Annotated in this window: 51 protein-coding genes (1 of these 51 only partly in view); 23 read left to right on the top strand and 28 right to left on the bottom strand. The window is 68.2% G+C overall.

Annotated elements, in window-relative coordinates; genetic code table 11:
- From ACZ5ZX_RS22355 to ACZ5ZX_RS22340, 4 genes are all read right to left on the bottom strand, one after another.
- Positions 1-996, bottom strand: partial view of a thiamine pyrophosphate-binding protein gene (locus tag ACZ5ZX_RS22355; RefSeq protein WP_465503903.1) — the 5' portion only. 636 nt of this gene lie to the left of the window's left edge; the window shows 996 of its 1,632 coding nt (coding positions 1-996); the start codon lies at positions 994-996; the stop codon falls past the left edge of the window.
- A 153-nt stretch (positions 997-1,149) separates the two neighbouring features.
- The gene (locus ACZ5ZX_RS22350; RefSeq protein WP_465503902.1) at positions 1,150-1,779 is read right to left on the bottom strand and encodes an MSMEG_1061 family FMN-dependent PPOX-type flavoprotein; all 630 of its coding nucleotides are present in this window, start codon (positions 1,777-1,779) and stop codon (positions 1,150-1,152) included.
- Positions 1,772-2,929, bottom strand: a complete 1,158-nt coding sequence (locus ACZ5ZX_RS22345) for an NAD(P)/FAD-dependent oxidoreductase (protein ID WP_465503901.1) — start codon at positions 2,927-2,929, stop codon at positions 1,772-1,774. Before ACZ5ZX_RS22345 ends, ACZ5ZX_RS22350 begins: the two co-directional genes overlap by 8 nt.
- Complete coding sequence (locus ACZ5ZX_RS22340) at positions 2,913-3,926, bottom strand: glutathione S-transferase family protein (protein ID WP_465503900.1); 1,014 nt, start codon at positions 3,924-3,926, stop codon at positions 2,913-2,915. Before ACZ5ZX_RS22340 ends, ACZ5ZX_RS22345 begins: the two co-directional genes overlap by 17 nt.
- A 95-nt stretch (positions 3,927-4,021) precedes the next feature.
- Here ACZ5ZX_RS22340 and ACZ5ZX_RS22335 point away from each other — a divergent pair, with 95 nt between their 5' ends.
- The gene (locus tag ACZ5ZX_RS22335; RefSeq protein ID WP_465503899.1) at positions 4,022-5,398 is read left to right on the top strand and encodes a WS/DGAT/MGAT family O-acyltransferase; all 1,377 of its coding nucleotides are present in this window, start codon (positions 4,022-4,024) and stop codon (positions 5,396-5,398) included.
- A gap of 62 nt (positions 5,399-5,460) precedes the next feature.
- Here ACZ5ZX_RS22335 and ACZ5ZX_RS22330 read toward each other — a convergent pair whose 3' ends face one another.
- Positions 5,461-6,450, bottom strand: coding sequence for a PQQ-dependent sugar dehydrogenase (locus ACZ5ZX_RS22330; protein WP_465503898.1), 990 nt, complete (start codon positions 6,448-6,450; stop codon positions 5,461-5,463).
- Positions 6,451-6,764: 314 nt separating this feature from the next.
- On the opposite strand from ACZ5ZX_RS22330, the gene pqqA reads away from it, so the two are divergent.
- The 5 genes from pqqA (at position 6,765) to pqqB (ending at position 9,841) form a co-directional block, all read left to right on the top strand.
- Positions 6,765-6,860: a pyrroloquinoline quinone precursor peptide PqqA gene (gene pqqA, locus ACZ5ZX_RS22325; protein WP_007033797.1), complete on the top strand. Its 96-nt coding sequence runs from the start codon at positions 6,765-6,767 to the stop codon at positions 6,858-6,860.
- Between the two features lie 86 nt (positions 6,861-6,946).
- Complete coding sequence (gene pqqC / locus ACZ5ZX_RS22320) at positions 6,947-7,633, top strand: pyrroloquinoline-quinone synthase PqqC (RefSeq protein WP_465503897.1); 687 nt, start codon at positions 6,947-6,949, stop codon at positions 7,631-7,633.
- Positions 7,630-7,902 carry a pyrroloquinoline quinone biosynthesis peptide chaperone PqqD gene (pqqD, locus tag ACZ5ZX_RS22315; protein WP_465503896.1) on the top strand — a complete coding sequence of 91 codons (273 nt, stop codon included), beginning with the start codon at positions 7,630-7,632 and terminating at the stop codon, positions 7,900-7,902. The genes pqqC and pqqD overlap by 4 nt, the downstream gene beginning before the upstream one ends.
- Complete coding sequence (gene pqqE, locus ACZ5ZX_RS22310; protein ID WP_465503895.1) at positions 7,893-8,981, top strand: pyrroloquinoline quinone biosynthesis protein PqqE; 1,089 nt, start codon at positions 7,893-7,895, stop codon at positions 8,979-8,981. The genes pqqD and pqqE overlap by 10 nt, the downstream gene beginning before the upstream one ends.
- Entirely contained in the window at positions 8,978-9,841 is an 864-nt protein-coding gene (pqqB, locus tag ACZ5ZX_RS22305) for a pyrroloquinoline quinone biosynthesis protein PqqB (protein WP_465503894.1), read from the top strand. The genes pqqE and pqqB overlap by 4 nt, the downstream gene beginning before the upstream one ends.
- On the opposite strand, the gene ACZ5ZX_RS22300 is transcribed toward pqqB, so the two are convergent.
- On the bottom strand, positions 9,838-10,806 hold the full coding sequence (locus ACZ5ZX_RS22300) for an aldo/keto reductase (RefSeq protein ID WP_465503893.1): 969 nt from the start codon (positions 10,804-10,806) through the stop codon (positions 9,838-9,840). The genes pqqB and ACZ5ZX_RS22300 overlap by 4 nt on opposite strands.
- Before the next feature lie 114 nt (positions 10,807-10,920).
- On the opposite strand from ACZ5ZX_RS22300, the gene ACZ5ZX_RS22295 reads away from it, so the two are divergent.
- Together ACZ5ZX_RS22295 and ACZ5ZX_RS22290 are read left to right on the top strand one after the other, a co-directional pair.
- Positions 10,921-11,439 (top strand): helix-turn-helix domain-containing protein, encoded by a 519-nt coding sequence (locus ACZ5ZX_RS22295; protein ID WP_465503892.1) that lies wholly within the window; start codon positions 10,921-10,923, stop codon positions 11,437-11,439.
- Entirely contained in the window at positions 11,436-12,656 is a 1,221-nt protein-coding gene (locus ACZ5ZX_RS22290) for an MFS transporter (RefSeq protein WP_465503891.1), read from the top strand. The genes ACZ5ZX_RS22295 and ACZ5ZX_RS22290 overlap by 4 nt, the downstream gene beginning before the upstream one ends.
- 51 nt (positions 12,657-12,707) lie before the next feature.
- On the opposite strand, the gene ACZ5ZX_RS22285 is transcribed toward ACZ5ZX_RS22290, so the two are convergent.
- Both ACZ5ZX_RS22285 and ACZ5ZX_RS22280 read right to left on the bottom strand, forming a co-directional pair.
- Positions 12,708-14,084, bottom strand: a complete 1,377-nt coding sequence (locus tag ACZ5ZX_RS22285; protein WP_465503890.1) for an amidase — start codon at positions 14,082-14,084, stop codon at positions 12,708-12,710.
- 7 nt (positions 14,085-14,091) lie between these two features.
- Entirely contained in the window at positions 14,092-15,081 is a 990-nt protein-coding gene (locus tag ACZ5ZX_RS22280; protein ID WP_465503889.1) for a D-2-hydroxyacid dehydrogenase, read from the bottom strand.
- Between the two features lie 98 nt (positions 15,082-15,179).
- On the opposite strand from ACZ5ZX_RS22280, the gene ACZ5ZX_RS22275 reads away from it, so the two are divergent.
- The 3 genes from ACZ5ZX_RS22275 to ACZ5ZX_RS22265 are packed head-to-tail and all read left to right on the top strand — an operon-like array spanning position 15,180 to position 17,430.
- Positions 15,180-15,920, top strand: a complete 741-nt coding sequence (locus tag ACZ5ZX_RS22275) for a maleate cis-trans isomerase family protein (RefSeq protein WP_465503888.1) — start codon at positions 15,180-15,182, stop codon at positions 15,918-15,920.
- 43 nt (positions 15,921-15,963) lie between these two features.
- Positions 15,964-16,734, top strand: a complete 771-nt coding sequence (locus ACZ5ZX_RS22270) for a maleate cis-trans isomerase family protein (RefSeq protein WP_465503887.1) — start codon at positions 15,964-15,966, stop codon at positions 16,732-16,734.
- Positions 16,735-16,737: 3 nt separating this feature from the next.
- Positions 16,738-17,430, top strand: coding sequence for a GntR family transcriptional regulator (locus tag ACZ5ZX_RS22265; RefSeq protein ID WP_465503886.1), 693 nt, complete (start codon positions 16,738-16,740; stop codon positions 17,428-17,430).
- 4 nt (positions 17,431-17,434) lie between these two features.
- On the opposite strand, the gene ACZ5ZX_RS22260 is transcribed toward ACZ5ZX_RS22265, so the two are convergent.
- The 3 genes from ACZ5ZX_RS22260 to ACZ5ZX_RS22250 all read right to left on the bottom strand — a co-directional run bounded on the left by ACZ5ZX_RS22260 (position 17,435) and on the right by ACZ5ZX_RS22250 (position 20,704).
- Positions 17,435-17,911 (bottom strand): DUF4262 domain-containing protein, encoded by a 477-nt coding sequence (locus ACZ5ZX_RS22260; protein ID WP_465503885.1) that lies wholly within the window; start codon positions 17,909-17,911, stop codon positions 17,435-17,437.
- Between the two features lie 229 nt (positions 17,912-18,140).
- Positions 18,141-19,226 (bottom strand): tartrate dehydrogenase, encoded by a 1,086-nt coding sequence (locus tag ACZ5ZX_RS22255; RefSeq protein ID WP_465503884.1) that lies wholly within the window; start codon positions 19,224-19,226, stop codon positions 18,141-18,143.
- A gap of 14 nt (positions 19,227-19,240) precedes the next feature.
- Positions 19,241-20,704, bottom strand: coding sequence for an NAD-dependent succinate-semialdehyde dehydrogenase (locus ACZ5ZX_RS22250; RefSeq protein ID WP_465503883.1), 1,464 nt, complete (start codon positions 20,702-20,704; stop codon positions 19,241-19,243).
- Positions 20,705-20,792: 88 nt separating this feature from the next.
- Between ACZ5ZX_RS22250 and ACZ5ZX_RS22245 the strand changes: the two genes are divergently transcribed.
- Complete coding sequence (locus ACZ5ZX_RS22245) at positions 20,793-22,043, top strand: aspartate aminotransferase family protein (protein WP_465503882.1); 1,251 nt, start codon at positions 20,793-20,795, stop codon at positions 22,041-22,043.
- Entirely contained in the window at positions 22,043-22,540 is a 498-nt protein-coding gene (locus tag ACZ5ZX_RS22240; RefSeq protein WP_038508763.1) for a DUF3830 family protein, read from the top strand. The genes ACZ5ZX_RS22245 and ACZ5ZX_RS22240 overlap by 1 nt, the downstream gene beginning before the upstream one ends.
- A 60-nt stretch (positions 22,541-22,600) precedes the next feature.
- Here the strand turns inward: ACZ5ZX_RS22240 and ACZ5ZX_RS22235 are convergent, their stop codons facing one another.
- On the bottom strand, positions 22,601-23,587 hold the full coding sequence (locus tag ACZ5ZX_RS22235; RefSeq protein WP_465503881.1) for a hypothetical protein: 987 nt from the start codon (positions 23,585-23,587) through the stop codon (positions 22,601-22,603).
- 149 nt (positions 23,588-23,736) lie between these two features.
- On the opposite strand from ACZ5ZX_RS22235, the gene ACZ5ZX_RS22230 reads away from it, so the two are divergent.
- On the top strand, positions 23,737-26,724 hold the full coding sequence (locus ACZ5ZX_RS22230; RefSeq protein ID WP_465503880.1) for an AfsR/SARP family transcriptional regulator: 2,988 nt from the start codon (positions 23,737-23,739) through the stop codon (positions 26,722-26,724).
- On the opposite strand, the gene ACZ5ZX_RS22225 is transcribed toward ACZ5ZX_RS22230, so the two are convergent.
- Positions 26,708-27,499, bottom strand: a complete 792-nt coding sequence (locus ACZ5ZX_RS22225) for a Calx-beta domain-containing protein (protein WP_465503879.1) — start codon at positions 27,497-27,499, stop codon at positions 26,708-26,710. The genes ACZ5ZX_RS22230 and ACZ5ZX_RS22225 overlap by 17 nt on opposite strands.
- Positions 27,500-27,688: 189 nt before the next feature.
- Here ACZ5ZX_RS22225 and ACZ5ZX_RS22220 point away from each other — a divergent pair, with 189 nt between their 5' ends.
- The gene (locus tag ACZ5ZX_RS22220; protein ID WP_465503878.1) at positions 27,689-29,071 is read left to right on the top strand and encodes an FAD-binding oxidoreductase; all 1,383 of its coding nucleotides are present in this window, start codon (positions 27,689-27,691) and stop codon (positions 29,069-29,071) included.
- An 11-nt stretch (positions 29,072-29,082) separates the two neighbouring features.
- Positions 29,083-30,636 (top strand): acetolactate synthase large subunit, encoded by a 1,554-nt coding sequence (locus ACZ5ZX_RS22215; RefSeq protein WP_465503877.1) that lies wholly within the window; start codon positions 29,083-29,085, stop codon positions 30,634-30,636.
- Positions 30,637-30,997: 361 nt separating this feature from the next.
- Here the strand turns inward: ACZ5ZX_RS22215 and ACZ5ZX_RS22210 are convergent, their stop codons facing one another.
- The 7 genes from ACZ5ZX_RS22210 to ACZ5ZX_RS22180 form a co-directional block, all read right to left on the bottom strand.
- Positions 30,998-32,440 carry an MFS transporter gene (locus ACZ5ZX_RS22210; RefSeq protein ID WP_465503876.1) on the bottom strand — a complete coding sequence of 481 codons (1,443 nt, stop codon included), beginning with the start codon at positions 32,438-32,440 and terminating at the stop codon, positions 30,998-31,000.
- Positions 32,441-32,497: 57 nt separating this feature from the next.
- Positions 32,498-32,971: a DUF3761 domain-containing protein gene (locus tag ACZ5ZX_RS22205; protein WP_465503875.1), complete on the bottom strand. Its 474-nt coding sequence runs from the start codon at positions 32,969-32,971 to the stop codon at positions 32,498-32,500.
- A gap of 72 nt (positions 32,972-33,043) precedes the next feature.
- Positions 33,044-33,796 (bottom strand): SDR family NAD(P)-dependent oxidoreductase, encoded by a 753-nt coding sequence (locus tag ACZ5ZX_RS22200; protein WP_465503874.1) that lies wholly within the window; start codon positions 33,794-33,796, stop codon positions 33,044-33,046.
- A 9-nt stretch (positions 33,797-33,805) separates the two neighbouring features.
- A complete protein-coding gene (locus ACZ5ZX_RS22195; RefSeq protein WP_465503873.1) occupies positions 33,806-34,693 on the bottom strand; it encodes an SRPBCC domain-containing protein in 888 nt (295 codons plus the stop codon).
- On the bottom strand, positions 34,686-35,243 hold the full coding sequence (locus ACZ5ZX_RS22190; protein WP_465503872.1) for a helix-turn-helix domain-containing protein: 558 nt from the start codon (positions 35,241-35,243) through the stop codon (positions 34,686-34,688). The genes ACZ5ZX_RS22195 and ACZ5ZX_RS22190 overlap by 8 nt, the downstream gene beginning before the upstream one ends.
- A 131-nt stretch (positions 35,244-35,374) precedes the next feature.
- Positions 35,375-37,546, bottom strand: coding sequence for a 3-hydroxyacyl-CoA dehydrogenase NAD-binding domain-containing protein (locus tag ACZ5ZX_RS22185; protein WP_465503871.1), 2,172 nt, complete (start codon positions 37,544-37,546; stop codon positions 35,375-35,377).
- 10 nt (positions 37,547-37,556) lie between these two features.
- Complete coding sequence (locus tag ACZ5ZX_RS22180) at positions 37,557-38,768, bottom strand: acetyl-CoA C-acetyltransferase (protein WP_037306710.1); 1,212 nt, start codon at positions 38,766-38,768, stop codon at positions 37,557-37,559.
- A gap of 145 nt (positions 38,769-38,913) precedes the next feature.
- Here ACZ5ZX_RS22180 and ACZ5ZX_RS22175 point away from each other — a divergent pair, with 145 nt between their 5' ends.
- The 5 genes from ACZ5ZX_RS22175 (at position 38,914) to ACZ5ZX_RS22155 (ending at position 45,298) form a co-directional block, all read left to right on the top strand.
- Complete coding sequence (locus ACZ5ZX_RS22175) at positions 38,914-40,098, top strand: TetR/AcrR family transcriptional regulator (RefSeq protein WP_465503870.1); 1,185 nt, start codon at positions 38,914-38,916, stop codon at positions 40,096-40,098.
- A 52-nt stretch (positions 40,099-40,150) separates the two neighbouring features.
- Positions 40,151-41,356 (top strand): low temperature requirement protein A, encoded by a 1,206-nt coding sequence (locus ACZ5ZX_RS22170; RefSeq protein ID WP_465503869.1) that lies wholly within the window; start codon positions 40,151-40,153, stop codon positions 41,354-41,356.
- A gap of 182 nt (positions 41,357-41,538) precedes the next feature.
- Positions 41,539-42,834: an acyl-CoA dehydrogenase family protein gene (locus ACZ5ZX_RS22165; RefSeq protein ID WP_465503868.1), complete on the top strand. Its 1,296-nt coding sequence runs from the start codon at positions 41,539-41,541 to the stop codon at positions 42,832-42,834.
- 18 nt (positions 42,835-42,852) lie between these two features.
- Positions 42,853-44,061: an acyl-CoA dehydrogenase family protein gene (locus ACZ5ZX_RS22160; protein ID WP_465503867.1), complete on the top strand. Its 1,209-nt coding sequence runs from the start codon at positions 42,853-42,855 to the stop codon at positions 44,059-44,061.
- A 241-nt stretch (positions 44,062-44,302) separates the two neighbouring features.
- Positions 44,303-45,298, top strand: coding sequence for an MASE1 domain-containing protein (locus ACZ5ZX_RS22155; RefSeq protein WP_465503866.1), 996 nt, complete (start codon positions 44,303-44,305; stop codon positions 45,296-45,298).
- A 3-nt stretch (positions 45,299-45,301) separates the two neighbouring features.
- On the opposite strand, the gene ACZ5ZX_RS22150 is transcribed toward ACZ5ZX_RS22155, so the two are convergent.
- The 8 genes from ACZ5ZX_RS22150 to ACZ5ZX_RS22115 all read right to left on the bottom strand — a co-directional run bounded on the left by ACZ5ZX_RS22150 (position 45,302) and on the right by ACZ5ZX_RS22115 (position 54,543).
- On the bottom strand, positions 45,302-46,357 hold the full coding sequence (locus tag ACZ5ZX_RS22150) for an alpha/beta fold hydrolase (RefSeq protein ID WP_465503865.1): 1,056 nt from the start codon (positions 46,355-46,357) through the stop codon (positions 45,302-45,304).
- A 118-nt stretch (positions 46,358-46,475) separates the two neighbouring features.
- Positions 46,476-47,339, bottom strand: a complete 864-nt coding sequence (locus ACZ5ZX_RS22145) for an SDR family oxidoreductase (RefSeq protein WP_465503864.1) — start codon at positions 47,337-47,339, stop codon at positions 46,476-46,478.
- An 86-nt stretch (positions 47,340-47,425) separates the two neighbouring features.
- The gene (locus tag ACZ5ZX_RS22140) at positions 47,426-47,932 is read right to left on the bottom strand and encodes a GNAT family N-acetyltransferase (protein WP_465503863.1); all 507 of its coding nucleotides are present in this window, start codon (positions 47,930-47,932) and stop codon (positions 47,426-47,428) included.
- A 9-nt stretch (positions 47,933-47,941) separates the two neighbouring features.
- Positions 47,942-48,709: a type I methionyl aminopeptidase gene (map, locus tag ACZ5ZX_RS22135; protein WP_465503862.1), complete on the bottom strand. Its 768-nt coding sequence runs from the start codon at positions 48,707-48,709 to the stop codon at positions 47,942-47,944.
- An 84-nt stretch (positions 48,710-48,793) separates the two neighbouring features.
- On the bottom strand, positions 48,794-49,948 hold the full coding sequence (locus tag ACZ5ZX_RS22130) for an acyl-CoA dehydrogenase family protein (protein ID WP_465503861.1): 1,155 nt from the start codon (positions 49,946-49,948) through the stop codon (positions 48,794-48,796).
- Positions 49,945-51,930, bottom strand: a complete 1,986-nt coding sequence (locus tag ACZ5ZX_RS22125) for an acetyl/propionyl/methylcrotonyl-CoA carboxylase subunit alpha (RefSeq protein ID WP_465503860.1) — start codon at positions 51,928-51,930, stop codon at positions 49,945-49,947. The genes ACZ5ZX_RS22130 and ACZ5ZX_RS22125 overlap by 4 nt, the downstream gene beginning before the upstream one ends.
- Before the next feature lie 2 nt (positions 51,931-51,932).
- Entirely contained in the window at positions 51,933-53,546 is a 1,614-nt protein-coding gene (locus ACZ5ZX_RS22120) for a carboxyl transferase domain-containing protein (RefSeq protein WP_465503859.1), read from the bottom strand.
- A 187-nt stretch (positions 53,547-53,733) separates the two neighbouring features.
- Entirely contained in the window at positions 53,734-54,543 is an 810-nt protein-coding gene (locus tag ACZ5ZX_RS22115) for an SGNH/GDSL hydrolase family protein (protein WP_465503858.1), read from the bottom strand.
- A 151-nt stretch (positions 54,544-54,694) separates the two neighbouring features.
- Here ACZ5ZX_RS22115 and ACZ5ZX_RS22110 point away from each other — a divergent pair, with 151 nt between their 5' ends.
- Both ACZ5ZX_RS22110 and ACZ5ZX_RS22105 read left to right on the top strand, forming a co-directional pair.
- The gene (locus ACZ5ZX_RS22110; RefSeq protein WP_465464333.1) at positions 54,695-55,285 is read left to right on the top strand and encodes an SACE_7040 family transcriptional regulator; all 591 of its coding nucleotides are present in this window, start codon (positions 54,695-54,697) and stop codon (positions 55,283-55,285) included.
- A gap of 57 nt (positions 55,286-55,342) precedes the next feature.
- On the top strand, positions 55,343-55,840 hold the full coding sequence (locus ACZ5ZX_RS22105) for a hypothetical protein (protein ID WP_465503857.1): 498 nt from the start codon (positions 55,343-55,345) through the stop codon (positions 55,838-55,840).
- Positions 55,841-56,244: the final 404 nt, after the last annotated feature.

The raw sequence follows: 56,244 nt of genomic DNA, 5'->3' as shown, positions 1-56,244 counted from the left end.
GATACCGGGCCGCTCCTCGACTTTCAGCGCCTCGGTGAGCGCGCGGGCGTCGCCGACCAGTGTGATGTCCGGCTGGTAGTTCTTGGCCGCGTCGTCGGGGTCGACGTTGATGGCGATGAGCTTCTTCGGCTTCGGCATCGACCAGTTCTGCGTCATCAGCCCGTCGAAGTCGGTGCCGATGGCGAGGACGACGTCGGCCTCGTCCCACAGGGCGCCGACCTCGGGCGCGTGCACGGGGTTCGGGGCGAGACAGGGATGATCGACCGACAGGAGCCCGCGAGCGCCGAACGTCGTGAGCACCGGCGCGGCCAGCCGTTCGGCGAGTTTGCCGATCACCTCACCGGCCTCCGCCCGCAACGCGCCGCCGCCCGCCCAGATCAGCGGCCGCTCCGCGGTGGCCAGCAACGCCTCGGCTTCGCTGAGATCCGGGATCTCGGGCGGTCGCGCGTGCGACCGCGGTGGACGGCGGGCCGGTGTCCGCTGCGACAGGAAATCGGTCGGGATACCGACGTAGACCGGCCCGCTCTGCGGCTGGAGCGCGAGCCGGGCCGCGCGGTGCAGGGTGGCGGCGACCTGATCGGCGCTCTGGACGGTGAACCCCGCCTTCGTGACCGGCGCGAACATCGCCTGCTGATCCGATGTCTCGTGCAGGACGCCGCGGACCACGCCGGGACGCCGCAGCGTGGACGGGATGTCGGTCGCGATGACCAGGATCGGCGCCGCGGAGGCCATCGCCTCGCCGACGGCGGCGAGTGTGTTCGCCGCGCCGGGCCCGGTGGTCACCAGGGCGACGCCGAGTTTCCCGGTCGCGCGGGCGTAACCGTCGGCCGCGTACCCGGCCGTCTGCTCGTGCCGGACCCCGACGAGCCGGATGTCCGTATCGGCCAGCGCCTCCCATAACGGCAGGTTGTGCACCCCGGGGAGACCGAAGACGACTTCGGTCCCCAGAGCGGTCAGCGCGTCGGCGAGATGCTGGGCTCCGGTGGGTGAAGGCACCCCGCCGATAGTGCCAGATCGTTCAACGATCCAGCAACCATCGGTGTAGCCGGAACCGTGCGGTGTGTTATGAACGGGACTTTCATTGCAAAATTTGCAATGAAAGTCCCGTTCATAACACCGCCCGGAGGTGTCCGATACCTCGAACGAGGCCTAGGAGTACAACCCGGCCGAGTAGGCGGCGGGAGCGTAATAGGCCTCCAGCTCGGCGATGCTGTCGTCCGGCCGCTCGAAGGTCTTGGAGATGACCGCGCGGGACGGCATCGCGCCGGGCGTCCACGTCTCGGGCTCCCAAAGCTTCGACCGCATGAACGCCTTCTGACAGTGGTGGAAGATCTCGTCGATGTCGACGACCAGCGCGAGCTTCGGCCGGTTCCCCTTCACGATCATGTCGTCGAAGAACGGCGCCTCGCGCACGAGCCGCGCGCGGCCGTTGATCCGCAGCGTGTCCCCTCGGCCGGGGATGAGGTAGATCAGCCCGACGTGCGGATTCGACAGCACGTTGTGGAATCCGTCGGCGCGGCGGTTGCCAGGGCGCTCCGGGATCGCGATCCGCGTGTCGTCCAGTACCAGCGTGAACCCGGCCGGGTCACCCTTCGGCGAGACGTCGCAGGTGCCGTCCGCCGCCGACGTCGCGATCAGCACGAACGGCGACTCCGCGAGCCACCGCCGATCCATCTCGTGCAGCTTCGGCCGCGCCTTGTTCGCGGTCCGCTCCAGCGGCGGCGGCAGGATCTCGCGCAGCTCCGCCTCGGTGGTGACCTCGACCATTCCCTCAGACAATGTTGTGCTCCCTCGTCACGGCCCGGTCGTCGGCGAAGCGCCGGACGTCGAGCTCGGTGATGTCGATGCCCGGGGCCCTCCCCAGGTAGAGGTCCCGCACGAGCTCCCCCACGGCCGGGCCCATCTGGAACCCGTGCCCCGAAAACCCGGTCGCGTAGAAGAACCGCGATACCTGGACGCTTTCGCCCACGATCTGGTTGCGGTCGGGGGTGACTTCGTACAGTCCCGCCCAACCACTGCGGATCCCCGCGTCGAGCACGGCTGGCACCCGCCGCGCGGCGATCTCGGCGAGCTTCGGCAGCCAGTCACCCGGCTGGTACCGGGTGTCGAAGCCGGGGTCGCCGTCACCGTCGCAGAAGGACATCGCCAGGCCGAGGCCTTCGCGGTGGAAGTAGAACGCCGACGGCATCTCGATGGTCAGCGGTACGGACGCGGGCAGGTCCGCGACCGGTCCGGTGAACACGACCTGCCGCCGGAACGGCCGGACCGGCAGCTCGACGCCGGCGAACTCGCCCACCCGCCCCGACCAGGCCCCCGCCGCGCAGACCACGGCGTTCGTGCGGACGAAACCGTCGCTGGTCCGGACACCGGTGATCTCGTCGCCGTCGCGTTCGATCCCGACCACCTCGACGCCGGTCTTCAGCACCGCGCCGTGCCCGCGGGCCGCCCGCGCGTAGCCCTGGACCGCTGAGTCGGGCGTGGCCTTCGCGTCCTCCGGCGACCACAGTGCCGCGACCACGCCTTCGGTGTCGATCAGCGGGGAGAACCGCCGCGCTTCGGCCGGTTCGACGAGCCTGCTGCGGACGCCGTAGGAGTTCTGCAGGTCGACACAGCGCTCGAATTCGGGCAGATCCGCGGGATCGGTGACCAGATACAGGTAGCCGTCGCGACGGAAGTCGATCTCGGTCCCGTACGTCTCGGCGAAGGAGGCGTACTCGGCCAAGCCGCGTAGCCCGATCTCGATGTTGACCCTGGTCGTGAACGACGACCGGATCCCGCCCGCCGCCTTCGCCGTCGAGCCCGCGCCCAGGCTGTCGCGTTCGAGCAGCAGCACCGAGACCCCGGCGGCGGCGAGCCGGTACGCGCAGGAGACCCCGATGATGCCGCCGCCGATCACGACGACGTCGGTGCGTTCAGGAAGTGACTCCATCTTCTGTCCCGATCCGTTCGTCCTCGGGCGGCGGTCCCGGCGGCGTGCCGTCGCCGAACGGGCGCCCGCCCAACTGCTCCCGGTGATGCGGGGTCGTCCAGCCGGACAGGTCCGGTCCCAGTGGGACGATCCGCGTCGGGTTCACCTGCTCGTGCACCGCGTAGTAGTGCCGCTTGATGTGGTCGAAGTCGACAGTGTCACCGAAGCCCGGCGTTTGGAAGAGGTCGCGGGCGTACGCCCACAGCACCGGCATTTCGGCCAGTTTGTTCCGGTTGCACTTGAAATGCCCGTGATAGACCGGATCGAACCGGACGAGCGTGGTGAACAGGCGGATATCCGCCTCGGTGATCGTGTCGCCGACGAGGTAACGCTGCCTTTCGAGGCGTTCGGAAAGCACGTCCAGCATGGTGAAGAGGCGATGATACGCGTCCTCGTACGCGGACTGCTTGGTCGCGAAACCGGCCTGGTAGACGGCGGCGTTGACGTCGGTGTAAACGCCCGCGTTGACGGCGTCGATCTCGTCGCGCAGCCGCTCGGGATACAGCTCCGGCGCGCCGGAGCGGTGCAGACTGGTCCATTCGGTGGAAAGATCCAAGGTGATCTGCGGATAGTCGTTGCTCACCAGCCGCCCGCTTGGAATGTCCACAATGGCCGGAACGCTGATCCCGCCGAGATAGTGCGGGTCGGCGGCGTGATAGGCCTCGGCCAGGTACTTGATGCCCAGCACCGGATCCCGGTCATCGGGATCGAGGGTGAACCGCCAGCTCTTGTCGTCCTGGATCGGGTCGGCGACGGCCACGCTCAGCGCGGACTCGAGGCCGAGCAGCCGCCGGACGACCAGCCCGCGGCTCGCCCAGGGACAGGCCCGGCTCACCACCAGGCGGTATCTTCCCGCCTCGACCGGCCAGCCGTCGCGGCCGTCGGCGGTGATGCGCGCGTCGAAATGGTTGGCGGATCGGCGGAACTCGCCCGTCTCCGGATCGGTCGGGATCGTCATGTGAGCCACCCTAAAGCGTGAGATGGTGGTTTCGGTGTGCGTAGACTCTGCCACCCGGCGTGCTCGCACGCCGCCGCGCGGAAGGTGGTCCGACGATGCCGTTGATGCCCGTGACCGACTCGATGTTCCTCCTCGTGGAGACGCGCGAACATCCGATGCACGTCGGCGGACTGCAACTGTTCAAGAAACCCGAGGACGCCGGGGACGACTATCTCCGTGACATCCGGCGGAAACTGCTCGATTCCGACAACATGCGCTCGGTGTTCCGGCGCCGTCCCGCCCGGCCGGTCAACACCGCGGGGCACCTCGCCTGGTCGACCGACACCGATCTCGAGCTCGACTACCACTTCCGCCATTCGGCGCTGCCCCAGCCCGGCCGGATCCGCGAACTGCTGGAACTGACCGGCCGCTGGCACAGCACCCTGCTCGACCGGCACCGCCCGCTCTGGGAGATCCACCTGGTGGAGGGTCTGCAGGACGGCCGGTTCGCGATCTACAGCAAGATCCACCACGCGCTGATGGACGGTGTTTCGGCACTGCGGCATCTGCAGGGCACGCTGTCGGACGACCCGTTCGATCTCGACTGCCCGCCGCCGTGGGGGTCCCGGCCCAAACCCGACGGGAGCCGCGACGGCAAGGCGTCCCCTTCGATGTTCCGGACCGTCGGCAAGACGTTCAACCAGCTCGCCGGCATCGCGCCCGCCGCGGTGAAGGTGGCGCGAGAGGCGTTCCAGGAGCACACCCTGACGCTGCCTTCGCAGGCGCCGAAGACGATGTTCAACGTGCCGATCGGCGGTGCCCGGCGGTTCGCGGCGCAGTCGTGGTCGCTCGACAGGGTGCGCAAGATCGCCACCGCGGCCGGGGTATCGCGCAACGACGTCGTCCTCGCGATGTGTTCGGGCGCGCTGCGCGACTACCTGATCGAACAGAACGCGCTCCCCGACGCGCCGCTGACCGCGATGGTCCCGGTGTCTTTGCGGCGTAAGGACACCGGTGATGCGGTGGGCAACAACATCGGCGCGCTGCTGTGCAACCTCGCCACCCACCTGACCGATCCGGCCGCGCGGCTCGCGGCGATCAACGCGTCGATGCGCAACGGGAAGAAGCTCTTCTCGGAACTGACGCCGCTGCAGACGCTGCTGCTGTCGGGGCTCAACGTCGCCCAGCTCGGCGTGTCCCCGATCCCGGGTTTCGTGAACAACACGAAACCGCCGTTCAACCTGGTGATCTCCAACGTGCCGGGGCCGCGCAAGCAGATGTACTGGAACGGCGCGTCGCTCGACGGCATCTACCCGGCGTCGGTGCTGCTCGACGGGCAGGCGCTGAACATCACGCTGACCAGCAACGGGGACAACCTCGACTTCGGCATCACCGGCTGCCGCCGGAGTGTCCCGCATCTGCAGCGCATCCTGACCCACCTCGACACCGCGCTCGCCGAACTCGAGCACGCGGTCGCCGTACCTCGCGTTTAGTCCGCTGAATGCGGTAGTCCGACGCTGAACCACCGCATTCAGCGGACGAAACGCGCCGGGTGCTAGCTGCCGTCGGAGACGTAGATGGCGCCCGGCGTGATCGTGTACAGCTGGCCGTCGGGCCCGGCGACCTCGTCACGCGTACGGCCGAGGTTGGTCCAGAGCTTGCCGCCGTTGCCGTTCAGGTCGAGCTTGTAGGTACCGCCCTTGAGCGAGGCCATGTACAGCGAGCCCTTGTAGGCCGCGAGTCCGCTCGGTGTCGCCGAGGACGTCGGCCAGGCCTTGACGGGGTTGGTCATCCCCGCCGTGTTGCACGGGCCTTCGCAGGTCGGCCAGCCGTAGTTCTTGCCGGGTTCGATCTTGTTGAGCTCGTCGAGCCTGTTCGCGCCGATGTCGGAGTTGTACAGCTGCCCGTTCACCCAGGTCAGCCCCTGGACGTTGCGGTGGCCGTAGGAGTAGACGCGGCTGTTGAACGGGTTGCCCGGCGCGGGCGCGCCGTCGGTGGTGACCCGCAGGACCTTGCCGCCGAGGGAGTTCTTGTCCTGCGCGTTGGCGCCGTTCTGGCCGTCGCCGGTGCCCGCGTAGAGGTAGCCGTCCGGGCCGAACCTGATCCGCCCGCCGTGGTGGTACTGCGAACCACGCGGGATGCCGGTGACGATCGGCGTCGGCGTCTGCCCCAGCTTCAGCTTGGCGATGCGGTTGTCGGAACTGGTCGTGTAGTAGATGAAGACCGTCTGGTCGGTGGCGTACTGCGGCGAGACGGCGATGCCGAGCAGACCGGCCTCCGCCGTGACGCTCACCCCGGGAATGGTCTGCACCGTGGTGACCTTGCCCGCCTTGTCGATCTTGCTGATCGTCTTGGCGTCCTTCTGTGTGAAGAGACCGGTGCCGTCGGGCAGGAAGTCGATCGACCAGGCCTGGTTGAGCCCGCTCGCGAGCTGTCTGATCGCCTGGACGGACGGCGCTTCGGCCGCCGTCGCGGCCGGAACGGCGACGACCGCCGCGGCCGTCATGGCGGCGAACGTGGCGGCGAGAGTACGACATGAGGACATGGGACGCCTCCTTCAGCTACACCCCTGGAGCCCGGATGGCGGCGGATGACGGGCGGTCGGGGGACGCCCGTCGGGTTGGATACAAACACACCACAGGACGAAACGGACACCACTGGACGGGCTAAGGCAAGCGCTTTCCGTTAACCGTTGTGTGCGCCGAGCGTGACCGGCGGGAGGACTCGATCGGCCATAGGTAGGAAACTTTACAAAACCCGCCCGGAACTTGGCTCTTACGTCTGGTCAGAATCGGCGGCCCGCTTCTAGGGTGACGGGGCTCGGCCCTGTTCGATCCCATGTGGACGTTAGGAGCGGAAATGATCGAAACCATCGAGGTATGGACCACCCCCGACTTCGTCGAGTACGAAACCCCCATGGAGGTCACCGCTTACGCGGCCCGCATGGAGGACTGATTTCGCATCCGGTGGTGGGGGCCGTTCCCCCACCACCGCGCCGCCGTCCCGATCAACGAGCCGTTGGAGGCAGCACGGTGTCCCTCATGTCGTCGTCGGATTTCATCGCGGCCTTGCGCGGACTTTCCCACCGGTATTGGGGCACGCATCCCTTCCACCAGCGGATGCACGGCGGCGAACTCTCCGAGCACGAATTGAAGATCTGGGCGGCGAACCGCTGGTACTACCAGTGCGTCCTCCCGCAGAAGGACGCGGCGATCATCAGCAACTGCCCGCTGCCGGAAATCCGCCGCGAATGGCTGGACCGCATCGTCTATCACGACGGAGCGAAAGCCGGAGACGGCGGAGCCGAGCGATGGCTCCGGTTGTGCACCGCTGTCGGACTCGACCGCGAAGAGGTCCTCGACCAGCGGCACGTCGCCCCGGGGGTGCGATTCGCCGTCGACGCCTACGTGAATTTCGCGCGCACGAAACCTTGGCTCGAAGGGGTCGCTTCGGGGCTGACCGAAATGTTCGCCGGCCACCTCATGCAACGGCGGGTCGCCGACATGCTGGCGAACTACTCGTGGATCGCCAAGGAAGACCTTGCCTACTTCACCAATCGCATCGACAAGGTCTCCGGTGAAGGCAAAGGAACGCTCGACATCGTGGTGCGGCACGCCGTCACCCGCGAGCAGCAGGAGAAGGCGATCGCCGCGCTGTCGTTCAAGACCGACGTGCTCTGGTCCATGCTCGACGCCATCGAGCGCGCCGCGACCAAGGAACAGCGATGACCACCATCACCACCCGCTCCGTGCCGCGGCTGCGGCGCGGCGTGCGGCTGAGCTATGACCAGACCAGGGAAACGCACGTCCTGCTCTTCCCGGAAGGTGTGCTCGTGCCGAATCCGACGGCGGCCGCCGTACTCGGGCTTTGTGACGGCGAGGCGGACGTCGCCGCGATCGCGACCGCGCTCCGCGAGCGCTATTCCGGTGTCCGCGAAGAAGAGATCCTGGACGTCCTGACCCGGCTGGGAGAACGGCGGATCGTCGAATGGACCTGAACACCTCCACCGCCGCGCCGCCACTGGGGATGCTGGCCGAACTCACCCATCGCTGCCCGCTGCATTGCCCGTACTGCTCGAATCCGGTCGAACTGCTCGCCCGCGAAGACGAACTGTCCACAGAGGAGTGGCTGTCCGTACTCTCGCAGGCACGGGAACTCGGTGTGCTCCAGGTGCACATGTCCGGCGGCGAGCCACTCGCCCGGCCGGATCTGCCCATCCTGGTCGAGCACGCCACGGAACTGGGTTGCTACGTCAACCTGGTGACGTCCGGTCTCGGACTTACGGAGTCCAGATTGGACGATCTCGTGGCCCGCGGCATCGCGCATATCCAGTTGTCCGTCCAAGGCGCGACGGCCGAACGCGCGGACCGCCTCGCGGGCGCGCGGGCGCACGACCGGAAACTGGCCGTCGCCGGACTGATCAAGAAGGCGGGTCTGCCGCTTTCGGTGAACGTCGTCCTGCACCGGCAGAACCACGACCAGCTGGCCGAAATCATCGCGCTGGCCGAGGAAATGGGCGCGGACCGGCTCGAACTGGCCAACACGCAGTACTACGGCTGGGCCCTACGGAACCGCGACGCCCTGATGCCGACCAGACGCCAGCTCGACGAGGCCGAGCCGATCGTGCGCGCGGCCACCGACCGGCTGCGCGGCGGCATGGAGATCATCTACGTCGTCGCCGACTACTACGAGCAGTACCCCAAGCCGTGCATGTACGGCTGGGGCGCGCGGCAACTGACCGTGGCCCCCAACGGGGACGTGCTGCCGTGCCCGGCGTCGACAGCGATCAAGACGCTGGAGTTCGACAACGTGCGGACCATGCCGCTGGCCCGGATCTGGTACGAATCCGGTTCCTTCAACGCTTACCGCGGCGAGGACTGGATGCCGGACACCTGCGGGACCTGCGAGCGGCGCTCGATCGACTTCGGCGGCTGCCGGTGCCAGGCGTTCCAGCTCACCGGTGACCCCGCCGCGACGGACCCGGTGTGCTCACGTTCGCCGCATCGCGACGTCGTCGATCTCATCCTCGCCACGCCGCCTCGCACGGACGAACTGGTCATGCGGGCACCCCGATGAGGGTGGTCCTGCTCGGCACCGCGGCGGGTGGCGGTTTCCCGCAATGGAACTGCGCCTGCGCACTGTGCACTTCGGACGCTCCGCCCCGGACGCAGGACTGCGTCGCGGTGAGCGCGGACGGCAAGGGCTGGTACCTGCTCAACGCGTCGCCCGACATCCGCGCGCAGATCCTCGCCACGCCGCCGCTCCGTGCCGGGCCGGGGCCGCGAGAGATCCCGCTGCGCGGCGTGCTGCTCACCGACGCGGAGCTCGACCATTCGCTGGGCCTGCTCATGTTGCGGGAAGCCGGCGGACTTCCGGTGTGGGCACCGGAGGCGGTGCTTCACGCGCTGTCCGAGCAATTCCCCGCGCGGTCGATCATCGACGGCTACGGGGGCTGGGACTGGCTGCCGACGTCGAAGGTCGACATCGAGGGGCTCCGGGTGAGCGTGCTTCCGGTGAGTGACAAACGACCGAAGTACGCAAGCTCGTCCACAGAGGACGGTCCTTGGGTGGTGGCGTACCGGATCGAGGACGTCCGGACCGGCGGCGTCTTCGTGTACGCACCCTGCCTGAAGAGCTGGCCGGACGGATTCGACGAGTTCACTCGCGATGCGGGTCTGGTACTACTGGACGGGACTTTCCACGCGCCGGACGAGATGTCGGGGGCCACCGACGCCAAGGTCGGGGACGGCGCGCAATCGGCGATGGGGCATCTGCCGATCACCGGCAGTCTCGCGAAACTCCGGCCTGGTCCGCGTTGGGTCTATACCCATCTGAACAACACGAACCCGGTCGTCGACCCGTCCTCACCGGAGCACGCCGCCGTGCTGGACGGCGGCGCCTCACTTCCTTTGGACGGTACCGAGTTCAAGCTTTAAGCGACGCCTTCCGGACTGGCGCCCGACACGGGGACCGCGTCGGCGGTGAGCCGGTCGATCTCCGCGAGGTCGTCCGAGGTCAGGTCGACATCGGCCGCGGCGAGACTGGCTTCGATGTTGGCGGCCTTGCGCGCGCCCACGATCGCGACGTGCACGCCCGGCTGGGCGAGGGTCCACGCGATCGCGAGCTGACTGACCGAGATCCCCTTGTCCGCGGCGAATTCCTTGAGCCTGTCGACGACGGCGAGATTGCGCCGGAAGTTCTCTCCGGTGAACGCCGAGGATCGCGAACGCCAGTCGGTCTTCTCGAACGTCGTCTCCGGGGTGAAGGCCCCGGTGAGCAAGCCGCTGCCCAGCGGGCTGTAGACGAGCACGCCGATGTCGTTCTCCCGCGCGTACGGCAGCGGATCGGTCTCGATGTCCCGGCGGAACAGGTGGTACGGCGGCTGCAGGGTTTCGACCGGACGGGTCTTGTCGAAGTCGGCGAGCTGCGCGGCGTCGTAGTTCGAGACGCCGATGTGCCGGATCTTCCCCGCGTCGACGAACTCCTGGAGGATCCCCGCGGTCTCCTCGGCGGGCGCGTCGGAATCGGGCCAGTGGATCTGGTAGAGGTCGATGTGGTCGACGTCGAGGAAGCGGAGGCTGTCCTCGATTCCTTGCGTCAGCCACTCGCGCCGGGAGTCGCGTGGCCGTTCGGAACGCGGCTTGATGCCGCCCTTCGTGGCGATGACGATGTTGTCGCGGTCGCGTTTGAGTTCCTCGCGCAACGCCTTCCCGAGCAGCGCCTCGGATTTCCCGAAACCGTAGGCCTGGGCGGTGTCGAAGAAGCCGACCCCGAGTTCGCGGGCGTGGTGGATGGCGGCGATCGCCGCGTCCTCGTCGAAGGAACCCCAGTCCCCACCGAGCTGCCAGGTGCCGAAGGCGATCCTCGACACCTCGAGACCGCTCCGGCCCAATGTCGTCATACGCATGTCTCCAGCACAGCACAGACGTCGGTGCACCGCACCGGATCTCCCGGCCAACGAAACCCCCAAATAACTGTTTGCCGGTTGGCGTCCCGGCAGTCGATACTCGTCCCCATGCCGGATTCCCCGAGCCTCGAAGGGCTTCGCGTCCTCGCGCATCCCGTACGGCTGCGCATTCTGTCGCTTTTGACCGGTGCCGCGATGAGCGCGGCCGAAGCCGCCCGCGAACTCGGCGAGACACAGGCGAACGTCAGCTATCACGTGCGGCGGCTGCACGAGGCCGGACTGCTGGACGTCGCCGAGGAGGTCCGGATCCGGGGCGGGCTGGCGAAGCGCTACCGGCACGATCCGGAGTCCGGCAGGCGGTTCGCCTCGACGAATCCGGGGGAAGAGCAGCTGCTCATCGCGACGATGGCCGAAGAACTCATGCGCCGCAGCGAATTCCGGCTCCTCGGCGAACACGGCTCGATGACCGACGCGGAGATGTGGGTCGACCGCGGGACCTGGGAGAAGGCGCTCGGGCACGCGCGCGAGCTGAGCAGGCTTCTGCATTCGGCCGCGCGACCGCCCCGGACCCGCGGCACGATCCCGGTCAGCGCGACGGTCGCGATGTTCGAGATGGCGCGATCGTGACGTCACTGCGCGAGCCGCTGCGCCATCGCAACTTCCGCTGGCTGATCGGCGGCCGGACCTTCGGCGAGTTCGGCAACGCCGTCGCCCCGCTCGCCTTGGCGTTCGCGGTGATCGACCTGACGGGATCGGCCGTCGACATCGGCATCGTCGTCGGCGCGCGGTCGGTGGCGAGTGTGCTGTTGCTGCTGTTCGGCGGGGTGCTGGCGGACCGGCTGCCGCGATCGGTGATCCTGCAGGGCACCGAACTCGCCGCCACGCTGACCCAGGCGACCATCGCGGCGAGTGTCCTTTGTGGATTCGCTTCCGTCCCGTTGCTGGTCGCGCTGAGCGTGGTCAACGGCGCGGTGGCCGCGATCTCCGCACCGGCCTCGGCGTCACTCACCCCGCTGACGGTGCCCGTCGAACTGCTGGCACCGGCCAACGCGCTGGGCAGGTTGCTCTCGAACTCCGGCCGGATCGCCGGCGCCGGGATCGGCGGCCTCATGGTCACCGCGGTCGGCCCCGGCTGGGCGCTCGGCGGGAACGCGCTGCTGTTCCTGGGCTCGGCCCTGTCCTACCGGCGGATCCGCCTCAATCGCCGGGAACGGATCCCCGGCAGCCGTCCGCTGGCGGAACTCGCCGAAGGCTGGCGCGAGTTCCGGTCACGGACCTGGGTGTGGGTCGTGGTCGTCCAGTTCATGGTGGTGAACGCCGTCATCGCCGGCGGGATCGCGGTACTCGGCCCCCTCGTCGCCGACAGCACCTTCGGCCGCTCCGGCTGGGGATTCGCTCTCGCGGCACAGACGATCGGCTCACTGGTCGGCGGCGTCCTTGTCGCCCGCTGGCAACCGCGCCGCGCGTTGTTCATCGGAGTCGCGGTGATCCTCTTCGAGGCTCCGCCGTTGATCCTGCTCGGCCAGGCGCCCTTGCTGCCGCTGCTGCTGGCGGCCATGTTCGTCTCCGGCCTGGCGATCGAGCAGTTCGTGGTGGCGTGGGACGTCTCCCTGCAGGAGAACGTGCCCGAGGACAAACTCGCGCGTGTCTACTCCTACGACATGCTCGGTTCCTTCATCGCTCTGCCGCTGGGGCAGATGGCGGCGGGCCCGGCGGCGCAGCACTTCGGGATCGGCACGACGTTGCTCGCGTGCGCCGCGCTGGTCGTGGCCGCCACCTGCCTCGCCCTGTGCAGCGGGCAGGTGCGGGGCCTGGTCCGCAAAACCCACGCGGCCCGGCCCTGACCGCACGCCCTCACGAGCGATAGCAAAGGTCCCCTGCTCCCTTTCCGCAGGTCACGGCCAGGGACGGACCTCTTCGAGAAGTTTCGCGACCGCGAGCACCAGGTCGTCGGAGTGCCGGGGGCCGACGATCTGGAGGCCGACCGGGAGACCACTGGAGGTGCGGCCTGCCGGAACGCTGATGGCGGGCTGCTGGGTCATGTTGAACGGATAGGTGAACGGCGTCCAGTCCGGCCACCCGCTCAGCCCGCTGCCCGGCGGCACCTCGTGTCCGGCTTCGAAAGCGGGAATCGGGAGGGTCGGCGTGATCAGCACGTCGTAGCGCGTGTGGAACTCGCCCATCAGGATGCCCAGCGCGGCCCGCTCGGCGTTGGCGCCGAGGTAGTCGCTCGCCGAGAAGGTCTTGCCGAACTCCCACACCTTCCGCAGGCCCGGGTCGACCTTGGTCTCCGAACCGGCGGGGAAGGTGTCCAGCCACTTGGCCGCGCCCGTCGACCACAGGATGTCGAAGGCGTCCTTCGGGTCACTAAAGCCGGGATCGGCCTCTTCGATGTGCAGACCCGCGTCGCCCAGCGACTGGACGGCAGACTTGACGATCTCCGCGACCTCCGGGTCGACGTCGACGAAACCGAGCGTCGGCGAATAAGCGGCGATCAGCCCGCGCACGTCCCGGCGGACGGCCTCACGGAAGGTCGAGACGGGCGGAGCGAGCGCGGCCGGGTCGCGGTAGTCGGGCATCGCGAGGACATCGAGGAGCAGCGCGGTGTCGTCCACCGAACGAGCCATCGGGCCGGCATGAGACAGCGGGCCGAACGGGCTCGCCGGGAACAGCGGGATCCGGCCGTGTGTCGGTTTGAGGCCGACGATTCCGCAGAACGAAGCCGGAATCCGGATCGAGCCACCGCCGTCGGTGCCGACGGAGAGCTCGCCCATGCCCGCCGCGACGGCCGCGGCGCTCCCGCCGCTGGATCCGCCCGCCGTCTTCGACGGGTCGACTGGATTGCGGGTGACCCCGGTCAGCGTGTTGTCGGTGACACCCTTCCACGCGAGTTCCGGTGTCGTGGTCTTTCCCAGCAGTACCAAGCCGTTCTCACGCAGGCGCGCGGTGACCGGGCTGTCGACGTCCCACGGCTGGTCGGGGTCGATGCACCGCGAACCACGCAGCGTCGGCCAGCCCTGCGTCAGGAACATGTCCTTGATCGAGGCCGGGACACCGTCGAGCCAGCCGATCGGATTACCGTCGCGCCAGCGGACTTCGGACGCTTTCGCCTGCTCGAGTGCGCGCTCGGGATCGACAAGGCAGAAGGCGTTGGTATCGCCGTCGCGTTCTTCGATGACGCGCAACGCGTTCTGCGTGGTCTCGACCGGCGACAGTTCTCCGGTGGCGTACGCGGCGACCAGCTCGCTCGCGGTCAACTTGGTGTCGTTCATCCGGCCCCTAACCTTGGCGAAGCGTCTCCGACGGCACGTATCCGAGCCGCTTGTCCACGACGTTGCGCAGTGGCTCCCCCGCGCGCCAGCGACGGAAGTTGTCCGCGAACACCTCTACCAGAGTATTACGCCAGCCGACGAAGTCGCCCGACATATGCGGCGAGATCAGCACGTTCTCCATCGTCCACAAAGGACTTTCGGGCGGTAGCGGCTCGGTGTCGAAGACGTCGAGCGCCGCACCGCCGAGCGGTCCGTCCCGTAACGCGCCGACCAGGTCGGCGGTGACGACCAGTTCGCCGCGGCCCACGTTGACGAACCGCGCGCCGGGCTTCATCGCGGCGAAGGTCTCGGCGTCGAACATGCCCTTCGTCTGCTCGGTCAGAGGCGCGACCGCGACGACGTAGTCCGCCCCGGGAAGGTGGCGCGTCAGCTCCGAGGACGCGTACACGTCCCCGAAGTCAGGATCGTTCTCACGGGCACGGCGTCCGACGCCCGCCACCGACATCCCGGCCGCCCGCAGCAGCCGCGCGATCGACCGGCCGATCGGCCCGGTACCGACCACGAGGACCCGGCGGCCGTCGATCCGCTCGCTCTCCCGGTGCCGCCACTCCTTCCGCCGCTGCAGATCCCACGACCGGATGAAGTCCTTGGCGAAACTGAGGACGACACCGAGGACGTACTCGGCGATCGCCCCGTCGAACACACCGCGCGAGTTGGTGAGCACGACGTCGCTCTCCTGCAGGCCGGGGAAGAGCACCGGATCGACGCCGGCGCTGGCGATATGCAGCCAGCGCAGCTTGTCCGCAGCAGGCCAGGCGCCGGGAACCGCCGTTGACAGGAAGTCGTAGACGAAGAGCGCGTCCGCTCCGGATAACGCATCGGCCAACCCGGCCTCGTCGGTGTAACGAACCACCGCTCCGGCTTCGATAGCGCGCATGTCCGGTGGGCGTGCGTCTCCGCAGAGCACCGCCAGCACAGGGGTCTCCGAGGCGATCACGTTGACACCGTAAAAGTGGCTCGTATGATTGTCAACAATCCGAGGAACGACCCCCGGAGCACCGGACTGTGACTGCAGAAGTTTCCGGAGGCTGAGACTTGGATTTCGACTTACTGGAGTTCGAAGGGCCCTTGGCGCAACGCGGCATCGGCGTGATCGCTCCCTTCGACCTGGCCCTGGAACGCGAGCTGTGGCGCTGGGTGCCCATGGAGGTCTCCCTCCATCTGGCACGGACGCCGTATGAGCCCGTGCCCGTCAGCATGGAGATGGCCCAGCTCGTCAGCGACAGCAGACACCTCGCCGCCGCCACGAGGGACGTGCTCCACGTCGAGCCCGAAGTCGTCGCGTATCTGTGCACCTCCGGCAGTTTCGTCAACGGTGTGGACTACGAACGGTCCTTGACCAAGGCGATCTGTGACGCGGGCGCTCCGGACGCCGTCACCACCTCCGGAGCGCTGGCCGAGGTCCTGCACCAGCTCGACCTCCACCGGGTCTCGGTGCTGACGCCCTATGACGGCGACCTGACCGGGAAGCTGCACGACTTCCTGGACGAACTCGGCGTGCGGACCGTCTCGAGCGATCACCTCGGCCTGGGCGGCGGCATCTGGAAGGTCAGCTACCGGACCATCGCCGAACGCATCCTCGCCGCCGACCACGCCGACGCGGACGCCATCTTCGTCAGCTGCACCAACCTCCCCACCTACGATCTGATCGAGCCGCTCGAAAGCGCGCTCGGCAAACCCGTCCTCACCGCGAACCAGCTCACGATGTGGGCCTGTCTCCGGCGGATGCAGCTGCCGATCGTCGGGCCCGGCAAGTGGCTCCGCGAGGTCGATTGACCTCTTCCCCTACGATTGTCGACAATCTGCCTCCGGAGGTCCCGTGCCCAACACGCCGCTCACCCCGCCCGAGCCGCCGTCCGAGACGACCACGATCGGGTTCATCTACCCCGACCACGCCGCCGAAGACGACTACCCGCTCGCGGAACAGCTCCTCGGCGGCGACATGGCCGGGATCAAGCTGCCGGTCGAGCACATCTACGGGACCGATCTGCACGCCGTGCCCGAACTCTTGGACCTCGGCAGCGAAAGCCGTCTCGCCGACGGCGCCGCGCTACTGGCCAAGCACGAACCGGACGCGGTGGTGTGGGCATGCACCAGCGGCAGCTTCGTCTACGGCTGGGAAGGTGCCAGGGACCAGGCCGACCGGCTGGCCGCCGTCGCGGGCGTCCCGGCGTCGAGCACCTCCTTCGCCTTCGTCCACGCCGCTCAAGCGCTCGGTGTCCGGCGGGTCGCGGTCGCCGCCAGCTACCCGGACGACGTCGCCCGGTTGTTCGTCGACTTCCTCGGCGCCGGCGGGATCGAAGTGGTCTCGATGGGCAGCGCGGACATCGACACCGCCGCCGAGGTCGGCGAACTCAGCCCGCAGGCGGTCGTCGAACTCGCGGTGAGCCGCGACCACCCGGACGCTGACGCACTGCTCGTCCCCGACACGGCCATGCGCACCCTCGGCGAGATCAACACGCTCGAAACGCGGCTCGGCAAGCCGGTGCTGACAGCCAATCAGGTCACCGTCTGGGAAGGCCTGCGGCTCACCGGGAAGTCCCCGCTCGTCCGCACCCTGGGCGCATTGTTCGGGCAGAGAGGCAACTGAACCATGTCCTTGCCGGATATCGAGCCGGTCAGCCGGGAATCGACCGCCGGGATCATCGCGCGCCAGCTGCGGGACGCGATCATGACCGGCGCCCTTCCGCCCGGTACCCAGCTCGGCGAGACCGAACTGGCCTCCCGATTCCAGGTCTCGCGAGGGCCGTTGCGGGAGGCGATGCAGCATCTCGTCTCCGAAGGGCTCCTGCGCAGCGAGCGCCACCGCGGCCTGTTCGTGATCGACCTCGAACCCGGCGACGTCTACGACATCTACTCGGCACGCTCGGCCATCGAACGCGCCGCGATGCTGCGGGCGCTGCGTGGCGACCGGGAGAAGGTCGCCGACGAACTCGAACAGGCCGTCGGGGCCATGGCCGTCGCCGCCGACGACGACGATCCGACCGCGCTCTCCTGGGCGGACCTCCGCTTCCACGAAGCACTGATCGCGGCCTCCGGCAGCAAGCGGCTCGTGCGGATGGCGCGCACCCTGCTGATCGAGACGCGGATGTGCCTCACCGCGCTGCAGGGGACCTATCAGCGGGTCGAAGAACGGGTCACCGAACACACCCGGATCATCGAGGCCCTGCGCGCAGGTGACGAGGAGACCGCGCTGTCGCTGCTGGAAGCCCATATGGAGGACGCCGTCCAGCGGCTGGCGCCGGGGACCAGCCTGCGGGTGGGCGAGGCTCCCGCGGTTCCTTAGGGATTCAGCCACGGCCACGCGCTCCCAGCACCGGCTGCCCGCCCGTCCCACCGCGGAACTCCCTGTCCCACGGCCAGTTCCCGTGCTCGTCCTCGTAAACCAGTTGCAGGGCACGGAAATCGGGGCCGTACAGGAGGACGGCGGTGAGCATGTGCGCCGACGGCGAACCGAGCGAAACGACCTCGAACGCCGGCCAGCCGACCTCCGCCGGCAGCACCTCACCGGGTTCCGGCGGGCCCGACCGGACGATCCGCTGAGCGAAATAGTTCAGCAGCTGCCCGGATCTTCGCTCTCTCAGCCCGGTGACGACGAGTTCCGGCAGCCCGGCGTCGGTGAGCCCGACCGTGTACGCGAAGCCGGGTTGGGCGTACCCGCGCTCGACGGTCTGCACCATCCAGCCGTACTTCCGGATCAGCGGACGGACCTCCTCGGCGAGGTAGTCGTCGCGTGTCTTCCCGGGGTTGTCGCAATGCCAGCACATCGGCACTCCTCCAGTCGTCGAATGCGGTGACCGACACTGTGCACCGGGGCACCGACAAAAACCGACGGCTCGGAGTTGGACCTTCCTTTCCGACTCGACCAGCGAAGTCCGAACTCGCCGATGCCATGAACGGGACTTTCATTGCGAATTTCGCAATGAAAGTCCCGTTCATGGCATCACTGGCGAGAAATGTGCCGCGTGGGACTTGACACGCCTCTATGGGAATGGTTCAAGATAGAGCGGCGACCACCGCGGACCCGAGTTCGGCGGTGGTGGACTTCCCGCCGAGGTCCGGGGTCTGCACGGCCCCCTCCTCGAGAACCTTCTCCACCGCAGCGTGAATGTCTTGTGCCGCAGCGGTTTCTCCGAGATGGTCGAGCAGCATCGCCCCCGCCAGGATCTGCGCCACCGGATTCGCGATGCCCTGTCCGGCGATGTCGGGAGCGCTACCGTGCACAGCCTCGAACATGGAAGGAAACTCCCCGGAGGGATTGATGTTGCCCGAAGGCGCCATTCCGAGCCCACCCGTCACGGCCGCCGCCAGGTCGCTCAGGATGTCGCCGAAGAGATTGGAAGCGACCACGACGTCGAGCCGGTCCGGCGCCTGCACCATCCGCGCGGCGAGCGCGTCGACATGGCACTGTTCTGCTCGCACGTCCGGATATTCCGAGGCGATTTCGGAAAAGATCTCGTCCCAGAACGGCATCGAGTGAATGAGCCCGTTGGACTTCGTCGCCGAGCAGACCCGTCCAGTCCTCGTCTTCGCCAGTTCGAAGGCGTAGCGGACGATCCGCTCCACCCCGACCCGCGTGAACACGGATTCCTGTAAGACGAACTCGTTGCCCTGCCCACGATTGTGCCTGCCGCCGATCTCCGAGTATTCGCCCTCGGAGTTCTCGCGGACGATCACCATCTCCAACTCTTCGGCGCTCCGGCCTGCCAGCGCCGAGGTCGTACCCGGCAGCAACCGGACCGGCCGGAGGTTGACGTACTGGGTGAACGCGCGCCGCACCGGAATGAGGAGGCCCCACAACGAGACATGGTCCGGGACACCGGGAAAGCCGACGGCGCCGAGAAGGATCCCGTCGAACCGGGAAAGCTGCTCGATCCCGTCCTCGGGCATCATCGAACCGGTTTTGGTGTACCGCTCGCAGCTCCAGTCGAATTCCTTCCAGGACAAGGAGAAACCATGTGAAGCCGCCGCGCGGTCGAGGACCTTGCGCGCCTCGACTGTGACATCGACACCGATCCCGTCGCCGGGAATGCTGGCGATCCGATAAGAAGTCCCTGCTCGAGATGTCCCTACTTGAGACATCCCTACTTGAGACATCACAGAGCCACCGCGATGTACTTGGTCTCGAGGAACTCGTCGATACCGACAGAGCCACCTTCACGGCCGAGCCCGGACTGCTTGATCCCGCCGAACGGTGCCGCCGGGTTCGAGACCAGCCCTTGGTTGAGGCCGATCATGCCGGCTTCCAGCCGTTCCGAAACCCGCAGCGCCCGCTTGAGATCGGAGGTGTACACATAGGACACTAGACCGAATTCGGTATCGTTCGCCGCCGCGATGGCCTCGTCCTCGCTGTCGAACGGAGTGATCGGGGCGACCGGCCCGAAGATCTCTTCCGACGCCAGCCTGGCTTCCTTGGGCACATCGGTGAGCACCGTGGCCTGATAGAAGTTGCCCGGACCGTCCACGGTGGACCCGCCGGTGAGGACGCGCGCTCCTCGATCGACGGCGTCGGAGACGAGGCCGCTCACCTTCTCGACCGCGGCTTCGTCGATGAGCGGGCCGACGACGACACCTTCCTCGGTGCCCCGGCCCATCGGCAGGGCCTCCATGCGCTCGGTGAGGCGACGGGAGAACTCGTCGACGATGCCTCGCTGGACGTAGAAGCGGTTCGCGGCCGTGCAGGCCTCGCCGATGTTGCGCATCTTGGCGGTCATCGCGCCTTCGATCGCCGCGTCGAGGTCGGCGTCCTCGAAGACCAGGAAGGGGGCGTTGCCGCCGAGTTCCATCGACGTGCGGAGCACCTTGTCCGCGCACTGTTCCAACAGCTTCCGCCCGACGCCGGTGGAACCGGTGAAGGACAGCTTCCGGGCGCGGCCGTCCCGGATCAGCGGTTCCATCACGCCGCCGGAGTCCGACGTCGTGAGCACGTTCAGCACACCTTCGGGCAGCCCCGCTTCGGCGAGGATCGCCGCGAGGGCCAGCATCGAAAGGGGGGTTTGCGCAGCGGGTTTGATGACCATCGTGCAGCCGGCCGCGACCGCGGGGCCGATCTTGCGGGTGCCCATCGCCATGGGGAAGTTCCACGGCGTGATCAGCAGGGACGGCCCGACGGGCTGCTTCGTCACCAAGAACCGGCCGGCCCCGTTGGGCGCGACGGCGTAACCGCCGTCGATCCGGACGGCCTCCTCCGCGAACCAGCGGAAGAACTCGGCCGCGTAAGTGATCTCGCCCTTCGACTCCGCGAGCGGCTTGCCCATCTCGAGGGTCATGAGCAGCGCGAGTTCGTCGGCGCGCTTCACGAGCAGCTCGTAGGCGCGGCGAAGGATCTCGCCGCGTTCGCGCGGGGCGACGTTCGCCCAGTCGGCCTGCGCGGCGACGGCGGCGTCGAGTGCGCTGACACCGTCCGCCGGTGACGCGTCGGCCACCTCGCACAGGGCTTCACCTGTCGAGGGGTCGAGAACGGGGAAGGTCTTCCCGTTCGCGGCGGGTACCCACTTGCCGCCGATGAACAGTTCCTTGTCGACCGCCGCGACTACGCCGGCCTCACTGATCGAACTCATCCCAACGCTCCTCCATGTTGTCCCGAACGCCATGCTATGGATATTGTCAACAATCGACAACAGCTCAGCCGACCTAGGAGCGCAGCCCATGGCCCAGCTATCACCGCTGCTCAAGCAGGCAACGCCGGTCGTGGTCGACCACGGTGAAGGGGTGTACCTCTACGACACCGATGGCAAACGTCACCTGGATTTCACCGCCGGCATCGGCGTGACCAGCACCGGCCACTGCCACCCGCACGTGGTGAGCGCCGCGCAGGAGCAGATCGGCAAGCTCATCCACGGCCAGTACACGACGGTCATGCACAAGCCGATGCTGGAGCTCACGGAGAAGCTGGGCAGCGTCCTGCCGCAGGGCCTGAATTCCCTCTTCTACGCGAACTCGGGCAGTGAGGCCGTCGAGGCGGCGCTCCGGTTGTCGCGGCAGGCGACCAAACGTCCCAACGTCATCGTCTTCCAGGGCGGGTTCCACGGCCGGACGGTCGCGGCGGCGACCATGACGACCTCGGGGACCCGGTTCAGCGCCGGGATCTCGCCGCTCATGTCGGGCGTGCACGTCGCACCCTTTCCCTACGCCTTCCACTACGGCTGGGACGAGGAGACCGCGACGAAGTTCGCCCTGCGGGAGCTCGACTACCTGTTCGCGACGGTCTGCGCGCCGAACGAGACGGCCGCGTTCTTCATCGAGCCGGTGCTCGGCGAGGGCGGGTACGTCCCGGCGAATACCGAGTTCCTGGCCGGTCTGCGGGAACGCGCCGACAAGCACGGGATCCTGCTGGTGATGGACGAGATCCAGACCGGCTTCGGCCGGACGGGCAAGTTCTGGGGTCACGACCACTTCGGGGTGCGCCCGGACATCGTGCTCATCGCGAAGGGACTCGCGAGCGGGTTCCCGATCTCGGGCATCGCCGCGTCGGAGGAGCTGATGGCGAAGGCGCTCCCCGGTTCGCAGGGCGGGACCTACGGCGGCAACGCGGTGGCCTGCGCGGCGGCGATCGCCACACTCGAGGTGATCCAGCGGGAAGGGCTGGTCGAGAACGCCGCCGAACGCGGACGGCAGCTGCTCGAAGGGGTGCGGGTGATCGCGGACAAGTCGCCGTCGATCGGCGACGTCCGGGGGCTGGGGCTGCTGGTCGGTTCCGAATTCACCACCCCGGACGGCGAGCCGGACACGGCGAAGGCCCAGGCGGCGCAGAAAGCCGCGTCCGCCAACGGGTTGCTGCTGCTGACCTGTGGGGCGTACATGAACGTCGTCCGGATGGTCCCGCCGCTGGTCGTCAACGCCGAGCAGGTGGACGACGCCCTGCGGATCTGGGGCGACGTCGTGGCGGGGGTCGAGTGATGGCCCGCTACATCACGATCACCCTCGACAAGCGCGGGGTGTCCTGCCGGGCCCGGCTGCTCGACGCCGAGGCCCCGCGGACCTGCCGCGCGGTCTGGGACGCGTTGCCGCAGAGCGGTTCCGCTTACCACGCGAAGTACGCCAGGAACGAGGTCTACACCCTCGTGCCGCCCTTCGCCGAGCCGAAACCCGGCCGCGAAAACCCCACGGTGACGCCGATCCCGGGCGACGTCGTGTACTTCGGCTTCGAGGCGTGGGAGATCGGCAACCCGGCGTACGGCTACGACGAGGACAGTGAGGCGCACAGCGATCAGGGTGCGACGGACCTCGCGATCTTCTACGGCCGCAACAACCTGCTGATCAACGGCGACGCGGGCTGGGTGCCCGGCAACGTGTTCGCGACCATCGAAGAGGGGCTGGCCGAAATGGCGGAAGCCGCGCAGGATCTCTGGCTGCGCGGAGTCGAGGGCGAGACGCTTTCGTTCGCACGGGCGTGAAACCCGTGGGCGGTAAGGGAATCTCCCCTCACCGCCCACGGGCCGGCACCCCTCCCTGGCTTACTGTCGTTCGCCTTCGAGCCGGTATTCGACGCCGCCGACCTCTCCGCCGCGCTGGTCGACCTGGGTCACGTGGACGGTGTACTGCCCGCCCTCCGCTTCGGCTCCGGCGGTGAAGTTCAGCTTGGCGTCCACCTGTTCGCCCGACTTGAACGTCAGTCCGCCGATCCGGGCCCGCTGCGGGTTCACGATGGCCAGCTCGGTCTCGCCGACCCGTTCGATGCCCTCACCCTTCGCGCCGCCCGCCCGCCAGCGTGCGGCGAGATCGGGACCGAGGTCGATGGTGATCCGCCCCGGGCCGGTGAACGGCCTGCCAGGTTGGGTGAAGACGAGATCACCGATGGTGGTGGGATCGGGACCGTCCCAGCCGAACACGATCGGCCTGAGCTGCGGGACCTTGATCTTGAACGGGATCACGTTCACGTTGTGCCAAGCGATGTTGTTGTTGTTCCGCGTGTTCGCGGACGTGCTCGGGCCCTCGGTCGGCAGATCGGTCGGCGAAAGCCACCGGGCCAGCAGGCAGAAGTGCGAGCCGAACGGCACCTTCCACGGGATGACGACCCGTTTGACGCCGTAGGGCACGCTCACGTCGGTGGCCGAACCGATGTAGTTCCACTGGCTCGACCATTGCGCCACGGTGCCTTGTTTCGTGTAGTAGAGCTGCAGCGTGCCCTTCTCGAGCGCGTCCCCGTACGGACCGGGGTTGTTCAGGAAAACGTTGATGTAGGCGGTGCTCCCCTGGACGACCGGCTGGTCGGCGGGGCATACGGGTCCCGGCGAGTTGCACACCCGGATGTCGGGGCTGGAGTACAGCGAACCGGTCGAGGGCTCGAACCCGACGTCGGACGTGTTGTCGCGGATGAAGACGTCGGCGCGACCTTCCGGTGCGGCTTGCACGGCCGGTGCGACACCCGCGAACAGCGTCGCGACCGCCAAGACGGCCGAGGCGAGCAGCGTTCGGCGGCGCCGCTGATTCCTGAGGATCATGGTCCCTCCTTGGGTGGAACATTCGATCCACCGACCGTCGGCCAAGCCGGTTGTGGCGGGGTTGTCGAGATCGTGTGCCCTAATCGGCCGATTTGGGTGGGTCTTGACCCGGATACGCTCACCGGGGTCACCAGCCGGAGGGAGCGGGGGTGCCCGGGCCAGGGGAACTACGGGTGCTGGGCCCGGTCGAAGCGATCGGCCCCACCGGGCGGGCGGAGCTTCACGGCGCCCGCCAACGAGCCGTGCTCGGCGTCCTCGCCCTGCACGCGGGCACGGTCGTGCCGATCCCGCGGCTGGTCGACGTCCTCTGGGGCGAGGACCCGCCCCGCACCGCGGTGAAGACCCTGCACAGCCACGTCGCGAGAATCCGGCAGGCGCTGGAGGACTGCGGGTTCCCGCCGGTACTGCTGACCCGTAAACCCGGGTACGTCCTCACGGTCGCGCCGTCCTCAGTCGACGCTCTCCGCTTCGAGGAAACACTTCGTGCTGCCAAGGGGAACTCGCCCGGCCAGGCGGTGACGGCGTTGCGCGAGGCGCTGCGGCTCTGGCGCGGCGAAGCGTTCGCAGACGCCGAACTGGACGGCTGGGGGCTCCGAGAGGTCGAACGCCTCCAGGAACTGTGGCTGTCCGCTTGGGAAGAACTCCTGCACGCGCAACTCCGGCTCGGCGACCACGAAGAGGTCGTCCGGGAACTGCCGCGGCTGCGGGCCGGGCACCCCTACCGCGAACGGCTCGCCGCGCTGCACATGCTCGCCCTGCATCGCTGCGGCAGGCACGCCGAAGCACTCGAAACCTTCCAGTCCGTGCGCCGGGGGCTGGCCGAGGAGTTCGGCGCCGATCCCGGCCCGGAACTGGTCGAACTGCATACGGCGATCCTTCGCCGCGCACCCGAACTCGACGCGCCCGCCCGCGGCACGGCGCCCGCCCAGCTCCCCGCCCGGGTCGGGTATTTCACCGGACGTCAGCAGGAACTCGCTTCGCTGGACAGGCTCCTCGACGAACCTGAGCCACCGGTCGTGGTCATCTCCGGCGCGGCCGGGATGGGCAAATCCGCGCTAGCCGTGCAGTGGGCACACCGAATCGCGGACCGCTTCCCCGACGGCCAGCTCTTCCTCGATCTCGCCGGGCACGACCCTCGCGACGCCGTCTCCCCCGGTGACGCGCTCGCGCATCTGTCGCGCGGACTCGGCCTCCCCGACGACCGGTTGCCCGACGCGACGGCCGAACGCGCCGCGCTCTACCGCTCGCTGCTGCACGGCAGGCGCTGCGTGATCGTCGCGGACAACGCGGGCGGCGTCGACCAGATCCTGCCTCTCGTCCCCGGAACGGCGAAGGCGATGCTGATCGTGACCAGCAGGCAGACCCTCGCCGCGCTCGGCAGCAGGCACGCCGTCCATGTGCTCGCCCTCGACGCGCTGGCCGACCCGGAATCGATGACCCTGCTCACCCGGGTACTGGGTGCCGATCGAGTCGCCCGCGAACCCGGACAGGCGGCGCGGCTGGCCAGGCTGTGCGACGGGATGCCGCTGGCACTGCGGATCGCGGCCGCGCGCCTGACCGGTGAGCCGGACCGCCCGATCGCGGAGCTCACCCACGAGCTGACCGGCGCCGGGCGCTTGGAAACCCTTGCGGTGCAAGGAGATTCTCGAACGGTCAAAACCGTCCTCGCGAGCGCGTACCTGCCGTTGGACCACGCTTCGGCGCGGTTGTTCCGGCTCGCCGGGTCGACTCCGGGGACGTCGTTCGGTTCGGCACTCGGAGGCGCGCTGTGCGGGGTGTCCGCCGAAGCAGGCCGGACCGCGTGTGCCGCGTTGTCCGCCGCGCATCTGATCACCCCGGCCGGTCCGGACCGCTATCGCTTCCACGATCTGATCCGCGAATTCGCCGTCGCGTGCGCTCGCGCCGACGAAACGACGTCGAGCCGCGCCGAAGCGGCGGACCGGCTGATCGACTGGTATCTGCACGTCGCAGCCGAGGCGAACCGGATCATCGACCCGAACCGCGATCTGGTCACCCCGGCGCTGCGCCATCCCGCGCCCGAGCGGCCGTTCCCGGCGGAAAGGCGTGCGGCACTGGCGTTCCTGGGTGCCGAACGCGCGAATCTGCTGCCCGTGGTGCGCTTCGCGCGCGAACACGGCCGCAACACCGCCGCCTGGCAGCTCACCTACCTGCTCACCAGTTTCTACGACACCACGGGCGGCTGGAACGAGCGCATCGGCCTCTGCCGCGAGGGGGCCGCGGCGGCCGCCGAACTCGCCGATCCCTTGGCGGAGGCGGAAATGCTGCGCGCGCTGGGCGCGGCCTACTTCATGACCCGCAGGCTGACGGACGCGCTCGAAACCAACGCCCGCGCGTTGAAGGCCGCCCGCGCGGCGGGTGATCTCGAAGGCGAAGGGCATATCCACAACAACACCGCGAACGCCTACGCCGCGCTGCGCCGGTTCGACGAGGCCATCAGCGCGTACCGGCTCGCGGTGGAGCGGTGCACCGAGGCGGGCAACCGGCTCGGGCGCGCGCTCTCGCAGCGCAACCTCGGCCATGCTTACATCCGCCGCGGCCAGGCGATCGACGGCCTCGCCCCGCTGGCGGCCGCACTGGAGACGTTCCGCGAACTCGGCAACGCCCGGCTGGAGGCCGCCACCCTGGACACGCTCGGCGAGGCCTACGAGGAACTCGGTGATCACGAGGTCGCGCTGGAACATCTCGGCAAGGCGCTGGCCGCGTCCCGGGCGATCGGAGACCGATGGCAGGAATGGGAATCGCTGCTGCACGCCGGCCAGGTCCACCTTGCCCGCCGCGACTTCCGGGCCGCGCGGGACGATTTCGACCAGGCCCTGGTGATCAGCCGGGACGTCGGTAACCGGCACAGCGAGGCGGCCGCGCTCGACCGGCTCGGCCGCGCCCACCTCGGGCTCGGCGATCTGGCCGCGGCACGGGAGAACCTGGAACACGGCCTCGCGGTCCGGGCCGGGGTTCCCGATCCGTACGAGGAGGCTCACCTGCACCGCGACCTCGGTGATCTCGAGGCGCGGTGCGGCGACACGGCCGCCGCGGCCACCCACTGGGCCCGAGCGATCGAGCTGTACCGGCGGGCGAACGCGACGGCCGAGGCCGATCTGGTCACCGGCCGGGGCTGATCACCACCGTCGAGGTCCCGTACACGAGCTTGCCGTCCGACGGCTCGAAGAACTCGACCCGCGCCTTTCCCGCCTGATCCGGCAAAACCGTGAACTCGGCGTATCCCCTCGTCTGCCCTGGCTGGAAGACCACGACACCGTCCTTCACCGGCACATGGCCGGAACCTTCGGTGCGATAGCGGATCGTGAGCGGTCCCGCCAGCCACGGCCGGGAGAGCACGACCGGCACCTTGCAACCGCCGCCCTGGGCGAAGGCGGGCGGAACCGACCAGCAGATCTCGCCTTCCTGGGTGGTGGCCAGCGGCGCGGCCTTGACCGCGTCGTCGTCGGCCACCCAGGCGACACCGACGCTGTGCCCGATCCGCAGGCCCTTCGCATCGGACAGGCGGAGGGAGAACATCTCGTCTTCCTCGACGCCGGAATCGGCGCGGACCCGGACCGGCACGGTCTGGGTGACCGTCCTGCCCGACCAGACGAGGGTGCCGGCGCTCGGCAGGTAATCGACGCTTTCCCTGGCGATGAACGCCGGATCGACCGGCGAGCCGTTGCCTTCGATCGTCCGGTACTCGACCGAACCTTGCGGCGCGCAACCGCCGTCGGCGATCGAGACGGTGAAGAGGAGGGTGGTGTACCCGGCGCTCGTCCCCTCGGCCTGGCTGACGCCGCTGACGTTCACCACGGGCGCCGTACAGCCCGCCTGCCCGCTCGCGGCCGCCGGTATCGCGAGCCCGAACAGGACCGCGAGCGCCGCTCCCAGCGTCGCGATCCTTCTCATTCTTGGTCCCATCGAGCGTCCACCCCTTCCGGCGGGCCGCCGCGGCCCGCTGCGACATGGGTAACCGAGTGAGGTTGTCGCGAGGTTGTGACCACGGGACAGCAAACGTGAAAAGGATTCATAGCCGTCGCCGCCCGGGACGTACTACGCTTCGGTAACCAGGCAAGGACGCGTGAGGAAGGGCTGTCGATGGGCGATGTTGCGGCACGGTTCGCCGAGATCGTCGGGGACACGAATCTGCTGTCAGGCGAGACGATCCCCGAGGACTACGCACACGACGAGGCGTTGACGGCCGCCCCGCAGCAGCCCGCTTACCTGGCGAAACCCGGCAGCGCCGAGGAGGTCGCGGAGCTGCTCAAAGCGGCGACCGCACACGGCGTGCCGGTCACCGCGAGAGGGTCGGGCACGGGGCTTTCGGGCGGCGCGCGGCCGAGCGAGAACGGCATGGTGATCTCTTTCGAGCGCATGAACGCGGTGCTGGAGGTCGACGTCGAGAACCATGTCGCCGTCGTCCAGCCCGGCGTCACACTGTCCGAATTGGACGAAAAGACCACCGCGGCCGGACTCGGCTACACCGTCCACCCTGGCGAACTGAGCGCGAGTGTCGGCGGCAACGTCGGGACGAACGCGGGCGGGATGCGCGCGGTCAAATACGGCGTCACGCGGCACAACGTCGTGGGGCTGCAAGCGGTGCTGCCCACCGGCGAGATCATCCGGACCGGCGGCAAGACCTCGAAGGTGTCGACCGGGTACGACCTGACCCAGCTGATCATCGGCTCGGAAGGCACGCTCGCGATCGCGACCGAGATCATCGTGAAGCTGTACCCGCGCCTGCCGCACGGCGCCACGGTGCTCGCCCCGTTCGAGACCTTCGACGAGGTGATGACCGTCGTCCCGAAGATCATCTCCAGCGGGCTCGCGCCGCACATCCTCGAATACATCGACAATCTGACGCTCGCCGCGATCAGCTACAACGAGAAGCTCAGCCTCGGCGTCCCGGACGACATCCGCGACTCCGCGCAGGCGTACCTGGTGGTGGCGCTGGAAAACCGCGACAACGACCGGCTGCACGCCGACATCGAGGAACTCGGCGGACTGCTGAGCGATGTCGGCGCGATGGACGTGTACGTGCTCGAGGGCGGTTCAGCGCGCAAGCTCATCGAAGCCCGCGAGAAGGCGTTTTGGACGGCCAAGGCGGCGGGCGCCGATGATGTCATCGACGTGGTGGTCCCCAGGGCCGCGATGCCGGAATTCCTGCGCCGCGCCAGGGAAATGGCGTTGTCGCGTGAAGCGGGCGCACTCGGCTGCGGGCACGCGGGTGACGGGAACGTCCACCTGGCCATCTTCTGCAAGGACGCGGAAAAGCGGAAGAAGCTGCTGACCGACATGTTCGCGCTCGGCATGGAACTCGGCGGCGCGATCTCCGGCGAGCACGGCCTGGGGCAGGCCAAGTCCGCCTACTTCCTCGATTTGGAGGACCCGGCGAAGATCGCGCTGATGCGCCGGATCAAGGAAAGCTTCGACCCGGCCGGGATCCTCAACCCCGGCGTTCTTTTCGCTGAGAGGGCTTGAAAGTGAGTGAGATGAACGGCGCCCAGTCCCTGATCCGCACGCTCGTCGACAGTGGTGTCGATGTGTGCTTTTCGAATCCCGGTACCTCGGAGATGCACTTCGTGGCCGCGCTCGACACCGTGCCCGAGATGCGCGGCGTGCTCGGCCTGTTCGAGGGTGTGGTCACCGGTGCGGCGGACGGGTACGCGCGCATCGCCGGGAAGCCGGCGGCCACGCTGCTGCACCTCGGCCCGGGTCTCGGGAACGGCCTGGCGAACCTGCACAACGCGCGCCGCGCGCACACCCCGATCGTCAATGTGATCGGCGATCACGCGACCTACCACAAGCAGTACGACGCCCCGCTCGAATCGGACATCGAGGCCGTGGCCGGTTCGCTCGACGGCTGGATCCGGCGCTCCGAGCACACGAAGGACGTCGGCGCCGACGCGGCCGCGGCGGTGGCCGCGTCGCAGGACGCGCCCGGACAGGTGGCGACGCTGATCCTCCCGGCGGACGCGTCGTGGGGCGAGGGCGGTGAGACCTGCGCGCCCATCCCGCCGCGGATCCCGCAGGTCATCGACGCGACGAAGGTGAAGAACATCGCCGACGTGCTGACCAGTGGCGAACCGGTCGCGCTCCTCGTCGGTGGCAGTGGTTGCCGCGAGGCAGGCCTGCTCGCGACCAGCCGGATCGCCACCGCGACGGGGGCGAAGGCGTTCATCGAGACGTTCCCCTCGCGGCTCGAACGAGGCGAGGGCCTGCCGACGATCGAGCGGCTGGGCTACCTCGCCGAGCAGGTCGCGTACCAGCTCGACGGGATCAAGCACGTGATCATCGCCGGAACGAAAGCGCCCGTGTCGTTCTTCGCGTACCCGGGCAAGGCGAGCGACCTGGTTCCCGAAGGCGCGCAGGTTCACGTGCTGGCCGACATCGGGCAGGACGTTCCTCGCGCGCTGAACGACATCGCGGAGCTGGTCGCCGCCGAGACGGAGCCGGTGCTGCAGCAGGCCTCCCGGCCCGCGCTACCGTCCGGGCCGCTGACGCCGCAGAACTGGGTCGACGTGATCGGCGCGCTGCTGCCGGAGCGCGCGATCATCGCGGACGAGGCGAACACGTCCGGTCTGCTGCTGCCCGCCGCGACCGCGGGGGCGCCGCGGCACGACGTGCTGACCCTGACCGGCGGCGCGATCGGCTACGGAATGCCCGTCGCGACCGGTGCGGCCGTCGCCGCGCCGGACCGGCCGGTGATCAACCTGCAGTCCGACGGCAGCGCGCTGTACACGATTTCGGCGTTGTGGACCCAGGCTCGGGAAAATCTCAACGTCACCACGGTCCTGCTGAACAACCGCGCGTACGCGATCCTGCGGCTGGAGCTGCAGCGCGTCGGCGCGGACGCCAGCGGTCCCAAGGCGAACGAGCTGCTCGACCTTTCGCGGCCGGACATGGACTTCGTCAAGATCGCCGAGGGCATGGGCGTCCCGGCGACGCGGGCGACGACCGCGGAGGAACTCGCCGAGCAGTTCCAGCGCGCGCTCGCCGAACCGGGACCGCACCTGATCGACGCGATCGTTCCGACGCTGTTCTGAGCGGCGCGCCTCGAGTTGACGTGTTATGAACGGGACTTTCATTGCAAATTTTGCAATGAAAGTCCCGTTCATAACAGCCTTTCCCCCTGAGGTTCAGAGGTGTTGGGGTTGCGAGTGTCGTAGGAGCGGCGCGGCGTCGCAAGTAGTCGACTACTTGCGACGCCCCGCAATGAGGCTTTCATCCTGGTTGTGGCGCGGGGGGGTGAAGGGCGCTTTCCCCACATCGCATGCGGGGAAAGCGCCCTTCGCCGCGTGAGATGAGGGGAAAGGGCCCTTCAGCGCACATGGCTCCGCTCCCTCGAAACCCGAACCGGCGCAATGAAAGGTCCTTTCCTGGCAAATTTTGCAAGGAAAGGACCTTTCATGGCACAGGGGGTGGGTGGGCCGAGGCGACCAGGGGTTCGGGCTGGCGCTGTTTCGGGACGAAAGCGGTCAAGGCGAGACCCAGGAGTGCCGCGCCGGCGGCGACCAGGAAGCTCAGCCGGAACCCTGTCGAGGACGGAACGGAGACACCGCCGACGGTGATCGCCAGTGAGGCGAGCATGGTCGCCATCACCGCACTGGACGTCGACGTGCCGACGGACCGCATCAGCGAGTTCAGCCCGTTCGCGGACGCGGTTTCGGTGACCGGGACCGAGCCCATGATCAGCGCGGGCATGGCCGCGTAGGCGATGCCGACCCCACCGCCGATGATGATCGACGCCACGATCAGCTCGAACGCGTTGTCCATCAGCACCGTCGCGAAGAGGTACCCGGCCGCGATGGTGGCGGCTCCGGTCATCAGCGTCGTCCGCGGGCCGTAGCGCTCGATGAGCCGCGCCGAAACCGGCGACAACATGAACATGACCACGCCGTTCGGCGCCAGGCAGAGCCCGGCCTGCACCATCGTCAGTCCGAGTCCGTACCCGGTCGACGACGGCGCCTGCAGCAACTGCGGGAACGACAACGCCAACGAGTACAGCGCGAACCCGATCATGATCGACGCGAGGTTGGTGAACAGCACCGGACGCCGCGCGGAGACCCGCAAGTCCACCAGCGGATCACGCCGTCGCAGCTGGTAAAGGCCCCAGACCAGCAGGACCGCCACCGCGACACCGGCGAAGCCGAGTGTCCGGACGCTCCCCCAGCCCCATTCACGGCCCTTGACGATCGGCAACAGCAGGCAGACCAGCCCGGCCGTCAGCCCCAGTGCGCCGAGGTAGTCGAACGGCGCGGGTGTCTTCAGCGGCGACTCCGGTATCACGAACAGGATCAGCAGGCCGCAGACCAGCCCGAGCCCCGCCGACGCCCAGAAGAGGACGTGCCAATCGGCGTTCTGCGCGACCAGCGCCGAGACGGGCAGGCCGATCGCGCCACCGACGCCGAGCGTCGAACTCATCACGGAGATCGCGGCACCGACGCGTTCGGGTGCGAGTTCGTCGCGCATGATGCTGATGCCGAGTGGGATCGCACCCATCGCGCAGCCCTGCAGGCCGCGGCCGACGACCATCAGCGCGAGCGAACTGGTCAACGCGGACACCACCGAGCCTGCGACCAGGAAGCCCAGGCTGATCAGCAACAACCGGCGCTTGCCGTAGAGGTCGCCGAGCCTGCCGCTCACCGGCATCACCACGGCCCCGGCGATCAGGGTCGCCGTCACCACCCACGACGCGTCGGCCGGGGTCGTGTTGAGCAACCGGGGAAACGCCGGGATGAGCGGGACGACGAGCGTCTGCATGAACGAGGCCACCAGCCCGCAGGTGGCGAGCACGACGACGAAGAGCCGGGGCGAAGGTGCCCGGCCGGCCGGATTCACCATGCGCATCCCATGATCCGACCTTACACAGCACCACCCTTCTCAGTGAACGGTTCACCGACGGGATCACAACCAGGTGCGGACTCCGCCATGACCTGAGCAGGTTCCCCGCCGATTCTGGCTGTAGCTATAGGAACCGTCCTTGCAGATGGCCGTCGCGCCGTCGGCCGCGCCGGGACCGCTCGCCGGCCGATGGACACAGACACCGTCGGTATTGCGGTAATAGTCGCTTCCGCACTCCGTCAGGTCCGGCGCCTTCGCCGTGGGTGTCGTCTTCGGGCGCGTCGTCGACGGGACAGGATCGACCCGCTTCGGGGCCGCGCCCACCCCGGTGGTCGGAGGCACGAACTGCTCGGGCGTCGGTGTCGGTGTTGTCGTGGTCGTCGGCGGCGCCCAGCTGCTGGTCGACGTCAGCGACGTCCGGACGGTGCTGCTCGGCGAGCCCACCTTCCCGGTGGGCACGGTCTCCACACCACAGCCACCGGCGACCAGCAGGCCGATCACCAGCGCCACACCCAGCTTCGTCGTTCTCTTCGGCAAGACGGCCTCCCCAGCACGTAGTAGTGCCGCGTAGTCGGGAGATCGTTCGCCGGTGTTACCGCCGCCGGGAGGTCAGTCGACCATCGTGCCGCAACTGATGTTCAACGCCGTCGCCGTCATGCTGCGCGCGTGGTCCGACGCGGCGAAAGCGGCGACCCGGGCGACGTCGTCCAGTGACGCCGTTCGCTTGAGCATCGTCGATTCGGTCATGTCGCGGATGGCGTCTTCGAGTCCGGCGTCCGCCGGGATCGTCTCCGGGATTCCGCCGGTGCGCAGGGTCACGACCCGGATACCGTGCGGGCCGAGTTCGCACGCCAGTCCCCGGCGCAGCGCTTCCATCGCGCTGAACGCGACCTGCAAGCCGCCGAGGTGGTATCCGGGCAGCGGATCGCCGTCGCCGCCGAACATCAGGATCACCCCGGACCCCTGCCCGATCATATGCCGGGCGGCCGCCCGCGCGGTCAGGAAGTTCGTCCGCACCGCCGTCCGGACCGGGCTTTCGAAGTCCGCCAACGACATCTCGACCAGCGGAGTGCCCTGAACGTCGTTGTGCGTGATCACGTTCATGGAAATGTCCACGCTGCCCGCCGAAGCTGCCACCGAAGCGGCGTGTTCGTCGATCGCCGCTTCGTCGAGCGCGTCGAACTCAGCCGTCTCCGCTTTCCCGCCCGCGGCACGGATTTCGTCCGCCAGTGCGTCGAGCTTCTTGAGCGTGCGGCCGGTGAGATGGACTGTCGCGCCCTCCCTGGCGAACCCGCGAGCCACCGCGCCGCCGATCCCACCCGCGGCTCCATAGATGATCGCGTTCCTGCCTTCGAGCAACATCGGATCCTCCTACTTCCCGTCCAGTGTGATGAGACCCTCGGGCATTCCTTCCAGGTGAACCTCTGTCCACAAAGGAGCCCAGTCGTCGATCTCGTGGAACCGGCGCAGTTCGGCCACACCGCTGAGCCAGCCCATCCACGAGCCGTAGGGCGGCTTCTCCTCGGAGAATCCACTTTGGACAAAGGTCAGCTTCGTCCCGCCGCCGGAGTCTTCGAGTTCCCACGAGGTGACGACACCGTGCTGGTACGCGAGCGCCATCCTGGAGCCGGGTACCAGATCGACGATCTTCGCCGGGGCGGGATCCTGCTCCAGCGAACCCATCGCCCACCGGCCGCCGACCTCGACCTCCGCCTCGATCCGGGCGCCGAACCAGCGGGTGAACACGCCGGGATCGGCGAGCGAGGCGTAGACCTCGCCACGCGGCGCGTCGATCAGTACCTCTTCGCTCATCAGGGGCGAAGTCAGGTCGCAGCGGGCGGTGAGCGAGCGGCCTTCGACGTGATCGACCAGGTTCGTCACGGACAGCGCCCAGAACGTGTGCATCATGCCGAGCGGCGAATCCGGGTCGGCGAGCAGCGCGTCGAAGTCCGGCAAACCGGTCTGGCTGAACGACAGGGCGGTCGTGTCCCCGTCTTCCGTCAGCGTGATCTCGACGACCGTCTCCGTCCCCTCGACCGTCCAGGCGAACCGCAGGACGTTGTCCTCGGCCAGCAACAGTCGCTGTCGCGGACGATCGCCTTCCGGCGTGTAGCGGCCCCAGAACTCGTACCGGGACGGCAGCTCGACCTCCGCATACTCGGAAAGCCACGTCCGCAAGGCTTCGGCCTCGGTCAGCGCACGCCAGACCTCGTCGATCGGCGCGCGCGTCCGCACCCGGAATCTCGTCGGTTCAGTCACGGGAATCCCCCTTCGGGTAACAGGCCACGGCGAGCTTGAAGGCGTCGCCTTCCGCTCCGCCGTAGCGGGTGAACAGGTCTTGCAAAGTCGTCTTCAGTTCGTCGAGGAACTCCTGGCGGCGCTCCGGTTCCACCCGGATCTCGCCGGAGACGCCGATCGACGGCAGTTCCGGCGCGGTCCGGTCGAGCGCGGCGACGTCGGACTGGACCTCCTCCATGAGGTCCACCAAGTAGCCGAGGCTCAGCTCGTCCCGCGCCGCCCTCGGCCCGATCCGGCCGACCAGGGCAGGTGACAACCAATACGAACGCGCTGTCGCCTGGTACACGCCCTCGCTGACGGCGCGCACCTTCCGCTCCGACACTTGCTTCACGAGCCCGGCGTCCACCAGGCGTTTCACGTGGTAATAGACCCGCTGCGGGGTCTGGTCCAGCACCGCGGCCACCTCGGTACAGGACCGCGGCTCCGCCAGTTGCCGCAAGACGTCCACCCGCTGTGGTTTCAGCAACGCCTCCGCCTGGTCCATCCGCTCCAGGTACTCGACGTCCTTCACGGCGCCTCACTCTCGATCACAAAAACAAGTTTGAACGTAAAAATCCATTTTGTCAATCGCGCATCGGAAAGCCCCCTTCCACTGGAACCCAGCGAAAGGGGGCTTTCAGGCGTTAGAGCAGGCGAAGCGACTTACTCGTAGATCTCACCCTTCGCGGCCTTCTCGACCAGCGACGCGGGCGGGGTGAAGTGGTCGCCGTAGCGCTCGGCGAGCTGCCGGGCGCGGTCGACGAAGCCCTGCAGACCACCCTCGTACTGGTTGATGTACTGGATGACACCGCCGGTCCACGCCGGGAAACCGATACCGAAGATCGAGCCGATGTTGGCGTCGGCGACGGTCTTCAACACGCCCTCGTCGAAGCACTTCACGGTCTCGAGCGCCTCGGCGAACAGCATGCGCTCCTTGAGGTCCTCGAACGGGACCTCGGCGCTGCCCGACTTGAACGCGTCGCGCAGACCCGGCCAGAGCCCGGCCCGCTTGCCGTCCTCGTCGTAGTCGTAGAAGCCCGAACCGGTGGAGCGGCCCTTGCGGTCGAACTCCTCCACCATCCGGTCGATGACCCCCTCGGACGCGTGCGCGTTCCAGGTGCCACCGGCGGCCTCGATCGCTTCGCGCGTCTCCTTGCGGATCTTACGCGGCAGCGTCAGGGTCAGCTCGTCCATCAGCTGCAGCGGCGGAGCCGGGTAACCGGCCTGCGCACCGGCCTGCTCGATCGAAGCGGGCTCGACACCCTCGCCCAGCGCGGCGACGGCCTCGTTGAGGAACGTGCCGATGACGCGCGAGGTGAAGAAGCCGCGGCTGTCGTTGACGACGATCGGGGTCTTCTTGATCTGGAGGGTGTAGTCGAAGACCTTCGCCAGCGTGGCGGGCGAAGTCTTCTCCCCGCAGATGATCTCGACCAGCGGCATCTTGTCCACCGGCGAGAAGAAGTGGATCCCGATGAAGTCCTCGGTCCGCTGCACGCCCTCGGCGAGCGCGGTGATCGGCAGGGTCGAGGTGTTCGAGCCCAGCACGGCGTCCGGGTTGACGAAGCCCTCGATCTCCTGGAAGACCTTGTGCTTCAGCTCGACGCTCTCGAAGACGGCCTCGATCACGAAGTCGACGCCGGCGAAGTCCTCCGCCTTGTCGGTCGGCTTGATCTTGGCGAGCAGCGCGTCGGACTTCTCCTTCGTGGTCTTGCCACGGGAGAGCGCCTTCTCCTCCAGCTTGACCGCGTAGCCCTTGCCCTTTTCGGCGCCTTCGAGGGTGACGTCCTTGAGCACGACGTCGATACCGGCCTTCGCCGAGACGTACGCGATCGCGGCGCCCATCATGCCCGCGCCGATGACACCGACCTTCTTGGCCGTGTACTTCTCGAAGCCTTCCGGCCGCGAGCCGCCGGAGTTGATGCTCTGCAGGTCGAAGAAGAACGCCTTCGTCATGTTCTTCGAAACCTGGCCGGTGGCGAGGTGCACGAAGTAGCGGGTCTCGACGGTGATCGCGGTGTCGAAGTCGACCTGCGAACCCTCGATGGCCGCGGCCAGGATCGCGCGCGGGGCCGGCATGTTCGCGCCCTTGATCTGCTTGCGCAGGTTCGCCGGGAACGCGGGCAGGTTCGCCGCGAAGCTCGGGTTCGACGGGGTGCCGCCCGGGATCTTGTAGCCCTTGACGTCCCACGGCTGCACGCCGGCTTCGGGGTTGGCCTTGATCCACGCCTTCGCGGCCGGGACCAGTTCATCGACGGTGCCGACGAGCTCGTGCACGAGGCCGAGTTCCTTGGCCTTGGCCGGACGGTGCCGCTGCCCCTGCAGCAGCACGTTCAGCAGCGCGCTCTGGATGCCCAGCAGCCGCACGGTGCGGACGATGCCACCGCCGCCGGGGAGCAGGCCGAGGGTGACCTCGGGGAGGCCGATCTGGCTGCCCTTGACGTCGGCCGCGATGCGGTGGTGCGTCGCGAGCGCGAGTTCGAGCCCGCCGCCGAGCGCGGCGCCGTTGATGGCGGCCACGACCGGCTTGCCCAGCTGCTCGAGCCGTCGCATCTGGCTCTTCATCAGGGCGCTGCCCTCGGTGAGCTCGGCCGCGTTCTCCGGCTTCGCCTTGATCAGGTCGTTGAGGTCGCCACCGGCGAAGAAGGTCTTCTTGGCCGAGGTGAGGACGACACCGGTGATGCTGTCCTTCTCCGCCTCCAGGCGGTCCACGACCACGCCGAGCGACTCGCGGAAGTCGGCGTTCATCGTGTTGGCGGACTGCTTCGGGTCGTCAAGGGTGAGCACGACGATGCCGTCGGCGTCCTGCTCCCAGCGGATGGTCTTCGCTTCAGTCATTGTCTCTTCCTCAGACCCGCTCGATGATGGTCGCGACGCCCATGCCGCCGCCGATGCACAGGGTGACCAGGGCGCGGCGCGCCTGACGGCGCTCCAGCTCGTCGACGACGGTGCCGACCAGCATCGCGCCGGTGGCGCCCAGCGGGTGCCCCATCGCGATGGCGCCGCCGTTGACGTTGACCTTCTCCTCGTCGAGGTGCAGGTCCTTGATCCACTTGAGGACGACCGAGGCGAAGGCCTCGTTCAGCTCCCACAGGTCGATGTCGTCCGGGGTGAGACCGGCGAGCTTGAGGACCTTCTCGGTGGCCGGGGTCGGGCCGGTGAGCATGATCGTGGGCTCGGAACCGACGGTCGCGGTCGCCACGATGCGGGCGCGCGGGGTCAGGCCGAAGTCCTTGCCGATCTGCTCGTTGCCGACCAGGACCACCGCGGCGCCGTCGACGATGCCGGAGGAGTTGCCGCCGGTGTGGACGTGGTTGATCTTCTCGACCGAGTGGTACTTCTGCAGCGCGACGGCGTCGAAGCCGCCCAGCTCGCCGATGCCGGCGAAGGCGGGCTTGAGCTTTCCGAGGCCCTCGATGGTGCTACCCGGGCGACGGTGCTCGTCGTGGTCGAGGATCGTGACGCCGTTGATGTCCTTCACCGGGACGACGGACTTCGCGAAGTAGCCGCCGGACCAGGCCGCTTCGGCCTTCTCCTGCGAACGCACGGCCCACGCGTCGACGTCCTCGCGGGAGAAGCCCTCGATGGTCGCGATCAGGTCGGCGCCGGTGCCCTGCGGGACGATGTAGTTGTCGTACGCGGTGGCCGGGTCCATGAACAGCGCGCCGCCGTCGGAGCCCATCGGCACGCGCGACATCGACTCGACGCCGCCCGCGATGATCAGCTGGTCCCAGCCGGAGCGGACCTTCTGCGCGGCGGTGTTGGTGGCTTCGAGGCCGGAGGCGCAGAAGCGGTTCAGCTGGACGCCGGCGACCGACTGCGGCAGGCCCGCGTTCAGCGCGGCGGTGCGCGCGATCACGGCGCCCTGCTCGCCGACCGGGGATACGACGCCCAGGACGATGTCGTCGATCACGGCGGGGTCGAGGTTCGGGTGCCGGACCTTCAGTTCCTCGATGAGGCCGACCACGAGATCGACCGGCTTGGTGCCATGGAGGGCACCGCCCTTGTTCTTGCCGCGAGGCGTACGGATCGCCTCGTAGATGTAGGCCTCGCTACTCACAGAAAAACTCCTCCGCGTACGGCGCTGTATCAGGATGAAACGTACCGGCCAGTAGTCATGCTAATGCCGGTTAACATAAACCGCGATAACCCCATGGTGTCAATGGGTTGCGATCCACGCAACCGGCGCTATCGTGTGTTCACCTATGGATCACCCGACCGAGCGTTCGACCCGACCGCGCGACCGCAAGGCCCAGCTGGCAGGCCTCGCCGCGGAGCTGTTTCGCGTCCGCGGGTTCCACGGCGTCGGGATCAACGACATCGCCGCCGCGGCCGGGATCACCGGGCCCGCCCTGTACCGGCATTTCGCGGACAAACAAGCGGTGCTGTCCTACGTCGTGCTCTCGGGCATCGACGAGATGGAAGCGGCGACCACCGAGACGCTCGCCGACCTCGATCGCCCCGTTCCCGCCCAGGTCAAGGCCCTGTTGGACACGCTGGCCGCACAGGCCGTGGAGCGGCGCGAGGTCGCCGCGCTGTGGCGCTGGGAAGGCAGGCATCTGCCGCGAGAGGAACGCCGGGAGATCCGCCGCCGGTCCGGCGCGGTGCTCGCGGCGTGGTCCAAGGCGCTGCTCGCGCTGCGCCCCGAACTGACCCCCGACGACGCCGAGCTGCTGTGCTGGGCGGGCCTGAGCGTCTTCGGCAGCGTGTCGGTCCATCACACGTCCGTGGCGAAGAAACGCTTCGCGCAGATCCTCGTGCAGCTGGCGGAGTCGGTGCTGCATGTCACACTTCCCGAACCCGCCGAAGCGCCGGAAGAGACGCCGTCGATGACGCTCGGCGAACCGTCCCGGCGCGAGCAGATCCTCGCCGCCGCGACCGAGCTGTTCGGGCAGCGCGGCTTCCGCGCGGTGAGCATGGAGGAGATCGGCGCGGCGGCCGGGATCGCCGGACCGAGCGTGTACCGGCACTTCCCCAGCAAGGCCGCGCTGATGGTGGCGATCGGGCACCGGGCGGCCGACAGGCTGGCGCTCGCCGCGGAACGCGCGTTGCGGACCGACGACGAACGCGACGCGCTGCGCAGGCTGGCGGCGTCCTACGTGCACACCCTGCTGCACACACCCGAGCTGCTGGTGTCGTTCTCCGGCAGTCCGATGGAGCTGCCGGAACGGGACAAGGCGGATCTGATCCGGGTCCAGCGGGACTACGTCGCGCGCTGGATCGCGCTGGCGTCGGAAGTCCGCTCGGAGCTGAGCCTGCGCGAAGTGAAGATCACCGTGCACGCGGCGCTGACCATCGCGAACGACCTCGCGCGCACCCGGCGGGTCAACGGCCGTCCGAACATCGAGGCCGAGCTGACGACGCTGATGCACGCGGTGCTGGGCGTCTGAAAGTCAGCTCTCGGCAAACTCGCGTGTGTCGCAAAGGCGCGAAGGGCACGATGTGCGCGTGCCCACGAAACGCGGCCTGCATCTGGTGACCCGGGAAGAAGACCACAAGGTCACCACGCTGGAACTCTTCTTCGACCTGGTCTTCGTCTACGCCATCACCCAGACCACGCAGCTGATGGCCGATCACCTCACCCCGCTCGGCATCGGGCAGGGGGTGGCCATGATCGCCGTGCTGTGGTGGTGCTGGTGCGCCTACGCCTGGCTGGCCAACACCCTGCACGTCGACCGGGGCATCACCCAGCTGGCGATGTTCGCCGCGATGGGGACGATGTTCCTGGTCTCGCTGACCATCCCGGAGGCGTTCACCGACCTGCCCGGCGGTCTGTACGCGCCACTGATGTTCGTCGGCTGCTACTTCATCGTGCGGCTGCTGCACCTGATCGCCTACCTCGGGGCCGGGCGGAACGATCCGGAGCTGCGCAAGACCGTGCTGAAGATGTTCGTCGGCCTGCTCCCGAGCGTCGCGCTCCTGACCGTCGCGGCCTTCTTCTCCGGCTGGGTACAGCTCGGTATCTGGGCCGCCGCCCTGCTCGCGGACTACGTCAACGTCTTCCGGACGCGCTCTTCGGACTGGCGGCTGCACCAGCCCGGCCACTTCGCCGAACGCTTCGGGCTGATCGTCATCATCGCGCTCGGCGAGTCGATCGTGGCGATCGGCATCGGGATCAGCTCGTATCCGATGTCGTGGCCGATCACACTGGCCGCCGTCTTCGGACTCACCCTGGCTTCGGCGATGTGGTGGATGTATTTCGCCGTCGTCGCGCACATTTCCGAGCGCAACCTCAAACGCGCGGACGGCGTGGAGCGGGTCCAGATCGGAACGGACACCTACACGTTCCTGCACCTCCCGCTCATCGCCGGGATCGTGCTCGTGGCGCTGGGGCTGAAGAAGACGCTGCTGTACGTGTCCGACACGGTGCACCACAGCCTCTCCGACGGCCTGCACGGCACGCCGATCTGGGCGCTCACCGGCGGGCTCGCGCTGTACCTGATCGCGTTGAGCGGGCTGCGGCGCCGCAATCTGGGCGCGTGGAACATCCAGCGGCTGGTGCTCGCGGTGGTCCTGCTGGCGGCGACGCCGTTGCTGGAACTGCTGCCCGCGATCGCCCTGATCGGCGTCGTGGCGCTGGCGACGGTGGGACTGGTGAGCTTCGAGCGGACACGGCTGAAGAAGCTGCCTGCGCCTCATGAATGGTGATGACGTCGCGAAAGCTGGCGCGCCGTGAGTAATCCGGGCTTCCACGACCACCGAAATCACTCACCAGCGTGACGTTCGCCTCCCCCGTGGTAGCGCTTCCGGCCGAGGAGAGTTAACCTACTCACGAGTAGGTAAGCGAGGCAGGGAGACTCACCGTGGGTGCGCCTAGGAAACGAGACGCGATGGGCCTTGGCCTGTCCGCGCTCACCCGGCTGGCCGGGAGCAAGGTCATTGAACGGGCAGGACTGCGGAAGCCCGTGCAGAACCTGGTCAGCGCCGGGACGCGGAACGGCTTCCGGGTCGCCGGGGCGGCGGGGAGGACGTTCAAGTCCGCCCAGCGGCTCGGCAAGCCCGCGCGGCTCGCGCCGGCGGAGGACACGGGACTGTTCGATCTCACCCCGAGTGAGGATCAGCAGCTCATCGTCGAGACCGTGACGGAGTTCGCGGCCGAACAGCTGCGGCCCGCCGCGGCCGACGCCGACGCGAAACTCCAGGCCCCCGAAGGCCTGCTGAGCCGCGCCGCCGAACTCGGGATCACGCTCGTCGGCATCCCCGAGGAGCTGGGCGGCGTCGGCACCGAGCGGTCGGTCGTCACGAACGCGCTGGTCGCCGAGGCCCTCGCGCACGGCGACCTCGGGCTCGCGGTCGCGGTGCTCGCGCCGTCCGCGGTCAGCACCGCGCTGGTGTCCTACGGCGACGAGCAGCAGCAGGCGGACTACCTGCCCGCGTTCGTCGGCGAGAACGTCCCGGCCGCGGCACTGGCGTTGCAGGAGCGCACGGCGCTGTTCGACCCGTTCAAGCCCGCCACCAAGGCCCGCCGCACGCCGAAGGGCTACCAGCTCGACGGCGTGAAGTCGCTCGTCCCGAGGGCCGCGGACGCCGAGCTGTTCATCGTCTCGGCCGACCTCGAAGGGCGCGGCCCGGCGCTGTTCCTCGTCGAGTCGTCGAACTCCGGTGTCACCATCGAGTCCGAACCGGCGATGGGCCTGCGGGGCGCGGCGACCGGCAAACTACACCTGGAGAAGGTCGCCTTGCCCGCCGGAGCGCTGCTCGGCGGCGGCAAGGCCGAGGTCTTCACCGAGGTCGTCCGGCTGTCGCGGCTCGGCTGGGCCGCGCTGGCCGCCGGGACAGCCAAGGCCGTCCTCGACTACGTGGTGCCTTACGTCAACGAGCGCAAGGCATTCGGCGAACCGGTGAGCCACCGCCAAGCCGTCGCGTTCTCGGTCGCCGACATCGCCATCGAACTGGAGGGGCTGCGGCTGGTCACGCTGCGCGCCGCCGCCCGCGCCGAACAGGGCAAGCCGTACGCCCGCGAGGTCGCGCTGGCCCGGAAACTGGCCGCCGACAAGGGAATGCAGATCGGCAGCGCCGGAGTACAGCTGCTCGGCGGGCACGGCTTCGTCAAGGAACACCCGGTCGAACGCTGGTACCGCGACCTCCGCGCGATCGGCGTGATGGAAGGCGCCGTCCTCCTTTAGGACTTTCGAAAGGCAATCATGATCAACCTTGAGGTTCCGAAGAAGGCCGGCACCCTGATCAACCAGGCGTACCAGGCCGCGGCCGAGGTGTTCCGGCCGATCTCGCGCAAATACGACCGCGCCGAGCACACCTATCCGACCGAACTCGACATGTTCGCCGCGCTGCTGGACGGGCTGAACTCCTCCGGCGAGGGCGGCGCGGGCGCGGCGGGCGTCCGCCGCTCCGAAAAGAACGAGAAACCGGGCAACCGCAACGGTTCCAACCTCAACATCGTGCTCGGCACGATCGAGATGTGCTGGGGCGACGTCGGATTGCTGCTGTCGATGCCGCGTCAGGGCCTCGGCAACGCCGCCATCGGCTCGGTCGCCACGGACGAACAGCTCAAGAAGTTCTCCGGGCTGTGGGCCGCGATGGCGATCACCGAACCGGACTGCGGCTCGGACTCCGCCGCGATCACCGCGACCGCGCGGCTCGACGGCGACGAGTACGTGATCAACGGCGAGAAGATCTTCGTGACCGCCGGTGAACGCGCCGACGCCGTCGTCGTCTGGGCCACTCTGGACAAGACGAAGGGCCGCGCGGCGATCAAATCGTTCGTCGTCGAGAAGGGCACTCCCGGTTTCGAGGTGGTGCGCGTCGAGCACAAACTCGGCATCCGCGCCTCCGACACCGCCGTGCTGCGCTTCGAGAACGTCCGCGTGCCCAAGGAGAACCTCCTCGGCACCCCGGAGATCGACACCGCCAAGGGTTTCGCCGGGGTCATGCAGACCTTCGACAACACCCGCCCGCTGGTCGCCGCCATGGCCATCGGCGTCGCCCGCGCGGCGCTCGAGGAGACCCGGAAGATCCTCACCGACGCCGGGGTGAGCATCGACTACGACAAGCCCGTCCACAGCCAGCACGCCGCGGCCGCCACGTTCCTGCAGCTGGAGGCCGACTACGAAGCGGCGTACCTGCTGACCATGGAATCGGCGTGGATGGCCGACAACCGCAAGCCGAACTCGCTGCAGGCCTCGATGGCCAAGGCGAAGGCGGGCCGCTCGGTCGTCGAGATCACGCTCAAATGCGTCGAGCTGGCGGGAACCTACGGCTACACCGAGGAATCGCTGCTGGAGAAGTGGAGCCGGGACGCGAAGATCCTGGACATCTTCGAAGGCACGCAACAGATCCAGCAGCTCATCGTGGCGCGCCGGATCCTGGGCAAGACGAGCGCCGAGCTCAAGTAGACAGTCGGATCGCGTGCTTTGTCCGTGAAGGCCTCCTTCCCTACCTTCAAAGTAGGGAAGGAGGCCTTCACGGACATCAGGCCCAAGCGCCCGTGCAGCTGCACGCTGCTTCCGCATCGGCACAATTTTTGTTTATTCCCAACAGACTCCGCGACCACGAAAACACCATCCGGCGAACCTCCGTGGGGGCGGTGCCGGGGTATTCTCGTAGTTTTCCCCGCCCGCCAAGGCCGGAGTCGCGATGAGACTGTCCGCTCGACAGCACTCCCCGGTCGCGCAGTGGTGTCTGATCGTCCTCGGCGTCACGGCCTGCTACTTCGCCGCCGGCCAGATCGGCATCCAGTGGGCGATCGTCCGGGGGCAGATCTCGCCGCTGTGGCCCGCGGCCGGGGTCGCCTTGGCGGTGCCGATGCTGCTCGGCCCGCGGTTCTGGCCGGGGATCGCCCTCGGCGCGCTCCTGACGAACTTCACGTTCGGCCCTTCGCCGCTCGTGGTCCTGGTGATCTCCGCCGGGAACACCCTCGGACCGCTCCTCGGCTACGCCTCGTTGCGACGGTGTGGTTTCCGCAGCCGGCTCGACCGGCTCCCGGACGTCGTCCTGCTGGTCGTCATCGGTGCCATCGGGGGCACGGCGATCAGCGCGTTGATCGGCACCGGCGCACTGGTCGCCGGCGGGGGACTCGCGGCCGCCGACTTCTGGCCGACGGCGCTGGTCTGGTGGACCGGCGACGCGATGGGCGTCCTCACCATCACTCCCCTGCTGCTGCTCGCGCGGAGATTCCGGCCGCCGACCGGGATACCGCTGGGCCGCTGGGCCGAAGCCACCGCGCTCGGCGTCTGCGCCATCGGCACCTCGATCCTCGCCGGCACCGACCCACCCAAGCTGTTCGTCGTCTTCCCCGTGCTGGTGTGGGCGGCCCTGCGCTTCCGGCAGGCCGGCGCGTTGCTGTGCTCCCTGTGCGTCTGCGCCTTCATGATCTTCGGTGCGGCACGCGGCACAGGGCCTTACGGCGACCACGAACTGGCGGCGAGGATGCTTCTCATCCAGGCCTTCGACGCCACCATCGGGCTGACGGCGCTGGCGTTGTCCACGGTCGTCCTGGAACGCGACCGCGCGACCGCGGAGATCACCGACGCCTGGCGCCACATCACCGAAATGGTCGACCTGATCGCACCACGCCAGTCGTTGCGCAGTGCGATGACCACTCGCCGCGACAGCGACGAAGCCACCGGCTGAGGCTCAGGCGACCTGTTCGTCGAGGAAGCGGTCGAGGTAGCGCCAGGTGGTCCCGCGCGCTTTCCGGCCGGTGAGGACGCCAAGGTGCCCGCCGGGCGCGGTCTCGAACGTCACCGACGGCGCGTTGTCCAGCAGGCCGGTCAGCCGCTCGACGGCGGCACGCGGCGCGATCGTGTCGTTCTGCCCGGCGATGACCAGCGTGGGCACCTTGACCCCGGACAGCGCGATGATGCGGCCGTTGAGGTCGACCGTGCCCTCGGCGAGGTCGTTGGCGCGGAAGAACCGGTGGTAGATCTGGCCGAACGTCCGCCCGGGGTAGGCGATCATGTTGTCCATGAAGTGGTCGACGGCCTCGATCTGCGCCAGATAGTCCCGGTCGTCGAGATTCTTCAGGATCGCCAGCGGTTTGGTGATCTCCTTGCTGATACCGGTCGCCCGGAAGACCCGGCTGACCAAATAGGACGGTGCGCCGCCGAGCACGCGGTAGATCGGGGTCAGCAGATGGCCGCCGGTGAGGTCCACCAGCGGGCGGAACGGCGCGATCAGCGGGATCGCGGTGAAGTCGAACGGCGAGGCGATGGTCGCGATCGACTCGATCGGCAGATCGGGCTGGTCGGCGGCGGTCAGCAGGGAGAAGATGCCGCCGAGGCACCAGGCGACGACGTGCACGCCCTGGCCGCCGGAGTCCTCGCTGACCTTGCGGATGGCGCGCGGGAGCACCTCGTCGATCCAGTGCTCGATGCCGAGGCGCCGGTCGGAGAAGGCGACGTTCCCGTAGTCGACCAGGTAGGTGTTGCGGCCACCTTCGACCAGATGCTCGGCGAGGCTGCAGCCACGGCGCAGGTCGAAGCACAACGCGGGCGCGGCCAGCGGCGGCACCAGCAGCACCGGCGGACCGGACACCGGCTCCTTGCCGTTCGTCAGCCGGTAGACCGACCGGTTGGGGCCCTGGTCGATCAGGACGCGCGGCACCGGGCGGAGATCGGCGACACCACCGTGCAGCACCTTCCCGACGACGTTCGACGCGGCGGCGGCGAGCCGTGCCGGGGGTGTTGCCATGAGGGGCCTCCTGGAGGGATCAACGCGGTAAGACGCAATCTTGCCGTGTACGGGCGCACGACTCAATACCGTCGCCGTTCCAGGCCGTCCACTTCGGACGGTCGCTAGGCCGTCCGAGTTAAGAACCGGACTCCTTTTCCGCCGCCGGAGCGCTGCGCGCGGCCCGCGATTCGTACTCCGCACGGGCACTGGAATGCGTTGCCGAGGCCAAAATCCGGTCGCCACCGAGTGCGCGCACCAGCCCTTCGCCGACGCGCCGGGGAAGCAGGCGTGTGATCCTGCCCATGGCGTCCAGCGACGCGGGAACGAAGACGTCGAATTTGGGACGGCGCAACGCATCGGCAATGGCCTGCGCCACATCTTCCGGCCGCACCGATTTGAAGAACTTCGCTTCACCGAGCCCGCTGGCCAGTTCGGTGCGCACCACGGCGGGCATCACGCACGAGACCAGGACGCCCGTTCCGCGCAGTTCCAGATGCACCGACTCCGACAGGCCGACGACGGCGTGTTTCGTGGCGCAGTAGGTGGCGGCGCCGGGGAATCCGGCCTTTCCGGCCATCGAAGCGATGTTGACGATGTGGCCCGTGCCACGCGGGCGCATTCGTTTGACCGCTTCCCTGGTGCCGTGGATGACCGCGTGCAGGTTGATTTCGAGCAGCCGCCGGGTCGCCGCGTCGTCCTCTTCCTCGAGCGGCGCGAGCGGCATGATCCCCGCGTTGTTGATCAGCACGTCGATCGGGCCGACGCGCCGCTCGACCTCGTCGAGGAACTCGGTGAAGCCCCTGGTGTCGGTGACGTCGAGCGGCAGCGCCTCCGCGCCCAGTTCGGCCGCGGTCTTCTCGGCGAGCACCTGGTCCAGGTCGCCGACGACCACCTTGGCGCCGAGCCGGGACAGTGCCGTCGCGGTGGCGGCGCCGATGCCCTGCGCCGCTCCGGTGATTACGACGACCTTGCCTGCCAGGGAACGTTCACGCTTGGCCATGCTGGGCTCCTCTGCGACTACGCTGTCCGGGGCACTGTTGGCGATGTGTCAACTATGGTGCACCGGAAGCCGCGACGACGCCAGTCCTAGGGCCGCTGCTCGAACACCTGCCCGATCCAGCCGTTGACGTCGAAGCGGTCGGTCGGCTTGAACCCCTGACTCTCGTAGTACCGCTGAAGAGCGCCGTCGCCGCCGGCCCAGCAGTCGACCCGCACCAGTCCGATGCCGCGGTCACGCGCCTCGGCCAGCGCGAACTCGATGAGCCGTGAGCCGACCCGGTGACCGGAGAACCGCCGTGAGGTCAGCAGCAACCCGAGGTAGATCTCGGGCTCGTCGACCGGCGGGACGTGCGGGAAGCGGTCGCCGAGGATGGTCGCGCCCGCCACCTCGCCACCGACCTCGGCCAGGTACAGCCCCGGCCCGTCGGCCATCCCGCGGACCCGCTCGACCCGCTTCGGGATCGTCGACCATGGTTCGGTACCCCACTGCCCCTCGCTGCCGCGCGAGGCCAACCACGCGACGGCCTCGTCGAACATGTTCAGCAGCGTCTCGAAGTCCCCAGAACCACCCTGCCGGATGATGAAATCGCTCATTCTTCCGTTCTACAACATCGTGAGGACGCGCGGACCTTCTGTGGTGATCGCGACCGTGTGCTCGACGTGCGCGGCACGGCAGCCGCTCGCGGTATGCAACGTCCAGCCGTCTTCGGCGGTCCGGTACTCGTCACTGCCGTCCATGATGTACATCGGCTCGATCGCCAGTACCAGGCCCGGCTTGAGCCGCATGCCGCGACCCGGCCTGCCCTCGTTCGGCAGGTGCGGGTCCTCGTGCATCGCGCGACCGATGCCGTGCCCGCCATGGTTCTCGAGGAGGCCGTACCCGGCCTCGCGGCCGACGGAACCGACGGCGTGGGAGATGTCGCCCATCTTCCCGCCCGCCACCGCGGCGGCGATCCCGGCGGCCAGGCCACGCTCGGTGGTCGCGATGAGTTCGAGGTCGGCGGGGTCGGCGGTGCCGACGACGTAGCTGATCGCCGCGTCGCCGTGCCAGCCGTCGATGTAGGCGCCGCAGTCGATACTGACCAGGTCACCGTCGTTCAGCCGGTAATCCGACGGGATGCCGTGGACGACGGCGTCGTTGACGCTCGCGCAGATCACGCCAGGGAACGGCGTCGGCGCGGAATGCGGCCGGTAGTTCAGGAAGTTCGGCTTCGCGCCGGCGTCCCTGATCACCTGCGCGGCGACCTCGTCCAGCTCCTTCAAGCTGACGCCGATCACCGACGCCTTCTTCACCGCTTGCAACGCCTGCGCCACGACCCGGCCGGACTCGCGCATGACGTCCAGCTCGGCTTGGGATTTCAACTCGACCATGGCGATAACTATACCGGTATAGTTATCGTCATTGTCAAGCGCGACCGGCCACCCCACGCATCCAGAGGACTGAACGCCGGAGGGTCAGGCGACGCCGAGGTGCCGCGCGATCAGCATTCGCTGCACCTCCGAGGTGCCCTCCCCGATCTCCAGGATCTTCGCGTCCCGGTAGAAGCGGCTCACCGGGAACTCGTTCATGAAGCCGTACCCGCCGAAGATCTGCGTCGCCTCGCGCGAGTTGTCCATGGCGGCGTTCGACGCGACCAGCTTCGCGATCGACGCCTCCTTCTTGAACGGCTCGCCGCGCAGCATCTTCGACGCCGCCGCGTAGTACGCCAGGCGCGCGGTGTGCGTGCGCACCTCCATGTCGGCGATCTTGAACTGGATCGCCTGGTACTCGCCGATCTTGTGCCCGAAAGCCTCGCGTTCCTTGACGTAGCGCAGGCATTCGTCGACACAGCCCTGCGCGAGCCCGACGCTCAGCGCGGCGATCGCGACCCTGCCTTCGTCCAAAATGGACAGGAACTGGGCGTACCCCCGGCCGCGTTCGCCGACGAGGTTCTCCGCCGGGACACGGGCGTCGTCGAACGACAGTTCGTGCGTGTCCGAACAGTTCCAGCCGACCTTGGAGTACTTCGGCGCGACCGCGAAGCCCGGGGTGCCGGACGGGACGATGATCGCCGAGATCTCCTTGCGCCCGTTCTCCTTCACGTCGGTGACGGCGGTGACCGTGACCAGTTTCGTGATGTCGGTGCCGGAGTTGGTGATGAACGATTTGCTGCCGTTGATCACCCAGCTGTCGCCGTCGAGCTTCGCCCGCGTCCGGGTGGCACCCGCGTCCGAGCCGCCGCCCGGTTCGGTGAGCCCGAATCCGCCGAGCGCGGTGCCCGCGCACAGTTCGGGAAGCCACTTCTCCTTCTGTTCCTCGGAGCCGAACCGGTAGATCGGCATGGCACCAAGGGAAACCCCGGCCTCAAGGGTGATGGCGACCGAGGAATCGACCCGCGCCAGCTCCTCCAAAGCCAGGCACAGTGCGAAGTAGTCGCCGCCCATGCCGCCGTATTGCTCCGGGAAGGGCAGGCCGAACAGGCCCATCTCGGCCATCTTCGCGACGATCTCGTACGGGAACTCCTGCCGCTCGTACAGGTCGCCGATGACCGGGGCGACCTCGGAACGGGCGAAGTCCTCGACCGTCTTGCGCAGCGTTTCGTACTCGTCATCAAGCCGGAAGTCGATCATTGGCCATCCTTTTGGGGGGTCACAACGGCTACGGTCTCGTCCAGTGCGACCTGTTGGCCCGTCCGGACGGGGAGTTCGCTGACCACGCCGTCGATCGGCGCGGTGATCGTGTGCTCCATCTTCATCGCCTCGACGACCACGAGCGGCGTCCCGGCGCTCACGACGTCGCCGGCGGCGACCTTGACCACGAGCACGGTCCCGGGCATCGGGCTGGTGACCGGTCCGGCGCCGCCCGCGGCACCGGCGGCCGACCGCAGCTTTTCGCGTTCACCGATCGCGAAGCTGTGGCCGTCCCGTGCGAGCCAGACTGTCTTCCCTTGTCCGGCCGCGTGCCGGTAGCGGTGGAATCCGCTGGGATGCCGGACTTCGAGCAGATCGCCATCGCGCCGCGCGGAAACCCGCGCCGGGGCACGGCCGTCGACACTGACGAGCGCGTTCGCCGGGGTGCCCTGCACTCGCACGACGGCCTCGGAAGTACCGGACTTCAAGGCGAAGTCGATTCCGCCGGACGCGCCGAGCCGCCAGCCGTCGGGAACGTCCCAGGGATCGACGACCGGGCCCTGCGGCTGCAAGGAAAGCAGCCTGTCGAGCGCGGCGGCCACGAAGAACTCCGGCGGCACCTCTTCGGAGACCAAAGTGGACAGTTGCCGGTCGACGAGCCCGGTGTCGAGCTTGCCGTCGCGGACGTCGGCGTCCGCCAGCAGCCCGCGCAGGAAGGCGACGTTCGTGCCGACGCCGAGCAGCGCGGTGTCGGCGAGCGCGAGATCGAGCCGGTGCAGCGCGGCCGCGCGATCCGGCCCCCAGGCGATGACCTTGGCCAGCATCGGGTCGTAGTTCGAACCGATGACCGCGCCCTCGCTCATCCACGAGTCGACGCGCACCCCTTCGCCGGACGGTTCGTGGACCGCGAGCACGGTTCCGCCGGTCGGGATGAAGCCACGAGCGGGGTCTTCGGCGTACACGCGGGCTTCGACGGCGTGCCCGTCCAGCCGGACGTCGTCCTGCGACACCGTGAGCACGTCGCCCGCGGCGATCTTGACCTGCCACTCGACGAGGTCGAGCCCGGTCACCAGCTCGGTCACCGGATGCTCGACCTGCAGGCGGGTGTTCATCTCCATGAAGAAGAACTCGTCCGGCGCGAGGGCCGACACGATGAATTCGACCGTGCCCGCGCCGACGTAACCGACCGACCGTGCCGCTTCGACGGCGGACGCGCCCATCTTCGCGCGCGTCTGCTCGTCCAGCAGGACCGACGGTGCCTCTTCGATGATCTTCTGATGCCGCCGCTGCAGGCTGCATTCGCGTTCGCCGAGGTGGATCACGTTGCCGTGCTTGTCGGCGAGGACCTGGATCTCGATATGCCTCGGCGTGGTGACGAACCGCTCCATCAGCAGTGTGTCGTCGCCGAAGGAACCCCTGGCCTCACGGCGGGCGGACTCCACCGCGGCGTCCAATTCGGACAGTTCGTGCACCAGCCGCATACCCTTGCCGCCACCACCGGCGGACGGCTTGAGCAGCAGCGGGAACCCGACCCTTTCCGCGGCGGCCGCGAAACCGCCCTCTGGAATGTCCACATCGGACGCACCGGGTACGACCGGCACCCCGGCCTTCGACACCGTCGCCTTGGCGCGGATCTTGTCGCCCATGGCGTCGATCGCCTCGACCGGCGGCCCGATGAAGACCAGTCCGGCTTCGGCGCAGGCACGGGCGAACTCGGCGTTCTCCGCGAGGAACCCGTAACCGGGGTGGACCGCCTGCGCGCCCGTGTCGAGCGCCGCCTGGACGATCGCCGGGATCGACAGATAACTTTTCGCCGCTTCGGCCGGGCCGATGCGGACCGCCGTATGCGCCTCGCGGACGTGCTTGGCGTCGGCGTCCGCGTCGCTGTACACCGCGACCGAGCGGATGCCGAGCCCCTGCAGCGAGCGGATCACGCGGACGGCGATCTCCCCGCGATTGGCGACCAGAACCGTGTCGAACATGCTCACATCCTGAAGACGCCGTAGTTGACATCGGACAAAGGCGCGTTGGCCGCCGCGGAGAGCGCGAGGCCGAGCACCGTGCGGGTGTCCGCCGGGTCGATCACGCCGTCGTCCCACAGCCGTGCCGTCGAGTAGTACGGGCTGCCCTGTGCCTCGTACTGCTCGCGGATCGGTTCCTTGAAGCTCTCTTCGTCCTCTGTGGACCATTCGCCACCGCGAGCCTCGATGGCGTCACGGCGGACCGTCGAGAGCACCGACGCCGCCTGCTCGCCGCCCATCACCGAGATCCGCGCGTTCGGCCACATCCACAGGAACCGCGGCGAATACGCGCGGCCGCACATCGAATAGTTGCCCGCGCCGAACGAACCGCCGATGACGACGGTCAGCTTCGGCACCCGCGCGCAGGCCACCGCGGTGACCATCTTCGCGCCGTGCTTGGCGATGCCGCCGGCCTCGTACGCCCTGCCGACCATGAAGCCGGTGATGTTCTGCAGGAACAGCAGCGGGATCGAGCGTTTGTCGCACAGTTCGATGAAGTGCGCGCCCTTCATCGCGGACTCGGCGAACAGCACGCCGTTGTTCGCGATGATGCCGACGGGATGGCCGTGGATCCGGGCGAACCCGGTGACCAGCGTCGAGCCGTACTCCTTCTTGAACTCGCCGAACCGGCTGCCGTCGACGATCCGGGCGATGACCTCGCGGACGTCGTAGGGCACGCGCGGGTCGGTCGGGACGACGCCGTACAGCTCGTTGGGGTCGGCGGCCGGCTCCTCGGTCGGGAGGACGTCCCACGGGCGCGGCGTACGCGGTCCCAAAGTCGACACGATCGAGCGAACGATGCGGAGCGCGTCGGCGTCGTCCTCGGCCAGGTGGTCGGTGACGCCGGACTGGCGCGAGTGCACGTCCCCGCCGCCGAGTTCCTCGGCCGTGACGACCTCGCCGGTCGCGGCCTTCACCAGGGGCGGACCGCCGAGGAAGATCGTGCCCTGATTGCGCACGATGACCGCTTCGTCGCTCATCGCCGGGACGTACGCGCCGCCCGCGGTGCAGGAGCCGAGCACCGCCGCGATCTGCGGGATGCCGCGCGCGGACATGGTCGCCTGGTTGTAGAAGATCCGGCCGAAGTGTTCACGATCCGGGAAGACCTCGTCCTGCCTCGGCAGGAACGCGCCGCCGGAGTCCACCAGGTAGACGCACGGCAGGTTGTTGTGCAGCGCGACCTCTTGGGCGCGCAGGTGCTTCTTGACCGTCATCGGGTAGTACGTGCCGCCCTTGACCGTGGCGTCGTTCGCGACGATCACGCATTCGCGGCCGGAGACCCGCCCGATTCCGGTGATGATCCCGGCCGACGGCGCTTCGTCGTCATACAGTCCGGTGGCGGCCAGCGGGGACAGCTCCAGGAAGGGCGAACCCGGGTCGAGGAGGGTGTCGACCCGGTCGCGCGGCAGGAGTTTGCCCCGCTCGACGTGGCGGGTGCGGGCTTTCTCCGTGCCTCCGAGCCGGGCCGCGGCGAGCCGCTTGCGCAGGTCCTCGACCAGCTCGGCGTGGGAGGTGACGCTGCGGGCGTACTCGTCGCTGCCCGGATCCGCCGAAGTGCTCAGTACGGGTGTGTCCATGGCTCCTCGTCGCCAAGTTAGCCGTCGTTAACTCGCTTGCTCAGGTTAACGCCTGCTAACCCGCTCTGTCCACCGGTCCGTCCACTGGGCGGGGGCTGAAGGACGCTTTACCCGCATGACATGCGACGAAGGGGCCCTTCACCGCGTGACATGCGGTGAAGGGCCCCTTCAGCCCTCGCTACGGAAATCAGCCGATCGCGGAGACCAGCGGGGCGTAGTAGCCGCCGCGCTGCCCGGCGACCGTCGGGTGGTACGAATTGACGATCGGCCAGGTGAGGCTGTGCAGGTAGTCGTCCGCCGACGAGCAGATGTTGTGCCCGGTGAAGGCACCCCGCACGTCGACGAACTTCGCCCCGTGCACGGCCGCGCGGGCCGAGAGCACGGAGGCCAGCGCGTCGGAGCCCGAGTTGATCGCGGTGCGCTTGGTGTCGCTCAGCCCGACCGAGCACGAGCCCGGCACCGTGTAGAAGCGCGGGTAGCCGAGGACGACGAGCCGCGCGGACGGCGCCTTCGACTTGATGGTGCGGTAGACGTTGTCCAGCAGCCCGGGCAGCGTGTTGTTCACGTAGTTCTTGGCGGTGTTGACCCGGTTGACGCAGGTCTGATCACTGCCGGTGGTGCACGTGGTCATGACGTCGGCGAACCCGGCGTCGTTGCCGCCGACCGACACCGTCACCAGCGTGGTGCTGGAGGTGACGTTGGCGGCCTGGTTGAGAACGTCGCCGGTGCGCGCCCCCGAGCACGCGACGAACTTGAACGTGGTGCCGGCGTGGGCGTTGGCCCACAACTGGGGATAGGCGTTGGTGCTGCGCATGCAGTTGCCCGAGTCCCCGTAGCTGCCGGCACCGACACCGGAGGAGTACGAGTCGCCGAGCGCGACGTAGTTGGTGGCGGCTTGCGCGGTACCGGCAAGCCCGAAACTGGCGAGAACGGCGACCCCCAGGGCCGCGACTGATCGAGTGAAGGAACGCGATTTGATCCGAGCAGGGACGGCCATGGTCACTCCTTCGTGACAAGTTAACGAGACACAGCATTACCAGGTGGTAGCTCCACGCAAAAGGGTCATTTCCCCAGGTAACCCGCTTGGCTCAGGCTGGAAGTACGGCCGCGTGTTAGCGCTCGCTAACAGGCGCCCTTAATATGGCCAGATGTCGGCGAACCCCACCCCACTCGTGAACGGCGAGAAGGCGAACAGGCGCGAACAGATCATGGCCGCCGCCGCCGAACTCTTCGCCCACCACGGGTTCCACGGCGTCGGGATCGACGACATCGGCGCGGCCGTCGGCATCTCCGGCCCCGCGCTGTACCGGCATTTCCGCAGCAAGGACGCCATTCTCGGGGAGATGCTGAACTCGATCAGCCGCTACCTCCTCGACGGGGGGACGGCACGCGCGAGCCAACGGGGCGAGCCTGGCGATGTCCTCGAAGCACTGGTGCATTTTCACGTGGACTTCGCGCTCGCGCATCCCGCGCTGATCACCGTCCAGGAGCGCAACCTGGCCAATCTCACCGACAGCGACCGCAAGCAGGTCCGTGCCATGCAGCGCCAGTACGTCGAGGTGTGGGTGCGCGCGATCAGCGACGCCGTACCCGGAATCGGCGAGCGGCAGGCCAGGTCGGCGGCACACGCGGTCTTCGGGTTGATCAACTCGACGCCGTACAACCGCCATCTCGGTGACAGCGAACTCGCCGAAATGCTCTGCCGCCTCGCGCTCGGTGCACTGCACGCCGCCAAGTGACCACGTCCGGGTTTCCGCCTGTCGCCACTTTTCCGTCCACTGGTGTTTGATAGGCACGTGGAGCCCGACAGGAGCGAGTACGAGCGGAGGCTCGTCGAGAAGGCGCAGCGTGCGCTCGTGGCGATCAGCCTCGGGGAGGACGCCGAGGCGCTCGACGAGCTCGCGCCGACGACCGACGAACCGGTGGCCCGCTCCGAAGAGACCAAAGAGCTCGTGATGATGCTCTTCGGCGAATGCAGCGCCATGGTGTCGACGCTGGGCGATGGAGGAAGTGCGCCGGTCAAGGTGCAGGTGTTCGACGAGGACGGCGAAGAGGTCTCCATCGACCAGGCCGACCCTCCCGTCCGGACGGCCGTACGCACGCTGCTGGCCGAAGTGCACGGCAACAGCGAGGCCGCGCAGGAACAGGTCGAGATCGCGCTCGCCAACGCCGCGCCGGACGAGGTCGACAGCCTGGTGCTGCAGGCGCTGCGCTGGACGATCCGACTGTCGGCGGAATGTCTCGACCGGGATCTGCCGGTGGCACCCTGGATTTCGGACGCCGTCGCCGACTAGGGCTCGGGGACGGTCGTCAGGTAGTGAAGGCCTCCTTCGCTACCTTGGGGGTAGGCAAGGAGGCCTTCACGGCAGCGAGCCGATCACGCCACCGGACCGGCCGCTACCGCACCTCAGCCACCCGGCAGGTAACTGAAACACTCTTGGCTCCGTTGAGGGACAAGGCAAACCTGGCTTAATCGGCTCACTGCCTGACAGCAGGCGAGTAGCTCACGTTGAGGCCGAGGGGCGTCGCGCGACTGTCCACAAGGGACATCTTTCGAGGTCTCGGCATCCGATTGATGACGCTATGTACGGTTCCTCCGGGGGGTGGGGTGGTGGGAAAATGGTTTTTTAACACAAATGGAAACAACACCCCCCACCCCAAAACCAAAAAAAACCCCAAAAAGGGAGAATTAATATGG

This window comes from Amycolatopsis sp. NPDC033938 (assembly GCF_055575975.1).
The sequence above is the reverse complement of the archived record's forward strand: the minus strand, read 5'-3'. Positions and strand labels throughout refer to the sequence as shown.

Excerpts from the sequence above, each read along its gene's own strand:
- ACZ5ZX_RS22345 (WP_465503901.1), bottom strand. The coding sequence starts at position 2,929 with ATGGAGTCACTTCCTGAACGCACCGACGTCGTCGTGATCGGCGGCGGC.
- ACZ5ZX_RS22340 (WP_465503900.1), bottom strand. The coding sequence starts at position 3,926 with ATGACGATCCCGACCGATCCGGAGACGGGCGAGTTCCGCCGATCCGCC.
- ACZ5ZX_RS22335 (WP_465503899.1), top strand. The coding sequence starts at position 4,022 with ATGCCGTTGATGCCCGTGACCGACTCGATGTTCCTCCTCGTGGAGACG.
- ACZ5ZX_RS22330 (WP_465503898.1), bottom strand. The coding sequence starts at position 6,450 with ATGTCCTCATGTCGTACTCTCGCCGCCACGTTCGCCGCCATGACGGCC.
- pqqA (WP_007033797.1), top strand. The coding sequence starts at position 6,765 with ATGATCGAAACCATCGAGGTATGGACCACCCCCGACTTCGTCGAGTAC.
- pqqC (WP_465503897.1), top strand. The coding sequence starts at position 6,947 with ATGTCGTCGTCGGATTTCATCGCGGCCTTGCGCGGACTTTCCCACCGG.
- pqqD (WP_465503896.1), top strand. The coding sequence starts at position 7,630 with ATGACCACCATCACCACCCGCTCCGTGCCGCGGCTGCGGCGCGGCGTG.
- pqqE (WP_465503895.1), top strand. The coding sequence starts at position 7,893 with ATGGACCTGAACACCTCCACCGCCGCGCCGCCACTGGGGATGCTGGCC.
- pqqB (WP_465503894.1), top strand. The coding sequence starts at position 8,978 with ATGAGGGTGGTCCTGCTCGGCACCGCGGCGGGTGGCGGTTTCCCGCAA.
- ACZ5ZX_RS22300 (WP_465503893.1), bottom strand. The coding sequence starts at position 10,806 with ATGACGACATTGGGCCGGAGCGGTCTCGAGGTGTCGAGGATCGCCTTC.
- ACZ5ZX_RS22295 (WP_465503892.1), top strand. The coding sequence starts at position 10,921 with ATGCCGGATTCCCCGAGCCTCGAAGGGCTTCGCGTCCTCGCGCATCCC.
- ACZ5ZX_RS22285 (WP_465503890.1), bottom strand. The coding sequence starts at position 14,084 with ATGAACGACACCAAGTTGACCGCGAGCGAGCTGGTCGCCGCGTACGCC.
- ACZ5ZX_RS22265 (WP_465503886.1), top strand. The coding sequence starts at position 16,738 with ATGTCCTTGCCGGATATCGAGCCGGTCAGCCGGGAATCGACCGCCGGG.
- ACZ5ZX_RS22260 (WP_465503885.1), bottom strand. The coding sequence starts at position 17,911 with ATGTGCTGGCATTGCGACAACCCCGGGAAGACACGCGACGACTACCTC.
- ACZ5ZX_RS22255 (WP_465503884.1), bottom strand. The coding sequence starts at position 19,226 with ATGTCTCAAGTAGGGACATCTCGAGCAGGGACTTCTTATCGGATCGCC.
- ACZ5ZX_RS22250 (WP_465503883.1), bottom strand. The coding sequence starts at position 20,704 with ATGAGTTCGATCAGTGAGGCCGGCGTAGTCGCGGCGGTCGACAAGGAA.
- ACZ5ZX_RS22245 (WP_465503882.1), top strand. The coding sequence starts at position 20,793 with ATGGCCCAGCTATCACCGCTGCTCAAGCAGGCAACGCCGGTCGTGGTC.
- ACZ5ZX_RS22240 (WP_038508763.1), top strand. The coding sequence starts at position 22,043 with ATGGCCCGCTACATCACGATCACCCTCGACAAGCGCGGGGTGTCCTGC.
- ACZ5ZX_RS22235 (WP_465503881.1), bottom strand. The coding sequence starts at position 23,587 with ATGATCCTCAGGAATCAGCGGCGCCGCCGAACGCTGCTCGCCTCGGCC.
- ACZ5ZX_RS22225 (WP_465503879.1), bottom strand. The coding sequence starts at position 27,499 with ATGAGAAGGATCGCGACGCTGGGAGCGGCGCTCGCGGTCCTGTTCGGG.
- ACZ5ZX_RS22220 (WP_465503878.1), top strand. The coding sequence starts at position 27,689 with ATGGGCGATGTTGCGGCACGGTTCGCCGAGATCGTCGGGGACACGAAT.
- ACZ5ZX_RS22215 (WP_465503877.1), top strand. The coding sequence starts at position 29,083 with ATGAACGGCGCCCAGTCCCTGATCCGCACGCTCGTCGACAGTGGTGTC.
- ACZ5ZX_RS22210 (WP_465503876.1), bottom strand. The coding sequence starts at position 32,440 with ATGCGCATGGTGAATCCGGCCGGCCGGGCACCTTCGCCCCGGCTCTTC.
- ACZ5ZX_RS22200 (WP_465503874.1), bottom strand. The coding sequence starts at position 33,796 with ATGTTGCTCGAAGGCAGGAACGCGATCATCTATGGAGCCGCGGGTGGG.
- ACZ5ZX_RS22185 (WP_465503871.1), bottom strand. The coding sequence starts at position 37,546 with ATGACTGAAGCGAAGACCATCCGCTGGGAGCAGGACGCCGACGGCATC.
- ACZ5ZX_RS22175 (WP_465503870.1), top strand. The coding sequence starts at position 38,914 with ATGGATCACCCGACCGAGCGTTCGACCCGACCGCGCGACCGCAAGGCC.
- ACZ5ZX_RS22165 (WP_465503868.1), top strand. The coding sequence starts at position 41,539 with ATGGGCCTTGGCCTGTCCGCGCTCACCCGGCTGGCCGGGAGCAAGGTC.
- ACZ5ZX_RS22160 (WP_465503867.1), top strand. The coding sequence starts at position 42,853 with ATGATCAACCTTGAGGTTCCGAAGAAGGCCGGCACCCTGATCAACCAG.
- ACZ5ZX_RS22155 (WP_465503866.1), top strand. The coding sequence starts at position 44,303 with ATGAGACTGTCCGCTCGACAGCACTCCCCGGTCGCGCAGTGGTGTCTG.
- ACZ5ZX_RS22150 (WP_465503865.1), bottom strand. The coding sequence starts at position 46,357 with ATGGCAACACCCCCGGCACGGCTCGCCGCCGCCGCGTCGAACGTCGTC.
- ACZ5ZX_RS22145 (WP_465503864.1), bottom strand. The coding sequence starts at position 47,339 with ATGGCCAAGCGTGAACGTTCCCTGGCAGGCAAGGTCGTCGTAATCACC.
- ACZ5ZX_RS22140 (WP_465503863.1), bottom strand. The coding sequence starts at position 47,932 with ATGAGCGATTTCATCATCCGGCAGGGTGGTTCTGGGGACTTCGAGACG.
- map (WP_465503862.1), bottom strand. The coding sequence starts at position 48,709 with ATGGTCGAGTTGAAATCCCAAGCCGAGCTGGACGTCATGCGCGAGTCC.
- ACZ5ZX_RS22130 (WP_465503861.1), bottom strand. The coding sequence starts at position 49,948 with ATGATCGACTTCCGGCTTGATGACGAGTACGAAACGCTGCGCAAGACG.
- ACZ5ZX_RS22125 (WP_465503860.1), bottom strand. The coding sequence starts at position 51,930 with ATGTTCGACACGGTTCTGGTCGCCAATCGCGGGGAGATCGCCGTCCGC.
- ACZ5ZX_RS22120 (WP_465503859.1), bottom strand. The coding sequence starts at position 53,546 with ATGGACACACCCGTACTGAGCACTTCGGCGGATCCGGGCAGCGACGAG.
- ACZ5ZX_RS22115 (WP_465503858.1), bottom strand. The coding sequence starts at position 54,543 with ATGGCCGTCCCTGCTCGGATCAAATCGCGTTCCTTCACTCGATCAGTC.
- ACZ5ZX_RS22110 (WP_465464333.1), top strand. The coding sequence starts at position 54,695 with ATGTCGGCGAACCCCACCCCACTCGTGAACGGCGAGAAGGCGAACAGG.